The organism is Dolichospermum sp. UHCC 0406 (assembly GCF_009712025.1).
Lineage (GTDB): Bacteria > Cyanobacteriota > Cyanobacteriia > Cyanobacteriales > Nostocaceae > Dolichospermum > Dolichospermum lemmermannii.
The window spans coordinates 245256-302320 of record NZ_VILA01000002.1 but is presented as its reverse complement, the minus strand read 5'-3'; the positions used below and the strand labels follow the sequence as shown (position 1 = coordinate 302320).

The 57065-nt window shown below is 37.8% G+C and carries 50 protein-coding genes and 1 pseudogene (1 of these 51 only partly in view); 20 read left to right on the top strand and 31 right to left on the bottom strand.

Annotated features, from left to right (window positions below; all coding sequences use genetic code 11):
• Positions 1-320, bottom strand: a 320-nt coding sequence (locus FJR09_RS03755) for an iron-sulfur cluster assembly accessory protein (RefSeq protein ID WP_168654015.1), incomplete at its 3' end; no start/stop codon positions are given.
• 20 nt (positions 321-340) lie between these two features.
• Here FJR09_RS03755 and FJR09_RS03750 point away from each other — a divergent pair.
• Complete coding sequence (locus FJR09_RS03750; protein ID WP_168654014.1) at positions 341-505, top strand: hypothetical protein; 165 nt, start codon at positions 341-343, stop codon at positions 503-505.
• Here the strand turns inward: FJR09_RS03750 and FJR09_RS03745 are convergent.
• Together FJR09_RS03745 and FJR09_RS03740 are read right to left on the bottom strand one after the other, a co-directional pair.
• Complete coding sequence (locus FJR09_RS03745) at positions 465-881, bottom strand: cupin domain-containing protein (protein ID WP_015078106.1); 417 nt, start codon at positions 879-881, stop codon at positions 465-467. The two genes, FJR09_RS03750 and FJR09_RS03745, sit on opposite strands and share 41 nt — an antisense overlap.
• A 227-nt stretch (positions 882-1108) precedes the next feature.
• Positions 1109-2959 carry a phosphodiester glycosidase family protein gene (locus tag FJR09_RS03740; protein ID WP_168652787.1) on the bottom strand — a complete coding sequence of 617 codons (1851 nt, stop codon included), beginning with the start codon at positions 2957-2959 and terminating at the stop codon, positions 1109-1111.
• A gap of 1282 nt (positions 2960-4241) precedes the next feature.
• On the opposite strand from FJR09_RS03740, the gene gltB reads away from it, so the two are divergent.
• Positions 4242-8927, top strand: coding sequence for a glutamate synthase large subunit (gene gltB / locus FJR09_RS03735; RefSeq protein WP_168652786.1), 4686 nt, complete (start codon positions 4242-4244; stop codon positions 8925-8927).
• 423 nt (positions 8928-9350) lie between these two features.
• On the opposite strand, the gene FJR09_RS03730 is transcribed toward gltB, so the two are convergent.
• From FJR09_RS03730 to FJR09_RS03720, 3 genes are all read right to left on the bottom strand, one after another.
• Positions 9351-10280 carry a polysaccharide deacetylase family protein gene (locus FJR09_RS03730; protein WP_168652785.1) on the bottom strand — a complete coding sequence of 310 codons (930 nt, stop codon included), beginning with the start codon at positions 10278-10280 and terminating at the stop codon, positions 9351-9353.
• 316 nt (positions 10281-10596) lie between these two features.
• On the bottom strand, positions 10597-10965 hold the full coding sequence (locus FJR09_RS03725) for an EamA family transporter (RefSeq protein ID WP_015078111.1): 369 nt from the start codon (positions 10963-10965) through the stop codon (positions 10597-10599).
• An 83-nt stretch (positions 10966-11048) separates the two neighbouring features.
• Entirely contained in the window at positions 11049-11993 is a 945-nt protein-coding gene (locus FJR09_RS03720) for a glycosyltransferase family 2 protein (RefSeq protein WP_041457486.1), read from the bottom strand.
• Positions 11994-12034: 41 nt separating this feature from the next.
• On the opposite strand from FJR09_RS03720, the gene FJR09_RS03715 reads away from it, so the two are divergent.
• Positions 12035-13567: a glycosyltransferase family 39 protein gene (locus FJR09_RS03715; protein WP_041457487.1), complete on the top strand. Its 1533-nt coding sequence runs from the start codon at positions 12035-12037 to the stop codon at positions 13565-13567.
• Between the two features lie 104 nt (positions 13568-13671).
• Here FJR09_RS03715 and FJR09_RS03710 read toward each other — a convergent pair whose 3' ends face one another.
• Both FJR09_RS03710 and FJR09_RS03705 read right to left on the bottom strand, forming a co-directional pair.
• The gene (locus tag FJR09_RS03710; protein ID WP_015078114.1) at positions 13672-15087 is read right to left on the bottom strand and encodes a DUF2079 domain-containing protein; all 1416 of its coding nucleotides are present in this window, start codon (positions 15085-15087) and stop codon (positions 13672-13674) included.
• A gap of 11 nt (positions 15088-15098) precedes the next feature.
• Positions 15099-16298 carry a mannosyltransferase gene (locus FJR09_RS03705; RefSeq protein WP_015078115.1) on the bottom strand — a complete coding sequence of 400 codons (1200 nt, stop codon included), beginning with the start codon at positions 16296-16298 and terminating at the stop codon, positions 15099-15101.
• Positions 16299-16535: 237 nt separating this feature from the next.
• Between FJR09_RS03705 and FJR09_RS03700 the strand changes: the two are divergent.
• Positions 16536-16634 (top strand): annotated as a pseudogene (locus tag FJR09_RS03700) (Uma2 family endonuclease); the annotation flags it as partial.
• Positions 16635-16701: 67 nt separating this feature from the next.
• Here the strand turns inward: FJR09_RS03700 and FJR09_RS03695 are convergent.
• Positions 16702-18024: a hypothetical protein gene (locus FJR09_RS03695; protein WP_168652784.1), complete on the bottom strand. Its 1323-nt coding sequence runs from the start codon at positions 18022-18024 to the stop codon at positions 16702-16704.
• A gap of 319 nt (positions 18025-18343) precedes the next feature.
• Here FJR09_RS03695 and FJR09_RS03690 point away from each other — a divergent pair, with 319 nt between their 5' ends.
• The 3 genes from FJR09_RS03690 to FJR09_RS03680 all read left to right on the top strand — a co-directional run bounded on the left by FJR09_RS03690 (position 18344) and on the right by FJR09_RS03680 (position 19777).
• Complete coding sequence (locus tag FJR09_RS03690; RefSeq protein ID WP_233467033.1) at positions 18344-18517, top strand: hypothetical protein; 174 nt, start codon at positions 18344-18346, stop codon at positions 18515-18517.
• Positions 18518-18748, top strand: a complete 231-nt coding sequence (locus FJR09_RS03685) for a hypothetical protein (RefSeq protein ID WP_041457489.1) — start codon at positions 18518-18520, stop codon at positions 18746-18748.
• 186 nt (positions 18749-18934) lie between these two features.
• Positions 18935-19777 (top strand): HAD-IIB family hydrolase, encoded by an 843-nt coding sequence (locus FJR09_RS03680; RefSeq protein WP_015078117.1) that lies wholly within the window; start codon positions 18935-18937, stop codon positions 19775-19777.
• A gap of 134 nt (positions 19778-19911) precedes the next feature.
• Here the strand turns inward: FJR09_RS03680 and FJR09_RS03675 are convergent, their stop codons facing one another.
• The 13 genes from FJR09_RS03675 to FJR09_RS03615 form a co-directional block, all read right to left on the bottom strand.
• Positions 19912-20667, bottom strand: a complete 756-nt coding sequence (locus FJR09_RS03675; protein ID WP_015078118.1) for an SDR family NAD(P)-dependent oxidoreductase — start codon at positions 20665-20667, stop codon at positions 19912-19914.
• A 37-nt stretch (positions 20668-20704) separates the two neighbouring features.
• On the bottom strand, positions 20705-21541 hold the full coding sequence (locus FJR09_RS03670) for a sugar phosphate isomerase/epimerase (protein WP_015078119.1): 837 nt from the start codon (positions 21539-21541) through the stop codon (positions 20705-20707).
• 108 nt (positions 21542-21649) lie between these two features.
• Positions 21650-22771: a DegT/DnrJ/EryC1/StrS aminotransferase family protein gene (locus FJR09_RS03665; protein ID WP_015078120.1), complete on the bottom strand. Its 1122-nt coding sequence runs from the start codon at positions 22769-22771 to the stop codon at positions 21650-21652.
• 2 nt (positions 22772-22773) lie between these two features.
• Positions 22774-23196, bottom strand: coding sequence for a secondary thiamine-phosphate synthase enzyme YjbQ (locus FJR09_RS03660; RefSeq protein WP_015078121.1), 423 nt, complete (start codon positions 23194-23196; stop codon positions 22774-22776).
• Positions 23197-23198: 2 nt separating this feature from the next.
• Positions 23199-24206 (bottom strand): SDR family oxidoreductase, encoded by a 1008-nt coding sequence (locus tag FJR09_RS03655; RefSeq protein WP_015078122.1) that lies wholly within the window; start codon positions 24204-24206, stop codon positions 23199-23201.
• A gap of 69 nt (positions 24207-24275) precedes the next feature.
• Complete coding sequence (locus FJR09_RS03650) at positions 24276-25568, bottom strand: DUF563 domain-containing protein (RefSeq protein WP_015078123.1); 1293 nt, start codon at positions 25566-25568, stop codon at positions 24276-24278.
• Between the two features lie 110 nt (positions 25569-25678).
• Positions 25679-26215 carry a D-glycero-beta-D-manno-heptose 1,7-bisphosphate 7-phosphatase gene (gmhB, locus tag FJR09_RS03645; RefSeq protein ID WP_015078124.1) on the bottom strand — a complete coding sequence of 179 codons (537 nt, stop codon included), beginning with the start codon at positions 26213-26215 and terminating at the stop codon, positions 25679-25681.
• 94 nt (positions 26216-26309) lie between these two features.
• Positions 26310-28214 (bottom strand): transketolase C-terminal domain-containing protein, encoded by a 1905-nt coding sequence (locus FJR09_RS03640; protein WP_041457491.1) that lies wholly within the window; start codon positions 28212-28214, stop codon positions 26310-26312.
• Positions 28215-28498: 284 nt separating this feature from the next.
• Positions 28499-29242, bottom strand: a complete 744-nt coding sequence (locus FJR09_RS03635; protein WP_015078126.1) for an HAD-IIB family hydrolase — start codon at positions 29240-29242, stop codon at positions 28499-28501.
• A gap of 7 nt (positions 29243-29249) precedes the next feature.
• Positions 29250-30713, bottom strand: coding sequence for a glycoside hydrolase family 13 protein (locus tag FJR09_RS03630; RefSeq protein WP_168652783.1), 1464 nt, complete (start codon positions 30711-30713; stop codon positions 29250-29252).
• A 42-nt stretch (positions 30714-30755) separates the two neighbouring features.
• Complete coding sequence (locus FJR09_RS03625) at positions 30756-31475, bottom strand: glycosyltransferase domain-containing protein (RefSeq protein ID WP_027401732.1); 720 nt, start codon at positions 31473-31475, stop codon at positions 30756-30758.
• Positions 31476-31754: 279 nt separating this feature from the next.
• Positions 31755-32546 carry a hypothetical protein gene (locus FJR09_RS03620; protein WP_015078129.1) on the bottom strand — a complete coding sequence of 264 codons (792 nt, stop codon included), beginning with the start codon at positions 32544-32546 and terminating at the stop codon, positions 31755-31757.
• A gap of 5 nt (positions 32547-32551) precedes the next feature.
• Positions 32552-33307 carry a sucrose-phosphate phosphatase gene (locus tag FJR09_RS03615; protein ID WP_168652782.1) on the bottom strand — a complete coding sequence of 252 codons (756 nt, stop codon included), beginning with the start codon at positions 33305-33307 and terminating at the stop codon, positions 32552-32554.
• 573 nt (positions 33308-33880) lie between these two features.
• Here FJR09_RS03615 and FJR09_RS03610 point away from each other — a divergent pair.
• The 5 genes from FJR09_RS03610 to FJR09_RS03590 all read left to right on the top strand — a co-directional run bounded on the left by FJR09_RS03610 (position 33881) and on the right by FJR09_RS03590 (position 38108).
• Positions 33881-34528 carry an SIS domain-containing protein gene (locus tag FJR09_RS03610; protein ID WP_168651861.1) on the top strand — a complete coding sequence of 216 codons (648 nt, stop codon included), beginning with the start codon at positions 33881-33883 and terminating at the stop codon, positions 34526-34528.
• A gap of 225 nt (positions 34529-34753) precedes the next feature.
• On the top strand, positions 34754-36304 hold the full coding sequence (locus FJR09_RS03605) for a PfkB family carbohydrate kinase (protein ID WP_015078132.1): 1551 nt from the start codon (positions 34754-34756) through the stop codon (positions 36302-36304).
• 22 nt (positions 36305-36326) lie between these two features.
• Complete coding sequence (locus FJR09_RS03600; RefSeq protein ID WP_015078133.1) at positions 36327-37325, top strand: NAD(P)-dependent oxidoreductase; 999 nt, start codon at positions 36327-36329, stop codon at positions 37323-37325.
• Between the two features lie 121 nt (positions 37326-37446).
• The gene (locus FJR09_RS03595) at positions 37447-37683 is read left to right on the top strand and encodes a hypothetical protein (RefSeq protein WP_015078134.1); all 237 of its coding nucleotides are present in this window, start codon (positions 37447-37449) and stop codon (positions 37681-37683) included.
• Positions 37684-37838: 155 nt separating this feature from the next.
• Positions 37839-38108 (top strand): hypothetical protein, encoded by a 270-nt coding sequence (locus FJR09_RS03590; protein ID WP_041458174.1) that lies wholly within the window; start codon positions 37839-37841, stop codon positions 38106-38108.
• A gap of 213 nt (positions 38109-38321) precedes the next feature.
• Here FJR09_RS03590 and FJR09_RS03585 read toward each other — a convergent pair whose 3' ends face one another.
• The 4 genes from FJR09_RS03585 to FJR09_RS25730 all read right to left on the bottom strand — a co-directional run bounded on the left by FJR09_RS03585 (position 38322) and on the right by FJR09_RS25730 (position 41678).
• The gene (locus FJR09_RS03585) at positions 38322-39188 is read right to left on the bottom strand and encodes a protein kinase (protein WP_015078136.1); all 867 of its coding nucleotides are present in this window, start codon (positions 39186-39188) and stop codon (positions 38322-38324) included.
• A 5-nt stretch (positions 39189-39193) separates the two neighbouring features.
• A complete protein-coding gene (locus tag FJR09_RS03580) occupies positions 39194-39613 on the bottom strand; it encodes an NUDIX domain-containing protein (RefSeq protein WP_015078137.1) in 420 nt (139 codons plus the stop codon).
• Between the two features lie 360 nt (positions 39614-39973).
• Complete coding sequence (gene gntT, locus FJR09_RS03575; RefSeq protein ID WP_015078138.1) at positions 39974-41338, bottom strand: guanitoxin biosynthesis MATE family efflux transporter GntT; 1365 nt, start codon at positions 41336-41338, stop codon at positions 39974-39976.
• Positions 41339-41552: 214 nt separating this feature from the next.
• Positions 41553-41678, bottom strand: a complete 126-nt coding sequence (locus FJR09_RS25730) for a hypothetical protein (RefSeq protein ID WP_256369513.1) — start codon at positions 41676-41678, stop codon at positions 41553-41555.
• A 706-nt stretch (positions 41679-42384) separates the two neighbouring features.
• On the opposite strand from FJR09_RS25730, the gene FJR09_RS03570 reads away from it, so the two are divergent.
• The 4 genes from FJR09_RS03570 to FJR09_RS03555 all read left to right on the top strand — a co-directional run bounded on the left by FJR09_RS03570 (position 42385) and on the right by FJR09_RS03555 (position 47180).
• On the top strand, positions 42385-43581 hold the full coding sequence (locus tag FJR09_RS03570) for a 1-deoxy-D-xylulose-5-phosphate reductoisomerase (protein ID WP_015078139.1): 1197 nt from the start codon (positions 42385-42387) through the stop codon (positions 43579-43581).
• 176 nt (positions 43582-43757) lie between these two features.
• Positions 43758-44345, top strand: coding sequence for a biotin transporter BioY (locus FJR09_RS03565; protein ID WP_015078140.1), 588 nt, complete (start codon positions 43758-43760; stop codon positions 44343-44345).
• 97 nt (positions 44346-44442) lie between these two features.
• Positions 44443-44904 carry a signal peptidase II gene (gene lspA / locus FJR09_RS03560; protein WP_015078141.1) on the top strand — a complete coding sequence of 154 codons (462 nt, stop codon included), beginning with the start codon at positions 44443-44445 and terminating at the stop codon, positions 44902-44904.
• A gap of 8 nt (positions 44905-44912) precedes the next feature.
• The gene (locus FJR09_RS03555; protein ID WP_168653433.1) at positions 44913-47180 is read left to right on the top strand and encodes a transglycosylase domain-containing protein; all 2268 of its coding nucleotides are present in this window, start codon (positions 44913-44915) and stop codon (positions 47178-47180) included.
• 189 nt (positions 47181-47369) lie between these two features.
• Here FJR09_RS03555 and FJR09_RS03550 read toward each other — a convergent pair whose 3' ends face one another.
• From FJR09_RS03550 to FJR09_RS03540, 3 genes are all read right to left on the bottom strand, one after another.
• Positions 47370-48773: a DUF4335 domain-containing protein gene (locus FJR09_RS03550; RefSeq protein ID WP_015078143.1), complete on the bottom strand. Its 1404-nt coding sequence runs from the start codon at positions 48771-48773 to the stop codon at positions 47370-47372.
• Positions 48774-48899: 126 nt separating this feature from the next.
• Positions 48900-50174 carry an RNA-guided endonuclease IscB gene (gene iscB / locus FJR09_RS03545; RefSeq protein WP_168653434.1) on the bottom strand — a complete coding sequence of 425 codons (1275 nt, stop codon included), beginning with the start codon at positions 50172-50174 and terminating at the stop codon, positions 48900-48902.
• Between the two features lie 334 nt (positions 50175-50508).
• Entirely contained in the window at positions 50509-51135 is a 627-nt protein-coding gene (locus tag FJR09_RS03540) for a DUF3038 domain-containing protein (RefSeq protein WP_015078145.1), read from the bottom strand.
• A 252-nt stretch (positions 51136-51387) separates the two neighbouring features.
• On the opposite strand from FJR09_RS03540, the gene FJR09_RS03535 reads away from it, so the two are divergent.
• The 3 genes from FJR09_RS03535 (at position 51388) to FJR09_RS03525 (ending at position 53337) form a co-directional block, all read left to right on the top strand.
• Positions 51388-51906 (top strand): adenine phosphoribosyltransferase, encoded by a 519-nt coding sequence (locus FJR09_RS03535; RefSeq protein ID WP_168651856.1) that lies wholly within the window; start codon positions 51388-51390, stop codon positions 51904-51906.
• A gap of 37 nt (positions 51907-51943) precedes the next feature.
• The gene (locus FJR09_RS03530; protein ID WP_015078148.1) at positions 51944-52990 is read left to right on the top strand and encodes an ABC transporter permease; all 1047 of its coding nucleotides are present in this window, start codon (positions 51944-51946) and stop codon (positions 52988-52990) included.
• A gap of 74 nt (positions 52991-53064) precedes the next feature.
• The gene (locus tag FJR09_RS03525; protein WP_015078149.1) at positions 53065-53337 is read left to right on the top strand and encodes a hypothetical protein; all 273 of its coding nucleotides are present in this window, start codon (positions 53065-53067) and stop codon (positions 53335-53337) included.
• 251 nt (positions 53338-53588) lie between these two features.
• Here the strand turns inward: FJR09_RS03525 and FJR09_RS03520 are convergent, their stop codons facing one another.
• On the bottom strand, positions 53589-55181 hold the full coding sequence (locus FJR09_RS03520; protein WP_168651855.1) for a S8 family serine peptidase: 1593 nt from the start codon (positions 55179-55181) through the stop codon (positions 53589-53591).
• Positions 55182-55298: 117 nt separating this feature from the next.
• Between FJR09_RS03520 and rpe the strand changes: the two genes are divergently transcribed.
• Positions 55299-56006, top strand: coding sequence for a ribulose-phosphate 3-epimerase (gene rpe, locus FJR09_RS03515; RefSeq protein ID WP_015078151.1), 708 nt, complete (start codon positions 55299-55301; stop codon positions 56004-56006).
• 1007 nt (positions 56007-57013) lie between these two features.
• Here rpe and FJR09_RS25725 read toward each other — a convergent pair.
• Positions 57014-57065: the final stretch of a hypothetical protein gene (locus FJR09_RS25725; protein WP_015078153.1), read on the bottom strand. It continues 77 nt past the right edge of the window; the window shows 52 of its 129 coding nt (coding positions 78-129); its start codon lies beyond the right edge, outside the window; its stop codon occupies positions 57014-57016.

The window sequence follows — 57065 nt, the reverse complement described above, 5'->3', positions numbered from 1 at the left end:
CTAATAGAGAAAGAATTGCCACAGTTACAGGTGGATGTTGCTTGGGGATTATGAAAGCGAAAACCGCCACCTGTCAAATCTTCTGAATAATCTAGTGATAACCCAGTGATGTAATTTAGGCTTTCTGGGTCTATAACTACGCGAATATCATCCAACGCTAAAACCCGATCTTGAAATTGGACTGTGGTATCAAAAGCCAGATCGTAAAACAAATCAGCACAACCTCCAGATTTGACTCGCAAGCGAAATAAGGTATCTGATGGTTGTTTAGATTTTAAGCGCCCGATTTCATTAATGGCTGCTGGACTGAAATGAATCATGGAATTTTCTTATTAGTCAGTTGTTAGTAGGGGCGAAGCATTTGGAAAATAAATTATCGGTCATTGCCAAAAATAGTTCTCCAAATGCTTCGCCCGTACAGTGGTCAGTTGTCAAAGAATATTTCTCTCCCCCTGCTCCCTTGCCTATTTGTCCGAACGGGCATAATCATCTTGATAGCGAATAATATCATCTTCTCCGAGATATTCGCCATTTTGGACTTCAATCAAAATTAAGGGAATTACACCGGGATTTTCTAACCGATGAGTTGTACATTGGGGAACATAAGTAGATTGATTATTGCTTAGTAAAATTTCTTGATCACCACAAACTACCTTAGCTGTACCGGAAACAACAATCCAGTGTTCACTGCGGTGGTGGTGCATTTGTAAACTGAGGCGATGTCCGGGCTTGACTTCAATTCGCTTAATTTTATATCCACGCCCTTCTTCCAAGACTGTGAACGAACCCCACGGACGTAATTCACCAGCAGCAATACTTCTAGAATTAATTGTTGGTTGCAGAGTGAGAGTATTTGGGGCAGTTTCTGATAATTTAGCCATAGTTACCTCAATTGGAGACATAACAAACCTGTTTTTAGTGGGAACAGTTGATGGAAAAGGGGGCCAGATTTAGCCACTTTGATCAAGATAGCAAAACTCACCCTTGACTGGTAAAGTCCCTGGCGGAAACTAATCTGTCCACACAAAGTCTTCATCAAAAAATAATCTCTTTTGTTGGTGGTCAGTTGTCAGTTGTCAGTGGTTAGTGGTCAGTTGTTAAAAATTCTCTATTGCCTCTTTGGTGATATAAAAAGCCCAATCCCATTGTGAACACGGGCTGCTGTATTGGGGGAACGGTCAAGTAACTGACCGCCTAAATAAAGACTGGTAGAACTACCACCATCTAAATTTAAAGCATTGATACAACCCATCGTTTGCATTAATTTTGCTTGTTCCTCCAAGGTTGGACCACCACCACCGGCCCGATTATGTACAGCAGCAATCATCAGATTACCTCTGGAAGTAGTACAAATACTGCTACGAACTGCTTGACCTTTCATAAAAGCAGGGCTGAATGTTTCTGCTGGTCCGTCCAGGACTATTTGCCGATTTTGGACTAATAGGGGACCTGCGCCAATAATGTGGGGGTAGCGACTAAATTCAGGTGTGGTGGTGTTGCTGGTCAGGGAAACTTTTGTCCCCATGGGTAATTGTGGTGTCTGATTGCGGAAGATGAGGAGATAACCATTTTGGGGAATGGGAATAGCAGTTATACCACTTTTATCACCTGCTAACTGATTAATTACTTGATTGTTTTCCACAACTACGATAATTTCATTATCAGCTAAAGGTGTATAAGTATTTCCCCATACTGGAGTATAACGAGCAATACCGCGTTGGACATAGCCAGTATTAAGTAAGGAAATGGGTAACCGTTGATTATTGTTGGTAATTAAGGTTTCTGTGAGGGTCAGCCGACCAAAATAAAATTGTCCGTTATTATTCCAAGCGATCGCTCCCCGGTTGAGAATTGGACCGGATATCCATTGATTATCTCGCCGAATTGCCCCTAAAGGTAATTTATTATTGCGGTTAAAATAACCACCATTAATTGCGGCTACTGCTAAGTAATTTTGAGCAGTTAGCAACAAAGGGGCAGTCCCAGTTAATGTTTGCGGATTAGTTAATATAGGCTTAATGCTTAATCCTATAGCACGAGGGTTAATATCTAGCCAAACCACAGGAAAGCGATCTGTTCCTAAAGCTACCAACTGCTGTCGCCATTGTAATCCCTGCGCCCAAGCAATAGTTTTTTCTACCATGGCATCAGGTTGAATATCAATAACTAAGCGATTTGGTTGGGGAATAGTGCTAACTTGTAGAGACTGACCAAAGGGAACGCTCAAACGCACAATTGTTTGATTATTCACCATTTCCACTTTTTGAATTATTGATGCGGGAATAGGCGGTGTAGTGGGTTGAGAGTTATAGCGTTGTATTAAAGCCGGATCAGCAGTACCATCTAGGGTGAGAGTCCATTCTCGATTGGGTGGTGTGGTAGATTTAGGGATAATCTCATCAGGATCTACTACTTTTTTAACTGGTAATTCTTGTCGAATTTGCCAAGGGGTCGCTATATCTAAATCGAGGACAACTCTATCTCCTTGTGGTTGTTTACCAAGACGGATATTTTTCAGTTGAGAAGGGGGAGTAGAAATTACTAAAGTGCTACCATTAGCTTGGATTTGCCATTTAGCTATTTGGGCTAATTGAGTAATATCTAAATAGCGATATCCTTCGCTGAGATTAGTATTGAGAATGGGGGGATTTGTCAAGCCAGAAAACCACTGTACTGGTTGTTTGCCAGGATTACTACTATTGAGTAAATCTATCCCCATTAATTGCTTAACTGCGCCATCACTCAGATAAGTTTGTCCTTTAACGGTGGTTGCTGTTGGTTGTAACCATGCTCCTGGTAAGGTGCGTCCATTGAGAATAATTTGATTACCAGCACTAACGGCACTGGGAACGGGAGTTGGTAAACTAGGAGTATTTTCAGCAAATACCCTATAAGTAGCAGTCAAACACAGCGCTGTTGACAGTAGCGGTAACACAGAATTGAGTATTTTCAGAATCATAAAACCTCGCGGTAAGCGGGAAACTCAGTGGCTTGGCTCCCTGAGAGGGAAGGGACACGAGCGGTTTTAACCGCAGTGGTATTTTATGCTAAAATGAGATTGTGAGTAGGAATAACTATCTACGTGTTGAAACATCCTAGTATCGGAGAAATCCCGGCTTCCGTGAAACAACGGTTAGGTTTAAGTCCTAACGGCAGTAGGACGAGAAAGAGCGATTAATGGCAGGTTGTGGAGCGTACCGGATCTTGGCTGAGTGATGGCCTCTGAAAGCACCAAAATGATAAAAGTAGCTAGAAACCTAAGCTGGACTTAGAGTAACTAAGTAGGCGTTGTTTGACGAACGCAGCGAGAATTAGACTTTGGGTACTCCCTAATCTCAATCTGTCAGCAGAATCTCAGCAGCTAAAGCCTCTGAGAGTGTCAATGACTCGGTATTTGGGAACGTGATTATGCAAAACCCAGCGATTAGAAATCGCGGCTACGCAGGCAAAACCCACCTTCGTGGGTTAAAAACCTTGATTTTTCATTAGTCCACGTATCCCTTAGGAGACCGCAGGAATAGGTGGACTTCGTTTGTGTAGTAGCGAATTATATTCGCCATAAACTTTTCAAACATCCTCTAACGAAAATTTATCAGAAAATTTAAAAAATAATTATCTTTTTTAGAAATAACCGTGATAATATTTATTTTGGGTCTTTGTCTCTTGTTCAGAGTAGCAAACAATTATCGTGCTAAAAATACTAGCTAAAATTGTTTTAAATAATACAAATCACTTAGAGACTGCTATGATACTGTTAGGGGTTAAAGGTGAAATTCGCACACCCTATCCTCATATCTAAAATTTTGGATTTTGGGGTTTGAATCTAAAATCTAAAGTTCCTGTGGTTGCCAATGAATAAACAGCCAAAATACAGGAAAAAACAGATATATTTTAGGAATTGTCAAATGGGCATATAGTGAAAATAGACTAATTTTGGTGAACTATCAGTATCAGCCAAGAATAGGAATAAGCAAGTATGGTGTAAGCCATCAGCAAAAAAACTGCAAACTTCAAAACGATTGAATTTACAGGTTCTTCTGGATTAAGGTAGTTTTTTAACAGTGCATAAACAAATAAAAAATAAATAGGCATTGGTAGCACAGCTTCGACTAAATGTCAAGCTAAAATTGTTATCCCTAAACTTTGGTAATTATGTATTTTTTATCCAGTGCCAAAACTGAGAAAATTTCCCTCTAAGCAGTAATAACAACATCTGTACCTCAACATTTCAGGAATAGAGTATGAATCATCAACCATCAAATCAGGGTCAGCAAATTACAGTGTCAGATACTAATTTTCCAGATACATATCCAGGACCAAAGTGGCTAGTAGAAGAAAGGGATGCTTGTGGAGTCGGGTTTATTACCCATCGTCAAAATATTGCCAGTCATGAAATTCTGGCTAAAGCCTTAACTGCTTTAACTTGCTTAGAACATAGAGGTGGTTGTAGTGCTGACCAAGATTCTGGTGATGGTGCGGGGATATTAACAGCGATTCCTTGGGAATTATTAGCACAGGAAAATAGTAATGCAATTGATTTTTCTCATCTAAGTAATATGGCTGTGGGGATGATATTTTTTCCCCAAGACGCAACAGCCGCCAAAGCTGCTAAAACTGCATTTGAGCAAATCGCAGCAGAAGAAAAATTAAATATACTGGGCTGGCGAGTAGTTCCAGTGTGTCCAGAAGTATTAGGGGTGCAAGCTAAAGAAAATCAACCCCAAATAGAACAGGTGATAATTGATTGTGCTGATAAAAGCGGTGATGAACTAGAAAGAGAATTGTATATTGCCAGTAAACGCATTATGCAAGCGGGAAGAAGAATTTCTGAGGATTTCTACATCTGTTCCTTGTCTAGCCGGACAATTGTTTATAAAGGCATGGTGCGTTCCGCTGTCTTGGGGGATTTTTACGAAGATCTCAAAAATCCGGCTTTTAAAGTGGCATTTGCGGTATATCATCGCCGATTTAGTACCAATACCATGCCTAAATGGCCTTTAGCCCAACCCATGCGGCTATTAGGTCACAATGGAGAAATTAATACCCTATTGGGGAATATTAATTGGATGATGGCACGGGAAGCTACCCTTAGTCATCCGATTTGGGAAGACAGGTTTGACGAACTCAAGCCATTGGTAAACGTTAATAATAGCGATTCCGCTACTTTAGACAATGTACTAGAGTTATTGGTGCGTTCGGGACGCAGCCCCTTAGAAGGGTTAATGATGATGGTTCCTGAAGCTTATAAAAATCAACCTTCCTTGGCTGAATATCCCGAAATTGTGGATTTTTATGAATATTACAGCGGGTTGCAAGAATCATGGGATGGACCTGCACTGTTAGTATTTAGCGATGGTAAAAAAGTTGGGGCGACATTAGATCGTAATGGTTTAAGACCTGCACGTTATGTCATTACCAAAGATGATTATATCGTTGTTGCGTCCGAAGCTGGAGTTGTAGATTTCCCGGAAGAGAATATTCTCGAAAAAGGTAGACTTGGCCCTGGACAAATGATTGCGGTGGATTTAAATACCCAGGAAATTCTCAAGAACTGGGAAATTAAACAACGCATTGCTAAACAGCATCCCTATGGGGAATGGTTGCAACAGCATCGCCAAGAATTGAGTAAATTAGTGAAGGGTAAGTCTGTAGTTAATGGTAACGGTAATGGTAATGGGCATTTATCAACGAACAACGAACAACTGACCACTGACAAAATTGATCCCCAAGTTTTATTACAACAGCAAATTGCCTTTGGCTACACCATAGAAGATGTGGAAATGGTGATTCACCCCATGGCCAGCACTGGTGCAGAAGCAACTTTCTGTATGGGAGATGATATTCCTTTAGCGGTATTGTCAGAAAAATCCCATTTGCTGTATGACTATTTTAAACAGCGATTTGCTCAAGTTACCAATCCAGCAATTGACCCTTTACGGGAAAAGTTGGTGATGTCTCTGACGGTGGAATTGGGTGAAAAGGGGAACTTATTAGAACCCAAGCCAGAATACGCCCGCAGACTCAAGTTGGAGTCTCCTGTACTGACTCAAACAGAGTTGGAAACTATTAAGTTGTCAGGATTTGCAACGGCTGAATTGTCAACTTTATTCCCCATAGCCACAGGCCCAAATGGTTTAAAAACGGCTGTGGAATCTTTGCAAAAACAAGCTGCGGAATCGGTGCGGGCTGGTGCGAAGATGCTCATATTAAGTGACAGAACAGGTACAGGGATTGCAGCAGAATATACCTATATTCCTCCTTTATTAGCCATTGGTGCGGTTCATCATCACTTAATCCGTGAAGGGTTACGGATGAAAACATCCTTGATTGTGGATACAGCCCAATGTTGGAGTACCCATCATTTTGCTTGTTTGTTGGGTTATGGTGCGGGTGCAGTTTGTCCCTATATGGCTTTAGATACTGTAACTGCTTGGTGGCATGAACCTAAAACTCAGCAGTTTATGACTAGGGGCAAAATTGCCACTTTGACTTTAAACCAAGCCAGAGAAAATTATCGCAAAGCTATAGAATCGGGTTTGCTGAAAATCCTTTCTAAGATGGGAATTTCCCTACTTTCCAGTTATCAAGCAGCGCAAATATTTGAAGCGATTGGCATTGGTGGTGATTTGTTGGCTTTGGGTTTCCGAGGAACAACTTCCCGCATTGGTGGTTTAAGTGTGAGTGAGTTGGCACAAGAGGTGCTATCTTTCCACAGTAAGGCTTTCCCAGAATTGACGGCGAAGAAGTTGGAAAACTTAGGTTTTGTGCAATACCGTCCCGGTGGTGAATACCACATGAATAGCCCAGAATTAGCGAAGTCGCTGCATAAGGCTGTCAATGGTAAGCAGTATGACCATTATGAGGTTTATAAACAACATCTGCATAATCGTCCGGTGACGGCGTTGCGTGATTTGCTAGACTTCCACAGCGAGCGCTCATCAATTCCAATAGAAGAGGTAGAGTCAGTTAGTAATATTGTTAAACGTTTCTGTACCGGGGGAATGTCTTTAGGGGCGTTATCACGAGAGGCACATGAAACTTTAGCGATCGCTATGAATCGTATTGGTGGTAAATCTAATTCTGGTGAAGGTGGAGAAGATCCGGTTCGTTACAACGTTTTAAATGATGTGGATACGGCTGGTAAATCTGCGACGCTTCCTCATCTCAATGGGTTGAAAAATGGTGATACGGCTGCAAGTGCCATTAGACAAATTGCATCGGGACGGTTCGGCGTTACTCCCCAATACTTAGCTACAGCCCAACAATTAGAAATCAAAATTGCCCAAGGTGCAAAACCAGGAGAAGGTGGACAGTTACCCGGACCCAAGGTAAGCCCCTATATTGCGATGTTGCGCCGTTCTAAGCCCGGTGTAACTTTGATTTCTCCACCACCACACCATGATATTTATTCCATTGAAGACTTAGCCCAGTTGATTTTTGACTTGCACCAAATTAACCCGAAAGCCCAAGTTTCGGTGAAATTGGTCGCAGAAATTGGAATTGGCACAATTGCAGCAGGTGTGGCTAAAGCTAACGCTGATATTATCCAAATTTCCGGTCATGATGGTGGTACTGGTGCATCACCGCTTTCTTCGATTAAACACGCAGGTAGTCCCTGGGAACTGGGTTTAACAGAAGTACATCGGGTTTTGATGGAAAACAGTTTGCGCGATCGCGTCATCTTGCGTGTAGATGGTGGTCTGAAAAGCGGCTGGGATGTCCTGATTGGGGCGTTAATGGGGGCGGAGGAGTTTGGGTTTGGTTCGATAGCCATGATTGCGGAAGGCTGCATTATGGCGCGGATTTGCCACACTAATAATTGTCCTGTGGGGATAGCTTCTCAGAAGGAAGAAATGCGGAAACGGTTTACCGGCATTCCTGAACACGTTGTCAACTTCTTCTACTTCATTGCGGAAGAAGTGCGGAGTCTGTTGGCTAAATTGGGATATCGTTCTTTATCAGAAGTAATTGGCCGCGCTGATTTATTAACGGTGCGTTCTGAAGTCAAACTGAATAAAACCCAAGCTTTGAATTTGGATTGTTTAACTAAACTACCAGACACAAAAACTAATCGTAGTTGGTTAGTACATGAAGAAGTTCACAGTAATGGACCAGTGTTGGATGATCAGTTACTAGCAGATGCAGATATTCAAACGGCAATTAAGAGAAATGGCACAGTTAGTAAAACCGTTACCGTCGTCAATACCGATAGAACCGTCGGTACAAGGTTGACTGGAGCGATCGCATCTCGACATGGTGACAACGGCTTTACAGGGCAAATAAACCTGAATTTCCAAGGAAGTGTGGGGCAAAGCTTCGGCGCATTTAACCTCGATGGTGTGATTCTCAACCTGGTAGGGGAAGCTAACGACTATGTAGGGAAGGGAATGAACGGTGGGGAAATTATTATTCAGCCCCCAGCAAATGCCACTTATGACCCAGCAGAAAACGTGATTGTGGGGAATACCTGCCTTTATGGGGCGACAGGTGGGGCGTTATTTGCCAATGGTTTAGCTGGAGAACGGTTTGCGGTGCGGAACTCTAAAGGTACAGCCGTGATTGAAGGGGCTGGTGATCATTGCTGCGAGTATATGACTGGTGGTGTGATTGTTGTTCTGGGTAAGGTTGGCCGCAACGTGGGTGCAGGAATGACCGGCGGATTAGCTTATTTCTTGGATGAAACTGGTAATTTCCCTGATTTAGTTAATCATGCCATTGTCAAGGTGCAACGAGTTGTAAGTGATGTGGGCAGACAACAATTGTATGATCTCATTAAAACTCACGAGCGTCGCACTGGTTCACCTAAAGCCCAGGAAATTATCGCCAATTGGGCAGAATATTTACCTAAGTTCTGGCAATTAGTACCACCTTCTGAAGCTGATAGTCCCGAGGCAAAAACTGAGGAAAAACAGTTAAGTTCTGTGTAATTTGTCTGAATCAGGATTTACAGGATTTACAGGATTTAAGGATTTACAGGATTTAATGAAATACTTTGTTTGTATTCATTCTGTTTATTCTTTAATTCTTTTTTGTCTGAATCAGGATTTACAGGATTTAAGGATTTACAGGATTTAATTAAATACTTTGTTTGTATTCATTCTGTTTATCCTTTAATCTTTTTTGTCTGAATCAGGATTTACAGGATTTAAGGATTTACAGGATTTAATTAAATACTTTGTTTGTATTCATTCTGTTTATCCTTTAATCTTTTTTGTCTGAATCAGGATTTACAGGATTTAAGGATTTACAGGATTTAATTAAATACTTTGTTTGTATTCATTCTGTTTATTCTTTAATCGGTGGTTATCCTGATATAGCTTGCACCACGCTACGCTATCAGACATTTTTCTTTAAGGTTTCTGAGATTTCTGGGATTTTTGGGCAACTAAGTGTGGATATTGATCTTGCATTTCTAACAGTTCGGGAACAGTGACAAATTCATAACCCTGTTTACGGAACTTGCTAATGATTTCTGGTAAGGCTTTGACAGTGTGAGAGCGATCGCCACCACCATCGTGCATTAACACAATACCCCCTGGTTTGGCTTCCCTAAAGATGTTATTAATTAGTCTTGGCACACCCGGACGTGAATAGTCCATAGAATCAGACGACCACATAATAACAGCATATTTATTACTTTTAGCATAAGCCGCTACTCCATTCCTCATGTTTCCTCCTGGTGGACGAAACAGACTGGTTTTTATACCAGTAGTCTTATAAATTATGTCTGTTGTATTAGCAACTTCGTAAGCTGCTGTCTGTGCATTCATGTGATGATACCAATGATGCCAAGTATGGTTAGCAATAATATGACCATCTGTAACTACCCGCTTTGTTAAATCGGGATAATTCTTGACATTTTGGCCAACAACGAAAAATGTACCTTTGATATTATTTTTTTTGAGAATATCTAATACTTTTGCGGTACTACTAGGCCAAGGACCATCATCAAACGTTAAGGCAATAACTTTTTTTTCTGGAGGAAGTTTAGCTTCGCTAATTACAATCCCTTGAAATTTAGGTGGTACATCAGTAGAAAACCCTTTGGCTTGTGCTTCTTGTTGCCAACTGGTCAGCATTTCTGTTTTAAATTCCTCTAACCGCTGCTGAGTTTTCACATTAGCAGCAATATCTTTATTTTTAACAATGACGTTTTGGTTTTGAGCATCAGAGATTTTGGCTTTGAATAGAATCATCAAAGCAATGCTTAAAGTACCAGTTAGTCCAATTAATCCAATTAATATTCCCTGCGTTCCCAAAAATGACTTATTATTTTCCACAGTGTAACTCCTTCAAGGGGTGAGCAACCAATGATGGTAGTGATGGCTCTGACGGTAGGTTATAACACATTTTTCTAAAAATTGAGGATGTATTTAGGTATTCACGTATATTGTGTTGCTTGGACTCATGATTTACTATTAAAGAAAAAGTTATTTTTTCCTCAATGTCATGAGTAGTTAGATGATAATTAACTGAATATAGTTTCTCACTTGTGAATGATATTTGGTAGTTACGTTAGCTACTATTCTAGCCTTGAACAGATATATTCTATCACCGATTGATGACTTTTCAATGTTAGTTTATTTTGTCTTGAGTTTATTTTTTCCAAACTACTAATATCACCCCAGTGACAATCAAACCTAATCCAAAAACACGGGTTAGAGAAATAGGTTCTTTTAAAATAAAGTACCCCAGGAATACAGAAAATATATAACCAACTGATACGGCTGGTGCAGCAACACTCAGATTGACTCTGGTTAGTAGTAAGATATAGGCTACTGCACCAATACCATAACAGGTTAATCCTAATAAAAGTTCCGGGATGGTGATCATGTTGAGAATGAGACTAATAATATTCCCTCCATGCACTTTACCTAATTTGATTGCTCCCATTTTTAAAGAAAATTGTCCTGCTACACTGATGAGGACGGAGATTAACAGTAAAATAAATTCTGGTATTGACACTGAATATTACCTTAACTTTATTGATTGAATATTATGCTTTGGTGCCATACCTTTGCCTCAAAATCAAACCAGATTTTTATATTTCAGGTTTTTGTAAACCCTCCAGTTTCCTTTAATGTATAAAGAGGACGACCTTTTACTTCTTCGTATATTCGGCCAATGTATTCACCTAAAATCCCAATACAAATTAATTGAACTGAACCTAAGAAAAACATGGAAATTGTAATTAATGTGTAACCAATTAAGTGAGATACTGGGGCAAAGATTCGCCAATAAAGCACTAATATTATCATAATCATAGCGATCGCAGCGGAGATAATCCCTAAGTAGGTTGCTAGTCGTAAAGGAACTGTGGAAAAAGAGATAATACCATCAATTGCTAAAGATAAAGATTTACCAAAGGTATATTTTACATCTCCTGCAAAGCGAGGGTTTCTTTCAAAAAGTACAGAGGTTTGTCGAAAACCTACCCAAGCACGTAAACCGCGAATGTAGCGATTGCGTTCAGGCATAGAATTCAATATATCTACTACTTGTCTATCCATTAAGCAAAAATCTCCTGTATCCACAGGAATATCAACTTTAGCCAAGCGTCGAAGAATGCGATAAAAAAGATATGCTGTCAAGCGTTTTAGTCGGCTTTCTTGTTGACGAGATATTCTTTGAGCATATACTACTTGGTATTCTTGATGCCATTTTTCGATCATTGTTAAAATTAGTTCTGGTGGATCTTGGAGATCGGCATCCATAACAATGATACATTTGCCTTGGACAAAGTTCAAACCAGCGGTAACGGCGATTTGATGCCCAAAATTCCGGGCTAGACTGAGGTAATGGACTCGATTATCACGATGATGTAATTCGCGCATCATCTTTAAAGAGCGATCGCGGCTACCATCATCAATTAAAATTAGTTCTACATCACCGTCTAACTGCTCCATGACATGATGTAACCTACGATACATCTCAGTGATATTTTCTTCTTCGTTATAAATGGGGATAACTAGGGAGTAGATAGGCTGATTCATCATCATAATTAATAATTAAGTTTATTTAACATTTAATAATAATGCGTTCATTCTCACAAAAAGAATACTTTTTCGGCTTACTTTTGGCATCTTTAATTTTATGGTTGATAGGTTTGGGTAATTTACCTTTACGAGATTGGGATGAAGGCACTTATGCTATAGTCGCTAGAGAAATTTACCGCACGGGTAACTGGCTTTATCCTACTATACAAGGAGATCCTTTTTTATTAAAACCACCTTTAATGCAATGGTTAATTGCTATTTGCTATCACATAGGAGGAGTGCAGGAGTTTACGACCAGATTTCCGGGAGCATTTTTAACAGCTTTAGGAGTTCCTTTACTTTACTTAATTGGACGTTTAGCTTTTAGAGAAAATTTACCAGCTTTATTTTCAGCTTTGGTTTATTTAACATTATTGCCTGTGGTTCGTCATGGTAGATTGGCAATGTTAGATGGGATGACTATTTCCTTTTTCTTATTATTGTTATTTTGTGTTCTCAAAGCGCGTCATGATAAAAAATATGCTCTTGGTATCGGGTTTTGTTTGGGTTTAATTACTCTCACAAAGGGAATGTTAGTGGTAGTTTTGGCAGGAATAGCAGGTTTATTTATTCTTGCTAATAAACAATTAGCTATATTAAAAAATCCATTTCTATGGATAGGAATGCTGTTAGGGAATTTCCCTGCTATTGCTTGGTATTTTGCCCAATGGCAACATTATGGCAATATTTTCTTAGAAGTGCATTTTCAATCTCAAGCTTTTGATAGACTGGGAAAAGCTGTGGAAGGGAATACTGGTCCGGTTTGGTATTATTTACTTGAAGTCATAAAATATGGTTTTCCCTGGTTATTGTTTTTGCCAGGAGGTTTATATTTAAGTTGGAAAAACCGTGATACTGCTTGGGGTTGTTTAACTCTGATTGGCACAATTGTTTATTTTGCCATAGTTTCTTTAATGGGAACAAAATTACCCTGGTATATTATGCCCGTATATCCATTTTTAGCTTTAGCAATTGGGGCTAATTTAAGTTATATTTGGCAAGGTGGGAAGTTTAGAAGTAAGTTTTTGACGGGATTTTTCGGATTTTTAATTATTGTTGGTTTAGCGGGTTGTGTTTATTTCATTATGTTTGATAAACAGCCATTGTTAATTATTATGAGTATTATTTTAGCAATAACTATGGTAATAACATCATGGTTAATTAATCAGCATAATCGGCAATTTATTTCTGTTTTATTGACGGGAATGTATTTAGTTTTAGCACTATTGATGAGTTCTCAATCATGGATTTGGGAGTTAAATGAAAAATTTCCTGTTGTCCCAGTGGCAACATTAATTAAGGATAATGTGCCACCAGGAACACAGATTTATACTTCTTTTCCTGATAGTCGTCCTAGTTTAGACTTTTATAGTGATTGTAAAATTATTCCTGCATCTATTGCCGATTTACAGGATAAGTTTGTTCATAAATCTTATTTGTTGGTGGATAATGAGAATTTGCAGAAAATGAATTTAAAACAGAGTAAAATGATAGGAGAAGCTAAAGGATTTACATTAATTTCGTTTTTTTAAAATGATAATTTGTAGGGGTTTAGCATTGCTAAACCCCTACGCATCAATAATAGATAATCCTGATCATTTTGATGTTTCAATTAAAACTTTGCTGTCTTATATCGTTAATTTTTTGTAAATAAATAAACATCATCTTGTTGATATGTCAATTTAAATTCTGGGTTGCTTTTAAGTTGATTTCCTAATTCTGGATTAAAGTCAAGTTTATTATTATTATTTTTAGTTCGTAAATCAAGTAGTACATAATCAAATTTTTCACCACTTGTATTATCAGGTTTCCAATCTGGACTAATTAGCTTAATAATTTGGCGTTGACTTAAATGAGGAGCAATTCTAGATGTTGTTAAAACACTTCCTTGAGTTTTAACAAAACTAACTGCTGTATGCAGAGAGTTAAGATTGGAAAGACTAGATAGATATCGGTTGATGAAAAATTCATATTTGGCTAGTACCAAAAATGAAATAATAGCCCAAATAATTAAAAATTTTGGCTTTAGCCAAGGTCTTTTTTTATCTTTCTGGTACTGCCATATTGAACGTAATAACCAAACAATAATAAATGGGAAAATTGTTAAAGAATAATGGTGAACTAAGTCTCGTTGTGCTGAATAATCAGAAATGATATTGAGCAAAAACATTGGTAAAGCAGGAATTATTGTCATTGCTGCTCTCCAATGCAATCCAATGATGACTGGAAGTACAAGGAATAAATAATAAAATATTGTCTCAGGTAAAAAGAATTTTCCTAAAATCAAGCCAGGATTAGTAATGATATTCGATATAATTTCTTTAGGGGAATCACCCATAGAAGCATAAAATACAACCCCACCAGCTTGACCACCTCGCAGCATGGGAACAAGATAACCAACTGTTGCTAAATACCAAACTGCACCTGCTGCAATACAACCGATTCCATAATTACGCTGATTCTGGGTAAAGCATAACCACACCCCAAAAGCAACTACAGTTAAACTTAAACTATCTTTGCAAATTAAAACTAGCAGAATAGCTACTATCAACTGCCAAGTTTTACCACCAATTCCTGCCCATATTGCCCATAATATTGCTGGAATTGCGATCGCTTCAGGTCGGAAGTCAGTAAAAAAATTGCTATTAAATAAGCAAGGATAGAGTAAGTATGAAATGGCAATTGCTCGCGCATACTTAACTGATAAACCTATTTGTAAACCCAAGGCATATACAGGTAAACATCCCAATGCTAAGGCTATGGCTTGTACTGCAAATAGCCAGTGGACATCGGGATAAATTTTGTATAGTAAAGCGATTGGATACAAGATGAAAGCTGCATGATCTCCAATCAGATGAAATCCAAAAAATGATGAAATTGGCGGTAGTTCTTGACTTGCTAAATATACCCATTGGTCAAATACTGCTAAATCAAGGGCATTTGATTGAAATAAGAAGTGTCTTAAACTGCTACAAGCAAATAAAATGAAAGCACTTATCGCAATCATCCAACTGATAGTAGCAAGTCCGTTTTTAGCTAGTAATTTTTCCACACTAGAATTTGTTATTTATTGATATTTAAGGAAAAATCTGTTTTTGATTTGGTGTAAATCATATCACAATTTCGCACAACAAACCAAAGTGTAAAACCTAAAGGAATAGAAGATAATTGGATATATATAGGAGTTCCCAAATAACTAACAAATGATGCCAGTTGCACTGATATTGCTACCCAACGATATTGGGGAAAGTAAAAAGCAAAGATAGTAGATAAAATATCTGTAGGATAAAAATATCTTTCGTGCATTTTGGGTAATAAATACGGCATGAGAAATACTGATATTGTCGCTAAATATATCAATCTGTCCTGAGTAATTTCTAATTTACTTCTATAAACAAGATATGCTAACAAAAATATCGCAGTTACAGTTAACAGTAAACCTATTGGCACAACAATATTATAATAATCGTTAGGAATCCATTGATAAAAATTAGGGACATTTTTAGCTAGTTCTTTATATTTATGAGATTGTTCAAAATATACTAAAAGCAATTCTTTGATTGGTCTACCAGCAATCCAAGCTGGCAACATTGCCCCTATATATACTAAAGGAATTATTGGTAAATAAAACCAAAATATTCTTTTTTTAATCAATAAGATTAATAATAAAGGTGCTAAAAACATCGCTTGTAATTTAAACGAAAGTGCTACACCAAAACTAATTAATGCGGGAATTTGTTTGTGAATAGATAAAAAGTAAATACAGGCAATTAATCCTGTGGTATAGATAACGTCACATTGTCCCCAAAGCGAACTATTATAAATTACAGTGGGACTTAATATAACAGCTAAAAATGCCCAATTTGCCATTCTACCCACAGGATATTTCAGCTTGACAATTTTATAAGTTAAAAATGCACAAATAAAGTCAACAGTCATGGCAAAAAGTTTGATTGCTAGAATTTTCGGTAATCCAGAAAGCAGGGTAGAAGCAATCAAAAGCCAGTAAAGATAGGAAGGTGTATAATCAGCAAAACCATATTTTAATGCAATAAATCCGCCATGAGATGCAATAAAATCATACCAAGGATCTAAAAAATATTTATAATCTACTGATTTATTGGGAACACAAACTAATCTGATTGTCACTGCGAATATAATACCAATTAACAAATATCTGGGAATTGGTAATTGGCAAGAGTCTAATATATGATTAAACTTATCTTTTATTGAATTCAATAATGTTTTGTGTGAATTATTCATGATTATTAATTATGATACTTTTATCTTTGTAAATTGTATTTTAAGAGAAATAGTAAATGCCGTACCATTATTGATTATTTACAAGTTGGACTATTATTGACGTATTAAAACTTACCATACTTTGGTTGAATCTCTGATGCAACAGATGAAAAGTATTAGAAACTTAATAGATAAAAACTTAATCAATAATTATTACTGATATGTTAAACTAACAGACATCGCTTTCTGCTCAAAAACATGCAATTAATAGCAAAGCAATATTACACCCCAGAAGAATATCTGGAATTAGAAGCAACTGCTGACTACAAAAGCGAATACATTGACGGACAAATCATATTTCCTCATATAAAATCCGCAGTCGAAAATTCTACATCTTGATATTCTCCACTTTAAATATCTCCTCCTATCCTACCCAAATTTCTTGAGCAAAACCTATTGCCAATTTACCAAGTAAGGTGATAAACAAACCCATAACTAAATAAGCTTGACGCGGATAACGAGATAAGCAGATACCAATAGCTGCACTCAGAGGAACGATTCCATAAGCAAGACGACTTAAAGAAATTGTGCCACCAGAGGCTAAAAGTAAACCAATACCACAAAAACCATAAACTACCATAACTGGAGTTAGTTGCTGACGGAAATACCATAAAAGGTAGGTACTACCTAATATCATAGATACATTCAGTAAATTATTTATTAATCCCTGATCGGCAATTATTAATGATAATATGATTATCGCATAACCAGCATAGAATATCAATGGATTAAAATATTTTCGCCAATAGAATAAACAAGAAGAACTAATTACAATTAAACCAAAAAATAGCGGATACCAAAAGTCTTTAATCCCGCCTTCATCATTCTCAACCCAACCAAAATACCAATTGTTGCCAAAGGGAATTTGCATAAACATATTTAACCAGCCTTCCCAATCAAAACCTAAGGAAGGCCGCCATCCTTTTTGTGCAGCAATAAAGGCTAAAAAATCATTAAAATTCAATTTACAATAGACACTAAATATTAACAACCCTGTGGCAGATAATAAACCTGCAATATAGGCAGTTAATGGTTTATTTTGTTTCCAAGCAGTAATTAAAAATGCGGGAATTAATGCCATACCTGTGGGACGTGTTGCTGTGGCCATTGCCCCACAAATTGCTGTCCAAACATATTGTTTTTGATCAAAGGCACGTAAAGCCATTGTACTCAATAACAAATACAATCCTTCTGTATAAATTACCCCCGTAAATAGAGACATAGGACAGTAAGCCATGACAGAAATTGTCCAATGGGCTGCGCTGATACCACATTGTTTTTTCACCCAAGAATATAAAAAATAAAGTGTTCCTAGAAATGCTAAATTATTGATAATTAATCCAGCTAATTCAAAAGGAAACCCGAATTTCATGAAGATAAAAATGCTGACAGGAAATAGGGGGAAAAATGCCAAATTATGTTGCTTGCCATCATCAATAAATTCGTACCCTTCAGTGGAAATTGCTCGATAATGGACACTATCCCAAGCATCAAAAATTCCCCAGCCAAAATGAGGCGTAATCCCATCTTGTAATGCTGGTAAATTGGGGGCAATCAATAACATAGCAGTCCCAATAAATATGCGACTCACAAGCCACATAGACGCAGGAAATAAGAAATCATCTGTCCAGATAAATTTGGCGATGGCTGCGACGAGCGTAGATATCGCCATTTGCGCTTTAACCATAGGCTTATGCTTTTTTCTGACTTTGAGATAATGACAATGTTAGTTTTAACTGTTTTGCTTACATCCCCACCCTCAATGTACTGATATGGTGGGGATGTAAGCAAGTCAAAAACGAAACGTCTGGATAATTAATTTTCAACACGTTGAAAGAAATTATTTGGACAGTTGAGTTTTTGACAACTATATTTTATTTATGCCAAATTATCAATGTATTTCTCGACAAAGTCAGCAGATTCAGCAACCATTTGTCTGTATTGAGAATATCAGTGATGGAATTAGATAATAGCAGTATACTATAGATAAACCAAGGGGGTGATTGATGATGGCATTACGGAGAGCAACTTTCCGACTATATCCAAATAAACAAGTCAGTGAAATGTTGTCCTACCACCGCCAACTTCACAAAGATTTGGACAACGCTGCTGTATCCAACCGCATTACTTCATCTAAAAAGTTTGGTAAATCTGTTTCTTACTTTGAGCAACAGAACTAAATGGGTCAGAAACAGGTAAAACCATCTCAAACTTGTCCAAAATGTGGGCATCAAGAAAAGAAGAGTTTAGCCGCAAGAACCCATGTTTGCCCAGGACTATTTCATTCTTATTTAACCCGCCTCCGAATGAATTCTGATAGCTTGCGTGGCGAAGCCATGTCTAATAGCAAAAGTCGTCTCAAGACGACTAAAGGAAAGTTTATAGTGAATGTGGGCTATAATAGGATGTAAAATATAAAGTCTTTTCGCCCGAATCTCACAAAAAATAAAATAATATGTATAGGAATAATATTTGAGTCCTGAAATTATTTGCGTAGGTAGGTAAGATGCAAAAGGCATGAGGTAAAAGGATTCTAGGCGATTCAGGTGTACCGGGTGTTTTTCAAAAATCAAATATGAGTCCTATATAAGCATTATATGAAATATTGCAAACATAATATAAAACTGTTACCTTCTGTCCCAGAACCAAAATACGTTGTTTTTACAGATTTTGATGAAACTTATCTTGCTCATCAAAATAGAGAGGATTATAAAAATGATCTCAAAGAACTTGAGGAGTATTTATTAAATGAAACATATCAGAAACAAATCTTTTTTGGTTGGGTTACTGGTAGTAGTTTAACTTCAGTTTTTGATAAAATAAATAAATGTGGTTTGACATTATTACCTCATTTTATTGCTAGTAGTTTAGGGACTGAACTAATCTACTTCAATCAAAACCAATACGCTGAAAAAGATAAAATATGGGAAAACAATCTTATGAAAACTGGATTCTCTGAGAATTTAGTTAATAACTTAGTTAGTTTTCTAAAATTAGATAATATACATTTGACACCACAACCTCAAATAGCAGATTGTCCTTTTTTAAAAAATTACTATTACCATCAACAAAATGATCTAATTGATAATCAGGCAATTTTGAAGATAAAAGAGTTAGTGAAAAAAGCTGGTATTCAAGTAAATATTAGTCAAGCAAATCCTTTATCTGGAGATCCAAACAATTGCTATGATGTTGATTTTATCCCATCAGGGACAGGTAAAAAACATATAGTTAATTTTATTTTACAGCAGACAAATGTAAGCTATCAAAACTCCATAGCCTTTGGTGAAAGTGGTAATGATATTGAAATGCTGCAAACTGTTAGACATGGTTATTTAGTTGGAAATGCAACCAGCGAAGCTAGGAAATTACATTTTCAAATAGCAGAAAATGAATATGCTAAAGGAATATTATCTGTATTAAAAACACTTATTAAATAATCAAGAGTCATGAGTCAGAATGTTTGATATATTACATCCCACATTCCGCAATTATGAAACGCCATATTTTTGGTATTTTTTGTGTAATCCTGAAAAAGCTGAATTGTTTATAACTCAATCAGTCTTAACCATATTTACATAAGAGTAAAGCCACCGTTAATACATAAATATTGCCCTGTAACAAATCTGGACTCATGACTGGCGAAATAAAGCACTGCTTCAGTAATATCCTGTGGAGTACCCCATTGCTGCATGGGAATTCTGACTTGGTAAGCGTCTTTTTTTTCTTGAGGAACGTTTTCATGGCGTTCTACGGGTATCCAACCGGGAGCAACTGCATTAACTGTAATACCAAAAGGCGCTAATTCGGTGGCCATGCTGCGTGTAAATCCCAGTTGTCCATTTTTGGCAGTAACGTAAGCACTGAAGTTATTAACTGAGCGGAAACAAACGTCACTACTAATATTAATAATTCGTCCCCATTGTTTTTGTTTCATGGAGGGTAAACAAATACGAGTTAATAAGTAGGGACTTTTGATAAAAAAATCCAGCATGGTTTGGAAATCTTGCCAGGTGTATTCCTCAAAGGGGATCTGGGGTTGGTTTCCTGTGGCATTTAACACCAAAATATCTACTGCACCCAGTTGAGAGGCGATCGCTTCATAAATTGCTGCTACATCTTCTTCTTGGGTAACATCCCCACGAACCAAAATAGCTTGGCAACCTTGTTGTTCAAGTTCAGCTAAAGCCTGTTTAGCCCGTGATTCGTTATTGCTGTAATTGATTGCTACCTTAGCACCTGCTTGTCCCAATTTGAGAGCGATCGCTTTCCCTAAACCAGCGGAACTTCCTGTAACTAAGGCCACATGACCATCTAAAGAAAATGACATTTAATTGCTAACCCCTGATGAAAATAATGAAATAAACTTAGACAACGGCAAATTTTTGTAATACTTGAGACAAGTTATTTAAACTCTCTTTCGTTCCCTGCTCAACATCTGATGTTTCTTCATATTCAACCACCCAATATCCCTGATAACCTGCATTTAATAGTTCTTTAATAATCGGTTCCCAGACAATTTCTCCCTCTCCAAAAGCACAGAATTGAGGACTACCATTAACCCATTGCACATCTTTCCAATGACTATAATTTACCCAAGGAAGAATATAGCGGAGTGCCATCAAAGGATCAGTTCCCTGATTCAAAAAATTAGCGGGATCATAGTTAATACCAACAGCAGGACTTTTAATACCTTTCATCATTCTGGCCACTCTTTGTCCGGTTGCAGTTGGTCCACCATGATTTTCAATCGTTATTTGAATTCCTCGTTCTTCGGCGTAATCACCGATTTTATTAAAAGCATAATGCAACAGAGGAAAAACATCTGGGAGAATATAATCATTTCTGTGATCACCAGACAATAATCTGACAAATTTTGCCCCTAATTTTTCAGCACTATCAACAAAACGCTCTACTCTTTTAATTTCTGTTTCTAACTCATTTGCATCTGAGAGTGTAAAATTATTTCTTCCTGCTATACAAATAATATCTACTCCTGCTTCTTTAGCCCAATCAGCAATTTTAGATACTGCTTGATCATCACCATCATGTAAAAGATGTTTGGGTGCTTGGGGATGAGCATTCACTTCTACTGAACGAATGCCTTGGTTAGCTATCCAGTGGAAATATTCAGGTATTTCCACTTCTCTCCAGCCCCAAGCAGCACAGCCAATATTTAGTGAATTAATGTTAGACTTTAGCATATTTTTGATTTTGGATTTTAGAAATGATGTGTATAGCTTAGAGGGTAAGCTGTCGTGCATTCAAAATGCACAACAGCAAGTCAAAAGTGAAGAAAATTTGAGGCTTATTTATTGATAGAATAACTTAATGTTTTCACAAACTTGCTCAAGTTCCTGAACGGTTAGTCCTGGATAAATAGGTAAACTCAGGATGCGGCTTGCTTGCATTTCTGCGACAGGAAAACTCCCTGCTGGATAGCTTAATTCTTTACCTGCTGTAGATAGATGAATTGGCACTGGATAATGAATTGCTGTACCGATACCGCGATCGCTCAAAAATTGACGCAATTGATCACGCCGTTCAGCTTGAATCACAAAGGTGTGGTAAACGCATTTTTCCCACTCTCGTTCCCATGGCATTATGATTTGGGGAATACCCGCAAGTTGACTTTGGTAATAGTGAGCATTTTCTTGACGTTGCTGTGTCCATTCCTGGAGGTAACGCAATTTAACTAACAGAATAGCTGCCTGTAGAGTATCTAAGCGAGAATTATGAGACCACATCACACAGTCATCACGAGTTCGTAAACCAATATTCCGCATAATTTTTAACTGGTCATACAGTTCGGAATCATCCGTTACTATTACTCCTCCATCTCCACAAGCATTTAAGTTTTTCAGGGGGTGTAAACTGAAACAACCCACTATTCCCAAAGAACCTACTCGTTGACCTTGATACTCAGCCAGTACAGATTGGGCGGCATCCTCCACTACAGCTATTCCATTTTCCTGGGCAATATCTAAAATTGGTTTCATGTTACAAGGTCTTCCCGTCAGATGTACAGGGATAATTGCCTTTGTTTTGGGAGTAATAGCTGCGGCGATTTTAGTTGGATCAATATTGTAATCATCGCCCACATCAACGAATACAGGTTTAGCACCAAGTATGCGAATACAGGTAGCTGAAGCCACGAAAGAATTAGGGACAGTAATAACTTCATCACCAGAACGAATACCAAGTGCTTTGAGTGCAAAAATTAAGGCATCTGTCCCAGAATTAACACCAACTGCATAACGAACGCCACACAATTGAGCAAACTGACGCTCAAACTCTGCAACTTGCTCGCCTAAAATAAAGTTGCCATCATCAAGGACTTCACCCATTGCTGCTAGTAACTCAGACTTGATGGCAGCGTGTTGACTTTTAAGATTAACGAAGGGTATTTGATTAATGGTTAATAGTTGTGACATTTTTAATATCCCAATATATTGATAACGACTTCACGGATGTAACCAGATTGACGATGTTCCCAGATATAAATATCTTGTAAACGTCCTAGCTGCAAAAGACCTTGAGCAATCGGAACTTGTTCAGAGGTATGGGTAAGGGCAGAGCGAATATGTGCCGGCATATCATCTAAACCTTGTCCGGCTAAAAGATATTGACCATTTTCGGGAACTAACTTCGCAAAAAAGGTTTCCACGTCGGGTTTGGCATCTTCTTCTTGAATCAATAAACTGGCGGAAGTATGACGGATAAAAAGGTTACAAATTCCTGCTGTAATTCCTGATTCTGTAATGACTGCTTGGACTTGGGGCGTAATTTGACATAGAGATTTACCAGTAGTTTGTACCTTGATTGATTGTTGGTCAAGTCTTATAGATGAGTTGGTCATTTTTATTCCTTTCCTAAATGCTCAAACCACGATTTTGTCTCTTGCTGAATTGTTTCTGGTGTCCAAACTGGAGCATCTCGCCAAAGTTCAATATTGGCTAACATTTCACTTACACCTTGACTTAAAGGTACTTGAGGTTGCCATTTTAAAAGAGTCGTAGCTTTAGTAATATCAGCCCAAGTACAATCCGGTTCTCCTGGGCGTTTGGGAATGTGAGTAATTTCTCCTGCTAATAATTTCACCAGTGTTAAAACGCTTTCAGATTTACCAGAACCAATATTAATAATTTCCCCGGTAATATCCGATTCAGCAGCTTTGATAAAGGCTGCTACTACATCACTAACGAAGGTAAAATCTCTCGTTTGCATTCCATCTCCAACAACAGTAAAAGGGGTTTTCGCTAGTTTTTGAGCTAAAAATACGCCAAATACTGCACCATAAGCTCCTGTGGTTCTGGATCTTGGTCCATACACATTAAACAATCGTAAAGAAAGGGCTGGAAGTTGATAAACTTGCGCCCAGTGCATGACTAATTGTTCACCTAAATATTTTGTTAAGCCGTATGGATGTTTAGGATGACAAGGATAGGTTTCTGATGTGGGATATTGATTAGGAATACCATAGCAAGTGGAAGAAGCTGTGTAGATAAATTTTTGGATTTTAGCAGTACGACAAGCTTCTAAAAGGACGAATGTACTATGTAAATTGGCATGATAATATGCTCCTGGATTTTGGATTGAGGGAACTAAATCAGCTAATCCTGCTAAATGAAATACCCAGTCAATATCTGTTAATATGGATGGGGAAATATCAGCAACATCTTGCTCAATAAATGTAAATGTGGAATAGGTTTGAGCCACTTTTAAATTAGCCGTTCTTCCTGTCACCAGATTATCTAAACCAACGACACTATGACCTGATTTGAGGAGGAGATCACACAAGTGGCTACCAATAAAACCAGCAGCACCAGTGACTAAGCAATGTTTAGGAGAATTTAATTTACTGTTCATACAAAATTAATAATCTGTTAGTCAAAATTTAAATTTTCATCAAGCTTTATGATCATCTAATTTACATTATCAAATTCTATTTTTTGTCATTTTATCAACCATTCTACTTAATTCTTCACAATTGACAATGATATCTTCATTCTTTACCTCACAAAACATACAAGCATAATCGAATCCTAATCCTTTAGCAACTGTATAATAGAAATGGCTAATTTTCTGACCAAAAAGTTCAATTAAAGTTAAATTTTGGGAGAAAATAATATTTGTTACTCCACCACCATGAGGAGCAATAATAAATTTAGCTTGAGCAAACAATTTTACTTGGTCAGCAAAATCTAAATCTTCTATAACATAAGGTACAAAATCCATTTTATCGAGAGTATTGCTTACTTCTTCTTCATTCAAAATGCGGCGAGCATTTGCTTTTTTACGAGAAATAAAAATATTGGGACTCAAAACCAGATTTGGATTTGCATAAGTATCTACGTTACTAAGAATACGTTCTCTTACCCAATGACAAGCTTTGATAGAAATACGTCCTCCTTCACGTCTTTTAGAGCAAATAACTAATTCATTAACTTTAGCTCTATATCCATTCCATTGGATATAATTTTCTAGACCATAACCCATCAATTCTAAAGAGCGAATTTTCCAACTAGGAATATCTTTATCAATTATTAAGACTGGTTTTTTACCTGTTTTTTGAGAATAATATTCAAGGACTTCTAATCTAGTTAAAGCCTCATAAATCCAATGAGCGTATAAATGACTCCAATAATTAACAAATGAACAAGCTAAATCAAAATGTTCTATATTAGCTATAGGGGTAATATATTGAGAATTGAAACCAGCCTTCATTGTAGAAATAGTAGTGTGTTCTAAGACATCTACTCTATCTAAAACTGTTTCTAAAATAATATTCTTATCCTCAGTAAAACCAATCCCATAAATTCCCAATAACTCAACGTTTTTAACAACCACAGCAAAAGGATTAGTAAATTCAAAGCTACCTTCTTTTTCTCTAAATGCTGCGGGAATTTCTTGATAACTTATAGCTGGTTCAATTTGAATAATTTCATCATATTTTAACTGATAAAGATTATTCTCTGCTTGACATTGCTGGAGTAAATCTACTCTAGTAATTAAATTGCTGTGTAGATAGTTAAATAAAATTGAATAAATCAATTTGAGAATAGGTAATTGTTCATATTCCGCTTCTAACTTAGGAATATTATTCTCCATTTTATCTTTCTCCATCTCCTCAGTCATCGTGATGAGATTTTCGTCAATGTATCTCAATAAAATAGGATATATGAGTTTAAATATTAGCAATTCTTGAACATAACGCCAAACTTTATTCATCTGCTTGTAAATCTCTTTGTTTTGTATGGGACAGCAAAATAATTTGCTGGTTTTTTAGTAAAAGTTTAGTAAAATTTAATGAATATTTAATAAACATATTCTCAAATTCATTAAATAAAAAACTTTAGTGCTTCCAGGTTATCCAACCGAGCAGAAACTTGTAATTCTTTAGGAATAAAAATTTCTGGACTGAGTAAATAAAATTTACCGATTCCTGCGGCTTTAGCAGCTTGCATATCCGATATTCTATCACCAATTAGGATTGAGCTTTGCAAGTCTATAGGATATTTCTGACAAGCTTGTTCAATCATTCCTGGTAACGGTTTACGACATCGGCAGTTTTGACGGTAATTAGATATAGTTGATTGGGGATGATGTGGGCAGTAAAACACATCCAGTATTGTTATATCTTGGTTATTAAATTGCTCATACATCCAGACAGTAAGACTTAAAAAATCTTGTTCAGAATAGTAACCACGAGCAATACCTGATTGATTTGTGATCACAATTAGCTTATAACCTAAATCTTGTAGTAGACGACAAGTAGCAAAAATGCCATCATTAAATTCAAACTGCTCACATCTAAAAACATAGTGATGATCAATATTAATTACTCCATCTCGATCAAGAAAAGCCACTTTAATCACTGGTAATTATTCTCCTTTAGATTCAGATCCCCGACTTCTGATATCATCTGATAATTTATGGTGATGATCACAGAAGAATTCGGGGATTTTTTTCTTATTTTAACATTTCCTCAACTTTGTTCATGATGCCAATAGTATCAATACCTTGATGGGGGAGTTGTTCCCAAATTCCGCTACAACCTTCTTGATGAGTTCCCATATAGGCATATTTGGGAGAAAACCCTCTTTCTAGTAACCATGAACCAAAACGGATACCTAAACCTGTACGCCGATTTAAGGATTCAACTACTAAAACAAAGGGTGTTGAACCAATTTTTGCCATGATTTCTTCATCTACTAGATTCAATGTGGATTTATTGATTAAACCGACATTAATTCCCTGTTTTTTCAGGATTTCTACTACTTCTAAGGCGCGGTAAAGTACCTCTCCAAAGCTAACGATATAGCCGGCTGTTCCTTCTCGTATTACGTCATCTTTTCCAGGAATAAATGTATAACCATCTGCAAATAAAGGTTTACTATTTGTATCCAGAATATCGGGTACTGGGGAACGGCTAGAAAAGAGAAATCTTAACCCTGGTTGATCAAATACAGTTTCCACACAAGCTTTCATTTGATGTCCGTCGGCGGGATAATAGAGACGGGTTTGATAAGCGTCTTCTAAACCGTTATCGGCAAACATATTATTTAACCCAAAATGGCAGGTGTTATCTCCTAATTCATCTATCCCACTATGGGAAAATTGACAAAGAACGTTGGATTTATTAAGCCGTGCCATTGTAATTTCAGAAATACACATTTCCAAAAAGGCACTATAAGTGCTGAAAATGCCTTGTTTTCCTGCTTCCATGCCAAATCCTGCCGCCGCAGAGAAGTTTCCTCTTTCCATGATGCCGCCATGATAGAAAATCTCTGGATAGGCTTGACTAATTTTATTGATACCACAGGATTCTCCTAAATCACTGTCAATACACATTACCTTTTCTCGCCGTTCTGTGGGTGTCATTTGACTGAGAAGAGAGACAACGGTAGCATCAAAAATATGGCGTGTTTTGCTGCTAGAACCCGTAAAAGAGTAGGTATGTGTGAGGGGAATAACTTTTTTGAGGTAATTGACGGCTGATGTATGTCCGCGAGTTTCTAAATAGGCGATCGCTAACTCTGGTGATAGGGCATCATGTCCTAAAGGTGTGCCTTCTACTCCAACAATACCGGGAGTCATAGGACGTTTATTAATTACTGCTACTGGTCCATTAATAGTGACAGCTTGACAGAGACGAGTATATAAATCATCTAAATCTTCCCCTGCTCCAGTTAATACAGTTAATCCATGTCCAGCTAAAGTTTGACCGACGTTATAACCCTTGAGATAATCTGTTGGATATCCGCTACAGGTGGAATTGTTATCATCAATAATTAATTTGATATTGAGATTTTTAGCCACAGCTAAACGGGCGGCTTCGGCATTATTTCCTTCTTGCTGTGAACCATCTGAACCCAAACAGAATACTACTTGATGAGGATGTGCGATCGCTACTCCATTCACATAAGCCCAGAGGTGTCCTAATCTTCCCGAACTAAATTTTACGCCAGGAGTGCGTCCTCGTTCTGGATGTGCAAGTAGTAATGAATAGGCTTCTCGATAATGCAGCAGATTTTCTGCATCAAGATCACCCTGTAAAGTTGCCATTAAATATTGTGTAGCAACGCGGTGTCCTGCTTCATCAAAGAAAATTGGCACAAATTTATCTGCTACTCCCCGAAAGAAAGCATCTAAAATCATCACTTCGGGAACTGTATCATAAGCTCCTCCTGTATGACCGCCCACACCTTTGGCTGCTGCTACAGCGGTAAAAAAAACAATAGTATCTCGACAAAGTTGAATATTAGCTTTCAGAATTTCTCTTTGTTCATTAGTCAAAGTTGAATTAGTCGGGTCTAACTTCAAAGACTTGTAAACATCCAAATCAATAGGAAAGCGAAGAGTTGTTAAAGTCATTTTTTTGTTCCTTTTGATTGTTGAAATTATATCTAGGGTAGGCATTGTACAAACAATACCTTGTCCACATTGAAAAAAGCCTTGATTCGTAGATGGGTTGCGCTGTCGTTTAAGCCAACAAAGCATAAAATGGCTAAGGTATTGATATAGGAATCCGGTTTGATTCTTGAATTTTCCTGCGTAGGAGGGCAAGAGGATTCCAGAATATTAAGGTGTACCGAGTTTTGTATGGCTACGCCACGCAAGCCATCAAAAATCAAATAGGAGTCCTATATATTTGACATTTAATCCTTGCCGTAAAATTTCAAACCATCCCAAATACCCATCACACCAGGATAAGGACTATGGTAAACATTATCCATTGTCTGAATTTTATCAACTAAGTTGGGATGAGAATTTCCCACAGCAATTCCCTTTAATCCTGTTTCAAATAGGGATAAATCATTGAGAGTATCTCCACAAGCTATGGTTTCATCTGCATTAAACTTTATTTCCTCCAAAAATTTCAAGAGAGTTGGTCCTTTAGAAACTCCTTTGGGCATGACATCAAAATAAAAATAGATATTATTATAAGATGAGATAATGCAATCAAATCCGGCATTGATTACTTTTTGGATGGTGTTAGGTTGCAATTTTTCAGAATCATAATAGTAAGATACACGATACTTAGGATTGACTGCCTGTAGTTTTAATCCTGGTTCATTTGCTAATAGGGTTTTAATTTTTTCGTTAGCATTATTCCATTGTTTAATTATCCAATATTGTACAGGATAAATTGGCTCAAATGTTTCACCATGTACAATAGTTGTTCCCACATCACCAATGATATAGTCAGGTTTAGGAATATGAGGATTTTCTATTAATAAGTTGCTGATCCAGTCCAGTTCTCTGCCGGTGACATATACTAAAAGTAGGCGATCGCGTTGTTTTTCAATATATTGATAAAATTCAGATTGTTGTTGTTGAGAACCACCTAAAAAAGTGCCGTCTAAATCAGTTGCTAAAAGTAGTGATTGTTGATATTTCATGACTTAATTAACCAATAATTAATCCGCTACGGGGTGGAAGTTTAAAGTTAATAAATTCGGCTTCTTTAGTCCAGTTTTCTTGACTGGAATGATATGTAAATAATGTTTGTTTGAGTTGATTTTGCCATGATGGTTGAATACTCGCCATTGCTATTTCATTACCAGCATTTACCGCAATTAATAAAATTTCTGTTTCTAACCTTCTAGCGAAAATATAAACTTGTCCTTGAGCGGACAAGGTATGATATTCACCTATTCTTAATGCTGGATGAGAAAGACGGAGTTTAATTAATTGACGATGATATTCAAGAATATCTTGATCCCACTGTTTTTTATCAGGAAATCCTTTACGACATTCTGGATCATAACCACCGTTTAAACCGACTTCATCGCCGTAATATATGCAAGGTGCGCCAGGAAAAGTAAATAATAGTAACGTTGCTAAATATAAACTGGGGCGATCGCCTCCAGCTACATCAATTAACCTAGCTGTATCATGATTATTAATACCATTAAGTTGAGTTAATTGAATTTCCCAAGGATAAAGTTGCAGTAATTGATTAATTTCCTCCCCATATTTAGCCGCATCCGCAGGTGGTGGTGGTGCATATTCAGCAAAATGACCTTTTACCTGGCGATCGCCGACAATAAAGGCAGTGGTAGCATTAAGAAAGGGTAAACTTGACACGCCATCAAATTGTGTGCCATCTAACCACTCAGTTGCATTCATAGGAATTTCTCCCACAATATAGGCTTCAGGATTAATTGCTTTGATTCTTTCCCGAAATTCTTGCCAAAATCCAGGAGTTTTGATGTAATCTGCCGAATCTAAACGCCAACCATCTGCACCACGTTTAATCCAATATTCACCTATACGCATAATATATTCGCGCACTCCTGAATTATTAGTGTTAAATTCGGGTAAAGCACGAAGATCACACCATGAAGCATAATTAGCAGGACGAGAATTATCATAAGGTGAGATAGGCCAACCTGTAATTTTAAACCAATCTAACCAAGGAGAATTTTGTCCATTTTCGAGAATATCATTGAAAAAATAAAAGCCTCTACTAGCATGATTAAAAGTTCCATCTAAGATAAGTTTAATCTTACGATGATGAGCTTCTTTAAGGAGATTGGTAAATGCTTCTTCACCGCCTAATAAGGGATCAATTTGATAATAATCAAGAGTATGATAACGATGATTACTGGCAGATGTAAAAATAGGATTAAGGTAAATTGCATTAATACCTAAATCTTGTAAATAATCTAGTTTTTCAATTATTCCCCAAAGATTTCCGCCTTTATAACCATGAAATGTAGGAGTAGTATTCCAGTCTTCTAAAGGTATATTAAGTAACCACTTTTGTTCAGTGGGAATACTTCGAGAAAAGCGATCAGGAAATATTTGATAAAAAACGGCGTTTTTAACCCAATCAGGTGTATTAATCTTCGTATAGAAACTTGTCATGATCTCTGAAACATTAACCTCATCATTGTTGTTGATTATTCTTTACCGCGATACAACATCACCCAGATCTTCTGCCAACCTGAGCAGAACATTATAATACTTTTTAGAGTATGGTATGTGAATTATTGCAGGATATGTGCCAGTTAATTTGTTTAAGACAAATCCATTGTGTATCTCATACAGTTCTGGTAAAATTTCCCATTCCCCTGCTGTACACCAAAAAATATCACAGCAATAATCTAAGGTTACTGTTTCAGGATTTTCAAAACAGTATTTTCCATACAATCTTTGATCACTACCGTTTTCATGAAAATTCGGATAAGAAAGAATATTATCAATCATCTCACAGACATATTTTTTGTATCCCATGAAAGTCCCTGCGTTCAGATATTTATAATCATAGGGAACTTTAATGCTATCGTAAAAATCTTTGTATTCTTCGTACTGATGAGAGTACCATTTCTCTGCTGCAAATAATATCTTATAACCACCTTGAATAAATTTTTCATATATACTGTTAGCATTCTGTACATACAGAACATCAAAAGCATCAGTAACAAGAACTATTGTGTCATCTTTCACATCCTTTAGTTCCTTCAAAATCAAAGGAAGTCTTAGAGAATTGGCTGACCATTCGAGACCTTCACCTAGCACCTTAACGTCTATATTTTGTTTTTTAGCAGATCTCAAAAAGAGTTGTACCTTAGAAAAAGACACAGAGTTACAACAAGTATAAAATGCGATATTTGGGCTTTTCTTCATTTTGTGACAACCTTACCTCTTACAAAAAAATATTGTGGTTTGCTGATTATAGCTTAGAGGGTGTTTGAAAAGTCTTAATTCATACTAATCCTGGCGACTAGAAGTCGCGGTTCATCTTGCACACAGACAAAACCCACGGAGGTGGGTTTGAAACCCTCGATTTTTCATTAGTCCACGCAGGTGGACTTTGCTTGTGTAGTAGTGAATTATATTCGCCCAAAACTTTTCAAACATCCTCTTACATTCCTCGTGTTTTACCAATGAGGAATGAGAATTTAATTATGGAGAAGAATATCGGTTAATCATTTCTCCTTTATTTTGTAACAATTTATCAATCAATTGTTCAAATAGTTTATCTGTCACCATGATGCCTTTATGAGATTGATTTCTAAAAGATAAACACAAGTTAGCCGCATAAATAGGAGATTTCAAGGCTTTTGTATATAACTCGATAATCTCAGTTTTATCTTCTACAATTGCGTGCATTAGAATAGGACTAAAAAGCCCCATATTTGGAAAAAGAGGTAATTCCATAATCTCATAAAGTCTGCTTAAAAATTTCGTACTAACTGCTAATCTGGATAACCTTCCGGTCTGATTTTTCAAGATTGATTTAGTCGCATATATATAAAAGTCCAAAAAACTATTCTTTTGAGTAAAATAAACTAAGGAATTAGTGACTTTTTCAGTACAAAATAAAGTTCCCTCACCCAAATTTTGATCATCTTCTGTATCCAACCAAACTTCACGACAAACTAAATATTCTTCTGTCGTTTCAATGTTTAAATTATCGGGATCAAAAACTACTACATCAGCATCCATCCAAATAGTTTGCTCATATCCCTGTTCTAAAAATTTTTTCGCTATTTCTAATCTAGCTAAATCAGCAATAACGTTAATTTTACCTTGAGATTTATCTATATACCAATCGGGAACATAGTCAAAAAAGTTGTCTACTCTTCGGTAGTCAAAGCCTTTTAATTCTGCCCAATCTTTGACTGTTTGCATACAAGTTTCCAGCCAATTTGGTGTTTCATTTCCCCGATAGGATTGATAAACAATGGTTTTCATATCAATTATTCTCTGTAAAATTCAAAATATTTTAATCCTTCTAAAATGCCATTTGCAAAGTGACTTTTTGCCAGATAGCGATTCCCTGGTGGGGAATTTTCATGCCAATCTAATATTTTTGGTTCGGCATTACCAACGATAATAGCGGGACAAAGCATATTTTCAAACATAGATAGATCATTACCTGAATCTCCGCAAATAAGAGTTTGTTCATTAGTAAAACCTAACCGTTGTTGCAGAAAAAGAGCAGATGCAGCTTTATTTGCTAATGCTGGTAAGATATCTAAAAATGCACCCCCAAAGTTATCTATCATTTGTACTGCTAAACCATGATTTTGCCAAATAGCTTTTAATCGCGGAAGTGTTACTGATAATCCTTTAGTATTAGTATAATAACTAACCTTAAAGTCCGTTTGTTCTAAGGGAGATTGGGGGACTAGGCAAGGAAATCGGCTGGTTATTTCTATTACTTGTTCTCTATCCCAACCCAGGGAGATTTTGTTTTTCCACTCAGAATCGGGGGTTTCACTGCCTGGGTAGTAAATTTCTGTACCCGTTGCCAGGACGAGTATATCAGGTTCTAAGAGTTCTTTTTGAGCGATCAGTTGTTGATAGAGCGGGAGAGATCGCCCTGTGGTGTAACAGATAACTGTACCGTCAATACGGCGCTGTTTACTTAACCACTGATTTAATTTCTCTAAAGCTAGATCATCACCAACTAAAGTCTGATCTAAATCAGTCACAAATAAAAATTTTGCCACCTTTATTATTGTTATTAATATTTTAAACTGTACATTTAAGTAGGTGAAGACAATAAAACCAAACTGTGTAAAGAAACGTAAAATCGCCCAAAACCTCTTTACTCTTGCGTTTTGCCTTGCTATAACGACAATTTTCAACGCCAACCTACTTATTTAAAATTTACTCGTTGATCATACAAAAATATTACTACTTTATTGCTTTCTTAATATTCTTTAAAGATTTTCTGAAAATAATGTTAATTGGCATTAATTGAGTAAGTCATAAAAATTTATTCTTTAGATATTCTTTATATTTTCTTTAGATTTCAAAAATAGAAAAAATAGTATACATGAACAATACCTTTTCCAAATTAGAAAAAGTCTTGATTCGTAGGTTGGGTTGTGGAACGTTAGCGTTGCGAAGCAATAGAATGAAACCCAACAAATCGGTTGCGCTGTCGCTTAACCCAACCTTGTATCTTAGAGGTATGTGAGAAGAAGTGGTAGACCGTCCCAACCTGGGTCAGAAAAGACCGCTTTTTAGCAAGGCTCAGGTATACATAAAACAATGACATTAATTACTTGATAGTGTTTATGAATAAAGTACAGCAGCGACTTCATCCATTTTCTAATGATTACTTCCAGCAACTATCTACCCTGGGTGAGAAATTTCAAGTCACAGATCATCAAGGTAAATCTTTTGCTAATTCAGAAGGAATTGATATGGCTGCGGCTTTAGTAGAAAAGCAAAATCAGCAGTGTCGAAAAGTGATATTTATCGGTAATGGAGGAAGTGCAGCCGTAGCTAGTCATCAGGCTATTGACTACTGGCGTAATGGTAATATTCCCGCGATTTGCTTTAACGATGGTGCTTTGGTGACCTGTATTAGTAATGACTTTGGCTACGAACAAGTTTTTAGCAAACCCATTTCTACATTTGCTCAGTCTGGAGATGTTTTGTTTGCAATTAGTAGTTCTGGACAATCACAAAATATTCTTGCTGGTGTTTACCAAGCACTAAAAATGAATTGTCATGTGATTACACTTTCAGCCTTTCAACCTAACAACCCCTTACGTCAACTTGGACATCTAAATTTTTATGTTCCCACGATGTCCTATGGTTTTGCAGAAATCATGCACTTATGTATTTGTCACTGCATTATTGATGGCTTGGTAGAAGGTGCTTTACCTAGTGCAAATGTGAATAACTATCTCAGTTTAAATGAACTAAAAGTATCCTAAAATATTCATCCCATTTATACATAGAAGAAATTCTATCTGTGGTAAACAACAAGATTTAATGATTGCATATTAAATATATGTGACAAGAACTAGAATTGTAGACCTCTTTCTTCAAAAATTGTCAGATATCTAAACCTAGAATCATCAAGTAAATAATGATGTTCTAGTTCTGAATTGTTCGATTTTTCTGTGAACTTTTGTACCAAGATTAGCAATGAAATAAAGATGCAATTAGAAATATATAGAGAAAAAATTATTGACTTTGAAACTTGTGCAGAAGTATTCACTGTCTACCATCAAAAAGGACGGAAAATCGTTCTCTGTAATGGGGTATTTGACTTACTACATCCCGGACACATTGCTCATTTACAAGCGGCTAAAGCAATGGGAGACTTATTAGTAATTTCCCTAACTGCTACTCCTTATATTAACCGAGGACCAGGAAGACCAATATTTTCTGATGAGTTGCGTGTTAATTCTATAGCTGCTTTAGCTTGTGTTGATTATGTAATTTTAACTCCCGCCGTCACAGCTTTGGAAGTAATTGAGAAAGTGCGTCCTCATATTTACTGCAAGGGAGATGAATATGCGGAAACAGAGAAAGATGTAACCCACAATATTGATAAAGAAATCGCTCAAGTAAGAGCTTACGGAGGTGACATTCGCTATACTCAAGAAATTACTTTTAGCTCTACACGACTGATTAATAATTATCTTGATGTTATCCCTCCAGAATTAAAACGTTATGCCAATGATTTTAGTCAACAATATGCTTTTGAGGATATTAGAAATGCGATAGAAGCAATGCAGGATCTCAATGTTTTGGTGTTGGGGGATATTATTATTGATGAGTTTGTTCACTGTACAGTTCAGGGATTAACCTCAAAAGGAAGAGCGCCATCAACCCGCTTTGTGAAAAAAGAACAACATTTGGGGGGAGTTTTTGCGATCGCTAACCATCTCAGTAGTTTTGCCAAATCTGTCACCCTAGCTAGTACCATTGGTGATGAACCAGATGTACATCATTTGATTGCTAATCATGTTGATGGTACGCTGCATCTTAATTTACATTGTGTAGAAAAATATTCTACAGTAACAAAGTGTCGTTATATTGAACAACAAGGGAAAACCAAGGGTTATACCCAATTATTTGCGATTAATTCCATAGACGAAGAAGGACTAGCACCCCAAGAACGAGAAAAACTTTTAGATGCTTGGGAAAAACTGTTAAAAAACTGCGATTTAGTGGTTTTGGCGGATTATGGTCATGGATTAATTGATGCTGAAGCAATTGAATTAATTCAATCACAAGCACCATTTTTAGCCTTAAACTGTCAAACTAATAGTGCTAATTACGGTTATAACCTAATTAGTAAATATAAGCGAGCCGATACATTTTGTGTAGATGAACAGGAAATTCGTCTGGCATTTTCTAATCGTTATGGTAATCGAGAAGAGTTACTAAAACGGTTGCAATATCATTTAGGGGCGCAACAAGGTTGGTTAACTTTAGGATCTGCTGGTTCTTTGGGAATTAATACTCATGGAGAGATGGAAATTACTCCGGCCATGACACAACAAGTCAAAGATACCACCGGGGCTGGAGATGCCTTTTTTGCCCTAGCCAGTTTGAGTGCTAAGTTAGATTTGCCTGTGCAGTTAGGATCATTTTTAGGAAATTTGGCCGGAGCGATCGCTGCCAATGTTTTAGGAAATGAAAAGCCTGTAGACAAGGGACGCTTATTAAAGTTTGCTAAAACAATTTCCACATTTTAAAAGATAATTAAGGAGTAAATCAATGAATCCAATTCAACAAGTTTTAGTGACCGGTGGTGCTGGTTATGTAGGAGCTATTTTAGTTCCTAAACTTCTGCAAGCTGGATATGGAGTTAAGGTAATAGACTTGTATCTTTATGGCAAAGATGTATTAAATGCCGTTAAAGATCATCCTCATTTAGAAGAGATTGAAGGCGATATCCGCGATCGCCAACTTCTAGAAAAAATCATGCCAGGATGTGATGCTGTCATTCATTTAGCTTGTATTTCCAACGATCCCAGCTTTGAATTAGATCCAGACTTAGGCCGTTCGATTAATTATGATGCCTTTTTTGACTTAGTAGACGTTGCCAAAGATGCCGGAGTGAAGCGGTTTATTTATGCTTCTTCCTCCAGTGTTTACGGCATCAAAGAAATAGAAAATGTCACAGAAGACTTACCCTTAATGCCTTTAACAGACTATTCTCGTTATAAGGCTTTATGCGAAGAAGTCTTATTGAGTAAACGAGAACCAGGTTTTGTTACCTTAGTTTTGCGTCCTGCTACAGTCTGCGGTTATTCCCCCCGTCAGCGACTAGATTTAGTGGTGAATATTCTCACTAACCACGCAATTAATAATGGTAAAATTACAGTTTTTGGTGGTCAGCAAAAACGTCCCAATATCCATATTGAAGATATGACCGATCTGTATCTAAAATCTCTACAATGGTCAGATGAAGCGATTGACGGTAAAATATTTAACGCTGGCTATGAAAATCATACCTTGATGGAAATTGCCGAGATGACCCGTCAAGTAGTGGGAGAATCTGTAGAAATTATGACTACACCCACCGACGATCTGCGTTCATACCATATTTCTTCAGAAAAAATTAAGCAAGAACTGGGATTTGTCCCTGCACATACTATAAAGGAAGCGATCGAAGATTTAGCTTCAGCATTTAAAGCTAATCAGATTCCCAATTCTCTCACAGATACTCGTTACTATAACGTGAAAGTAATGAAAGAAATTAATTTCCGGTAAAACTTACCCCAAACAATCATCTGTAGGGAGGGAACAGGCCGTTTAACCCTACAGATAATGTGTAACGTTAAGGTTGGGAAAAGACCTGTTTTTAAGTATAAATCCTTCTACAAGAGATCGTATGTTAGCGATCAATGTAGAACCCGGTGTTGTCGCTTTTTATGAAGGAGAAAATACCTTTGATGAAGTACATAGAGGATTAATTGAAGAAGGATTTTGGCTATTAAGTCTCAACTTACAGAACCATTCTCGAATTAAGCAAAGCACCCGAAAAGCACTCTCTGATAAATTTGATCAGCAGCAGATTCCACCCATTCAATTTGATCAATTACCAGGGAGTCCTATAGTAGTGTGTTAATTCTGAATCCCTTATCCCATAAGACTTCATGCACAAAATGTGTCGCATATTTTTATGAGAAAGTGCCTGGAACAGATGCTTTCGGTGTAAACTACGGTAACACCAATAATTTCCCAGGAAATCGCTCCAAAACACACAAAATTAACATACTAGCTATGAACCCTATTTTGCAACAAATTCAACACCATGCTGCCGCTCTACCGATATCATCGCAAGCGGAGTTACTGAATTATGCTGTTTACTTAGAACAAAAAGCACGAGAAAAAACGCCTATCACTTCAAACCAAGCAAGGCGCGAAGGTTTGGCGCAAGCATTGACGCAGGCGGTGGCGTTAAATCCTTTTGCAGAAATTGCTGATCCAGTTGTTTGGCAGCGTGAACAACGTCAAGATCGCAATTTATTCGGGAGAGACAATGCTGATTGATAGCAATTTAATTATTTACGCCACTCAGCCGCCATATACGCAGTTGCGTAGCTGGTTGGTGAATTATGCCACGCATTATTCTGCGATTAGGGAACACCAAAAAATAAATTACCCAATTTTGTGGGATGGTCATCCTGCCCGTCCTTGATGATTAGCGGGCAATTCGTCCCGCACCACAAGAAATTTTTGGGTATTTTTTTAATTGGAAGTCCCTTAATCAGCTTCAGTAAACATCGCAATCAAGCGATTCGCTGGTTTAGCCATTGCCACATACAAACTTTTTGGTAAAGACCATTGATTACCGGGCTTATTGGGGTCAAGATAAAACTTGCATAAACCTTCAATAAATTGTTTCATTTTGGAGATTTCATAACCCCATGCTTTTAATGATGGTAAAACTTCCGTTTCTACTATTGTTAATAATTCATCTCGTTTGCTAGTTACTCTCATGGCATTAAAAATAGTCCATGCCATTTCTAATGCTTCCAGAGTACCATCATTACCTCCTTGATAAAACCATTCAATATCAAAATCAATCATTCGCACATTTCCCTGGGTATCAATCATTTCATTCCCAGTCCAGCGATCAGCATAAATAATTCCCTGTCTGTGAGCTAAATTCATTTCTTGTAGAACCTTCGGCAAAAATTTGACTTCTCCAGTTTCTAGAAATTCCAACAAAGTTTTCCCTGTTACATATTCAATCAGCATCCAATCTTGATCTGCATGGATTAATTTAGGAACTGGTAAGCCGACAGCTAATGCCCGTTTGATAAAATCAACTTCATCTCCAATATTTCTGAGTTTAAAAGAACCGCCATTTTGGATAAAGCCAGTGGCTTCATACATATACTGCATATAAGCATCACCAGCTTCAGTGGAAATATCCCGTCTGGCACGAAAAACGCAGCGATCTGTGGCTGTTGTAATCAATAAGATATGATTAAATAATCCTTCTGATTGGGGTTTTTCTATTGTTGCTGTTTTACCTCCAGGTAAATAAGCTAAAGCACTTTCCAATCCCTGAGCGATATTTGTTGGTAGTGTATTCTTTAAATTTTCTGCAATTGAATTTTTCATTAGCTTTAACCAATACTTAATTTTAAACTAATTGCTAAGAAATCAAAAAACTCAGCCAGAATTTGATCATAGTGAGAGGCAAATTCAAGCTGATTAATTTCCTCTCGACTAAAATAGGCTAATTTTTGTCCTTCGTGTAGGGTTATTTGAGAAATATCTAAATCCAGCCGAGTCCAAAAAATGTGTTCATCACATTCTTGCCAAAAATAAGACTTAAAGAATTTAATTTCGCCTAATTCCAGTTCCATTTCTTCAACTAATTCTCGGCGAATAGCTGCTTCTGCAGATTCATTTTTCTCTATATATCCTCCCAGGAATGCCCAAGTGTTAGGAAAAGGAATAGAGCTTTTATTATCTCGAAGTACAAGTAAAACTTGCTGCTGACTGTTGAGAATAATTATGTCAGCCCCTGGCGCTTCTCTCATTTTAACTCTAATTTAATAAACTTTAATTATTATATGATCAAGAACTAAAATTAGAAAAATAATCTTTATTCTTTAATGTTTTCATCAAAGGTCAAAAAGAAGGACAGCAAGTGGTAATTAACTCACTAATACCAAATTAAGATGAAACTGCATAGAATAAGATTTCAAGAATAATTGACCGCAGATAAACGCAGATGTAACCGCGTTAGCGGCTTCCCGTAGCTTGCGTGGCGTTCGCGGTAGCGTGCCGGAGGCATCAGCCATAGGGTATGCAGATAAATACGGATGAATTAATGGATTTCATGATTCTGTGCAGCCTTACATAAAATTGGTATAACTCACTTCCCTCTTTAAGCCGATTTAATTTTCAACAGTTGTCAGAGAAACTGCATTAACTTCAGTATCACTACTCAAAGATTTTGGTAAATACACTAGCATTGTCACCATTTTGGCAAACATAAATAATATAATGGATAGCCACAAAAGATAGTTGTTGTGAAAATACCAAGCTGCTATAGCTGATGGGATAAATCCCAAAGTAGCAGAGATCAAACTGACATTACGAACAATTTTCCCTTCTGCTAATCCTAAGAAATATCCTTCCAGCATTGAGGCAACAGAATTGAATATAAGTATGAAGCATAAACACCAAATATAGGTATCAATATGTTCAGTAATTTCCGTATGGTTGGTTAATATGCCAAAGACAGCCTGGGGAAAGAAAACACAAATTGTAGCTACAGTGAGTCCTATCAATAAGCTGCTGGCAACTGAAACTTTCAGCAAGGGTAACAATTTCTCTTTTGAATCTTTACCTTTCAAGTTTCCGCTTAAGGTTTCGGTAGCAAATCCCATTCCGTTAGTTAAGTAAACATTTAGATGTGTTATCTGTCCTAATAAAGAATTTTGGGTAAAGAGTATCGTTCCCATCATGGCACTCAGATTACTAAAAATAGTAAAGACAGACATCTCACTTATAGTTCTAATCAAGATATCTCTATTGAGAGCCAACATAGTTTTCAACTCTGAAAAATCCATGATTTGTGGGCTAACTGCGCGGATTTCTTGCCACTGAACTTTCCGACTAGCTAAGAGGATGCCGATAAACAACATTAAGTATTGGCTAGATGCTTGAGATACTCCAGCCCCTACACTATTCCAACCCCATTGAATAATAAATAAGTAGTTTAAAATTATATTGGCTGCATTGCCAATAACTGAAAGTACCACAACCTTACTATTCTCCTCTCGTCCCAGTAACCAACCAATGAGAACGAAGTTCAGTAAAACAGCAGGCGCTCCCCAAATGCGAGCATTGAAATAGTCAATGCCGGCAGCTTTAACATCAATATCAGCACTCAAGAGCGAAAAACCTACCTCTCGCAAAGGATACTGCAAAATTAACAGTACGATACCTAATCCCAAGGCGATTAAGCCATTGCGTAGTCCCACTAGCAGTGCAGCCTCTTGATCATCTGCTCCCACAGCTTGAGCGGTTAACCCAGTGGTTCCCATACGTAAGAACTCAAGAATCAAATAGACGAGGTTAAACAAGATATTAGCTATGCAAACCCCTGCTAAGGCATCAATTTCTTGCAGATGACCCAAAAAAGCTACACTGATTAAACCCGCTAGAGGAATCATCAGGTTTGAAAGAATATTAGCGATCGCAAGACGGTAGAAACGAGGGAGAAAGTCATACTGTTCTGTTCGTGTTAAGTTCATGAGTTAATTCAGTATTTAGCTTACTGGTTGGATTTTAGACCGAGTTGAGTCGAGATATAGACGAATTTGTTACCCGCTTGAGTTCCTCGATTCTTAAGTCCTCATCAGCAGTAGAATTGTCAACAAAGGTATTTTCTTGCCCATAATTAACACTTAGGAGTGCAGGTTCTGGTATTTCAGTATCCGGTATTAAATTATCAACAGAGCCACTTATCTACCCATTATTACTACCTTGAAGCAGTGGTTCTCCTGAAACTGGATCTAGCTGTGTGCCATTCCCAACAAACGCGCTCTGTAACGCGTTGTTAACAACTTCCTCTGCTGGTTCTGGTGTTACCATAGCTGGTGTGCCATCCTCAACAGAATCTATTTGCCCCCCGTTATTGCCATTTGGGGTTGATGTTTCTGGTAAAACAGGGGATTGTTAATCGCCAAAAGCCTGAAACGACGGATTTTCGTTCATGCACATCATGGTTAATTTGTACAGTGCGTAAGTCCTAGTAACAATCTTTTTCCCCATAAATCTGGTTTTCCATAAATCTGGTTAGTTGGGTTTCTGGTTTCATATCTAGCATACTGGAAATTGGTGTAGGAAAATCTATTTGGTATAAAGCTAGTTCCCATTCAAACTAACTTTTTGAGCATTCAAACTAAATAGACTGTTGAGGAACTGTAATATCCACCAATTTGATAGCCTCTACAATTTCCCTGACAGGAGGACAAGATAGCTAGAAGGTAGATAAGGCAAGCTCCATAGCTCTTTGCCCTTTGATGTAATCCTTCAAACGATAGCGGCTAAATCGCATTAGTTCTTCTATACTTTTTTGGAACATTTGATGTACCCCACGTCAAAAATCTCAACTTACTGATGGGGATGTAGAAACCCCATCTTCAACGAAGTAAGATGGGGTAGTTTATGTAATGTTACGCATTTATGGCCAAAATAGCAAAAGTTTTGATTGGAGTTAATTGATTGTCGGAATTGCTCTTATCAACGAGTCCCAAGCCATTTATAGTTGAAATTATCTGTTAATGCTTAAAAAATTGTGAAAGCTATTACTTTACTGGGTTCTACTGGCTCAATTGGGACGCAAACCTTAGATATCGTCTCTGAACACCCCGATAAATTCCGCATCGTTGGATTGTCCGCTGGACGGAATGTGGAGCTATTCGCGGCGCAAATTCGCCAGTTTCGTCCCCAAATTGCCGCCATTTCTGCTGCTGAAAAGTTACCGGAACTCAAAGAAGCCATTAAAGACTTAAATCCTCAGCCCATTTTACTGGCTGGGGAAGCGGGAGTCATAGAAGTTGCTCGTTATGGCGATTCTCAAACAGTAGTTACTGGTATTGTTGGTTGTGCTGGCTTATTACCGACCATTGCAGCTATTGAAGCGGGGAAAGATATTGCTTTAGCCAATAAAGAAACTATCATTGCTGGCGCTCCTGTGGTGTTACCTTTGGTGAAAAAACACGGGGTGAAACTATTACCAGCAGATTCCGAACATTCTGCTATTTTTCAATGTTTGCAAGGTGTTCCTAAAGATGGTTTACGGAAAATATTACTTACTGCTTCCGGTGGTGCTTTTCGAGATTGGCCTGTGGAAAAGTTACCAGAGGTAAAGGTTGCTGATGCTATTAAACATCCTAACTGGTCAATGGGGCGAAAAATCACGGTAGATTCGGCAACTTTGATGAATAAGGGTTTAGAAGTAATTGAAGCTCATTATTTATTTGGAGTAGATTACGATAACATCGAAATTGTCATTCATCCTCAAAGTATTATTCACTCGTTAATAGAATTACAAGATACGTCTGTTTTAGCTCAACTTGGTTGGCCAGATATGCGTTTACCTTTGCTTTATGCTTTATCTTGGCCGGAGCGAATTTACACTAATTGGGAAAGATTGAATTTAGTTAAATCTGGTGATTTAACTTTCCGTGAACCAGATCATCACAAATATCCTTGTATGGGTTTGGCTTATGCTGCGGGTAAGGCTGGTGGTTCTATGCCGGCGGTGTTGAATGCGGCTAATGAACAAGCTGTGGCGTTATTTTTAGAAGAGAAAATTCACTATTTGGATATTGCTCGCTGTATTGAATTTGTCTGCGATCGCCATCAAAATGATAACACACAAAATCCCTCTTTAGATGACATTTTAAATGCTGATAAATGGGCTAGACAAGAAGTTTTCACAGCTATGAAAAAGGTAGCAACTCAACCACAGATAATTTCTGTTGGTTAAAAGTTAGCATAATCCTACACTGTACCGAATAGGATTAGTGTAGGATTATATTTTATCTATTTTCTTGGGTTACTCTAGAGATACACCTTATTGTTTATCAAAAAAATGCCAATATAGTTTTGTAGTTGTAATTTTTAGCTTTTCGTCTACCGTTAATTAACCCTTGCACCTAATAAATGTTTGCTGCGTCAAATCAACTGCTATGGTCTATGATAGGCTTGCTCCTCACAATGGGTGGTACTTTTCTAGAAGCCTATGGTATTACCGCACCTTGGAACTGGAGTCAGCACGGAATTGGGACCTTTTCATTAGGTGTCAGCTATCAAATTGGTGCAGTGCTGTTAGTAGGCTGTTTAGGAGGTCAAAATGCTGGTGCGCTCTCGCAAATTGCCTATTTAGTCATGGGATTAACCTTACTGCCAGTATTTGCCGAAGGCGGCGGTATCGGTTATGTTAAGCTATCTCAGTTTGGCTATTTGTTGGGTTTTATTCCCGGAGCTTGGATTTGTGGTTATTTAGCCTTTAAAGCTAGACCTCGGCTAGAAACTCTGGCTTTTAGTTGTTTTTGTGGCTTATTCACTGTTCACATCTGCGGTATTGCTTATTTAATTATTAGTTATATTCTGCCTTGGAAAGGAACAGAAAATTTATCCCTAATTCAAGCTATCCTCAAATACTCCTGCTTTGCACTACCAGGGCAACTAGTAGTTGTTTGTGCTGTCACCATAGTAGCTTATCTGCTACGACATATAATGTTTTATTAGTCATTGGCCATTGGTCATTGGTCATTGGTTATTGGTCATTGGTCAGTAGCAAAGAAGAACAACTGACAACTAACAAAGAACAACTGACAAATTTATTATGCGGATAAAAAATCGCTTCTTCTGGATTGCTGCTTTGATAGCATTTTTATTAGACCAATTGACAAAATACTGGGTAGTGCAAACCTTTAACCCAGGACAAACACTGCCCTTACTCCGGGGGATATTTCATTTCACTTATGTTACTAATACAGGTGCAGCTTTTAGTTTATTAAGTGGCAAGGTAGAGTGGTTACGGTGGCTATCTTTAGGTGTAAGTTTAGTATTAATGACCATTGCATTATCGGGACCATTGTTAAGTTTTTGGGAGCAATTGGGTTATGGTTTGATTTTAGGAGGAGCAATGGGCAATGGTATTGATAGATTTGCCTTAGGGTACGTCGTTGATTTTCTCGATTTTCGATTAATTAATTTTGCCGTATTTAATTTGGCTGATTCTTTTATTAGTATTGGCATTGTCTGTCTGTTAATTGCTTCATGGCAACAAACACCAAGTAATTAAAATTTTTTATGAGTTCCCCCCAACCTCCTCAAAAACCAACAACTCTACTTGGTCAAGTGACTCAAGCAGTAAGTACTATTCAAGCTAGAGTAAGTTCTTCCATAAAGCTCAAACCCAACGCTAAAGTACCAAAACTGTTAGTACATGATGCCGGGGCAAATACAAGGGAAGAACATAATCTGTTAGGCGATCGCCATATTCTCGGACGTAGTTCTAAATCTTGTGATTTCGTCGTCCGTAACCAAGTTGTCAGCGCAATTCACCTCTCACTCTCGCGGGATTCCACCCAAAACACTCCCGCTTTCACGATCAAGGATGAAAACTCCACCAACGGTATTTATCTGGGCAAAAGGCGGATAAATGCTCTAGAACTGCGTCATGGTGATGTTATTACCTTGGGACCCCCTCAACTAGCTGCTTCTGTGACTGTGCAATACATAGACCCACCAGATTGGTATGTGAAAGCTGCTACTTGGACAGCCTATGGGATCGGTGGTGTTACAGTTTTGATTGCCTTGTCCATAGGTGTAGAATGGATGAAATTTTCTGTCAGACCCTTACCTACAGCGACTAAAGCCCCTGTGGTTGTTTATGCCCGTGATGGCTCAACCCCACTGCGTGAGCCGCGAAATATCGCTCACACAGACCTGAAAAAAATATCTGACTTTGGACCATATTTGGCCTCTGCTGTTGTAGCTTCCGAGGACAGTCGTTATTATTGGCACTTTGGGGTAGATCCCTTGGGTGTGTTGCGAGCCTTACTGATTAACAGTCGTAGCGGCGATGTCCAACAGGGAGCAAGTACAGTTACCCAGCAAGTAGCTCGGAGTTTATTCCGTGAATATGTAGGTAGTCAAGACTCTTTAGGACGGAAAGTAAAAGAAGCTGTCGTCTCCCTCAAGTTAGAAACTTTTTACAGTAAAGATGATATTTTACTAACTTACTTAAATCGAGTCTTTTTAGGCGCAGATACTTCCGGTTTTGAAGATGCAGCTAAATATTATTTCAACAAATCAGCCAAAGAATTAACTCTGGCCGAAGCAGCAACCTTAGTAGGGATTTTACCTGCTCCCAATGCCTTTGATTTTTGTGGCAGTGGTCCGCGGAAACTCGGAGCAGCCGATTATCGGAATCGAGTCATTAAGCGACTGCTGGAAATGGGTAAAATCACCCAAGAAGAAGCCAACCGCGCCCGTCGTTCTACCGTCCAAATTAGCCCTAAAGTTTGTGAAAGACAAGCCAAAACCATTGCGCCCTATTTTTATGATTACGTCTTTCAAGAACTGACATTAAGACTAGGTCCGGCAGCAGCAAGAGAAGGTAACTATATCATTGAAACCCAACTTGATCCAGCTATCCAAGCCAAAGCGGAAACAGAGTTAAAAAATTCCATCACCAAAGACGGCTCGAATTTTGGTTTTTCCCAAGGGGGAATGGTGACTCTCAACGCGAAAACTGGGGGTATTGTCGCGATGGTAGGAGGGACTGATTACAGAAAAAGCCAGTTCAATCGCTCTGTGCAAGCCCAACGTCAGCCAGGTTCTACGTTTAAAATTTTTGCTTACACTGCGGCCATGGAAAAAGGGATTTCCCCATATAGAAGTTATTCTTGTAGTCCTTTAACTTGGCAAGGTTTTACTTATAGACCCTGCCGGTCTGGCGCTGGTGGTAGTTTAGATATAGCAACTGGCTTGGCACTTTCAGAAAACCCCATTGCTTTGCGGGTAGCAAAAGAAATTGGCTTGAATAAAGTAGTAGATATGGCGCAGCGGTTGGGTGTGAAATCTGATCTGGAGGCAGTTCCAGGCTTGATATTAGGTCAAAGTGTCGTTAATGTTTTAGAAATGACCGGGGCATTTGGAGCAATTAGCAATCGTGGAGTGTGGAATCCTCCTCATGCTATTAGTAAAATTCGAGACAGTAGTGATTGTAAGGATCTTAAAGATCTACAAACCTGTCGGGTAATTTACTCTTTCGATACCGATCCAAATGGTAACAAACGAGTTATCAAAAAAGAAGTTGCCAATCAAATGACTACTTTGATGCGGGGAGTAATTACTAATGGTACAGGTCGTAGCGCCGCTATTGGTTTAGGGGAAGCAGGTAAAACCGGGACAACGAATAATAATGTTGATCTCTGGTTCATTGGTTTTATTCCCAGTCGTCAACTTGTCACCGGCATTTGGCTAGGAAATGATAATAATTCCCCTACATCTGGCAGCAGCGCCCAAGCGGCACAACTTTGGGGTAATTATATGGGGAAAATTACTAAATAATTAAAAATTAATAATTAAAAATTAAAAAATTGGATTCTTCTTTTTTAATTTTTAATTTTGCATTTTTAATTACTTATATCCTTTCCAAGGTTTGACTATATGGGGAAAATTACTAAATAATTAAAAATTAATAATTAAAAATTAAAAAATTGGATTCTTCTTTTTTAATTTTTAATTTTGCATTTTTAATTACTTATATCCTTTCCAAGGTTTGACTTCTAATTCACCTTTAGGGGTAAAGACTACTCGAAAATGAGCTAGTGCTTCTTTATTATCGGGTGCAGCTACATTTGAGCCATAAACTGATTGGAACATCTGGGGTAAAGGTGTCTCCCGGAAGTAGTCAAAAGCAACTTGGTTGAGTGGTTCATAGTCAGCAATCACACCTTCTTTATTCACCGCTACTCGATATTTCAAGTTGCTGGCAAAGGTGGGAGTCACACTCCAATTTTGACGAATTGTACTATACAGCTTTTGATTTAGATCTGTGATTTTACTGGTGTCAGTAATTTTTTTGCCAGTTACTTCTGGTGTTTTGGCGTATCCTAGCCAGGGACTAATTTCTAAAAACCTTTTTTGGGTAAATACGACTTTGAATTGAGCAATAGGTTCATTCGGGACGCGATTAGCAGGATTATGGAGCAGTTTAGGTAGTGGTGTTTTATCTATTGCGTCACTAGCTTTCTGATTGACTGCTTTATAACCAACGATACTACCATCGGCGGCGACACCTAAACGATAGACTAAATCCTCTGGCAATTCTGAGCGATTTACCCAAGCTGGATGAATTTGGTTATAAACTTGGCGATTTAATGCCCGTAATTGAGATGGATCTTTTATTTCTGGAACTGTCTTTAAAAGTGTTTCTAAATCTTGAACTGCGGTAGGGGTTGCTGATGTTGTGGGTGTAGTTGTGGGTGTAGTTGTAGGGGTTACTGCTACTGTGGGCGTGGGAATAGAAGTGCTGGACTCAACCTCTGGGTTGACTTGAGGTGGACTGACTTGAGGTGCAGGAATTAAGCTAAAAGCCAATGCAGCTACGGCTAGACTGGATACGCCCATGGTAGCCGGGATTGCCTGTTTGAGTAAGGTTTGATTTGAACCACTATAACTGCGATTAACTGGGTGTAGTTCTAGGGATAATTCTGGTAAAGTCTGGCTGTCAGCAAAAAACTGATCTACGGCTTCAACTAAATCAAATAATTGGACTGTGTTCAGGACAATTTGAATGGGTTGTCCTTCGCTGGTGTTTCCCCCCATGTCTCCTGTGATTTCAGTGTGAACAGTTAATCTGTGGCTGTTGCTGTTAATTTTTTGTAATTCAACTAACTCTGAATTATGATTCTGAACTTGAGGGTTGGGGATATTGCTTAAAACTTCTTGGGCGTAGGCGCTGACTGCTCTAACTAAGCTTTCAAAAAATTCCCTGCCACCAACAATGGGTTGAGTATAACTAGATATATAGCATTCTGCATTCACTAATATAGATAGTTGGGGACGCAGTTCTTGAAAGTTAGCAGTCTGTGTCATGTCACTTAACCCCTCTAGGAGCAGGGTACAATTAGGCAAACTATATTTACGTTGGATATTCATAAAACCTCGTGGGAAGTGGGAAACTCAGTCCCTTTAGGGACCAGAGGGATAGTATGGCTAACGCCACGCTACGCTATCGACATGGCTCACCAGCCGCGACTCAAGGGATTTTAATCCCCGTCAATCTTAAAATGCGTAATCATAGCCATCTTTGCGGTGAATGATTTTGCAGTATTTATAACTAATACCCTGAACTAATTTTGATGCAGAAATATTGAAAGAACCTGTTGCTCTAACTGCAACACGACCAATATATTTACCGATTTTCTTCCCAGTAGTAACAATTGCTTTCACAATATCACCGGTCTGAAAACCTTTGACAAATTTAATTCTCGGCACATATCGAGATGGAAAACCAAACTTGTCAGTCCGACACATTTGACGAGTTCCATGCCCTGTTGCTTTGATTAGCAAAGGCTTGTTCGTTAAAATTTCCAATTCTCCAATTTGTCCAACACAAGCAGCATCTAGCCAATGAGTTTTAGGAAAGTTTAATCTAGTTCGGTTGAACTTAGTTTGACCACCAGAACCAGTGAAAACGGGTAAACCAGTTTCTTGAAGTCGGCTAAACAATGCCCAACGGGTAGAGTTCACAGCCGCCGCATCTTTTAAAGGTCGTTTTGCTTGTGCCAGAATACATTTGAGAAGATCCGGTTTCTTAGCCAGGAAGTCTTTAATATCCTGAGTGCCTTTTTTGATATTGCACTTCTCGCAAGCAAGACAAAGATTAGAAATCCGATTAGTGCCACCTCTGGCTTGAGGATGAATATGCTCAACTTGCAAGGGAACATTCTCAATCCCACAGTAAGCACATTTTCTCTGCCATTTCTCAAGTAGATACTCACGGACTTCGTACCCGGACAAAGTGCCTTGCTGATATTCAATACCTGATATTTCTGGATTGTCTATTTGTTGCAAGTCAAACCTGACAAGCTCTTGAGATATCCTTGTGATGGGAATAAACTTAATGAGTTTGTTAACCCAAGTTAAGGTAGTCTCAACTCGATGCTGCAAACTTGGAGCTAACCAATTTTTTGTCCTGGTTCTATTCAAAAATCTGGCTTGACGATAGCGAGTATGGCGGTTTCGTCTCCCCCTGCGGAGTGAGCGACGGGATTCTAGGGACGCTTTAATTGCACTTCCTCGATGAGAAAGTTCTGCACCAAAAATGATTTTCTCTCCCTGAACCAATGCTATGCCCGTAGTTTTGGAACCAGGATCTATTTTGAGTTCTATTGCTTGGTTAACAATATCTGAGCATGACTTGTTTAAGATGATAGTAAAGGGGTACATCCTAAATAAAGCAGCTTTTCCAGAATCCAATAATTTCCTTGCTACCGAGGGATGACAAGGGCTTAAAGGTTGTTTGTTTGTGTCGAGAACTAATGCGTAATTTGACATTTCTGCCTCTCTGATTGCTCAGGTGATGTTCGCTTTGACCTTGTTATCTGAGCTTTTTAGGCTTGCAACACTGTTTCAGTGACTTTAAAACTGTTTAATTACAAACGACAGAGCGGAAAACTAGTGAAGCAGCGCGGTCTTGGGGGTTTCCCCCATGAGCGACTGCTGAACCCCGAAGGGGCGTCGCATTCTCCGGTGTCTTGACTCAAATAACGGCTACCCTACCCTACGGGACGCTTCGCGAACGACTACGCTCAGGGTGGTCTGGTCAGTACAGCTTGCTTGATTACTCTTACAAGCTCAGTGGCTTTAGCCCTGAGTTACTGACTTCTATTTATTCTACCTCACCGTCAAAAAGAGAAATCCAGTACCGTTGCATTCCCGCTGTACCTGTACAAAATAGTAATTTTCCTAATAAGTCTATAGCTAGTTCATCTAATTTTTCATTAGAAGTTAATGCTAGGACACCGGAACGACGGGAATTCATCCGACTTTTAAAATGCGCTCTAAACCTTTCTAGGTAATTAGCTAATCTTAAATTTTGTTCTGGGGGAATCTGCTTCTCAGCCAATTGTTGATATATGGTTAGTAGTTGGCGGATCACAACTGTTAAGCGTCGAGAAATGTAGCAGGCAATAACTACTAACGCTTTGGCTTCTAAAATATCTAAAGGCCGGCGACTATGCGCTCTCCGCATGGGGTTAGATGCTCGCATCCGCCATAAGTTTACCCGATTTTTGATGATCCCTTGGAGGTCTAATTCTTCAGCAAAGGACAAAATGGCTTCAGAACCGCCTATTTCTAAGGCTTCAATGGCTAGTAACATCAAATCTATTTGCAATCTAGTTCTGGCTGGACATACCTGACCAGCGATCGCTGGATCTGGTAAAGTATCCAAAATCATGGGCATTCCCTGAGCTTTTGGGATGTTTAAAGATGTGACACTAGCAGAGACGTTCATTCTATCAAATACCTTATACGTTTCCAATAAACTGATTTACTTATCCGTCCACCGCTAATTGCTGGCGCGATATGGCAGTTCAATTATATACATTACTTAGTTTTTCTACCCAAATATTTGCATATACATTAAATTTTCAAATTCTTGGTGATCGTCAATGACATTATAGGGTAGGATTTGGCAGAGATTAGGAAAATTTTCGCTTCTTGCCCTTTGTTTCTTCATTGACCACTAACTACTTAGGTAAATAATATGGATTTAAGATCTCTGATTCGTGAGATACCGGATTTTCCTAAGCCGGGAATTTTATTTCGAGATGTCACTACTCTATTAAGCGACCCGGACGGATTGCGTTATACTATTGATTTTTTAGCACAAAAATGTTCTGAAATTGAACTTCAAGTAGATTATATTATTGGTATGGAGTCAAGAGGGTTCATTTTTGGTGCGCCTGTTGCTTATAAATTAGGTGCTGGTTTTATTCCTGTTCGGAAAAAAGGGAAATTACCGGCAGCGGTTCACTCAATTGAATATCAACTAGAGTATGGTACAGATACATTAGAAGTACATCAGGATGCTTTAGTGCCAGGTAGCAAAGTTTTAATTGTGGATGATTTGATTGCTACTGGTGGCACTGCCAGTGCAACAGCTAAGTTGGTACAAAAGATTGACTGTGAACTGATAGGGTTTGGGTTTATCATCGAACTAATGGATTTGCAAGGACGGAAACATTTACCTGATGTCCCTATTATCTCACTGGTTCAATATTAGAAAACATAATTGACAACTGACTAATGACTAATGACTAATGACAAATACAAAAATTTCCTTGGATATAAGTCGAGACTGGCTAATTAGGCGAGTTACGGATGAAACTTTTATTTATGTGATAAAACGGCTTTTACAGGCGCTATTGACGATTTTTTTAGCGTCTGCTTTGTCATTTTTTATTATGAAGTTGTCTCCGGGAGATTATGTAGATACCCTGCGGCAAAATCCGAAAATTTCACCAGAACGGATTGAGGAAATTAGGCGACAATTTGGTTTAGATAAATCTTGGCCACAACAGTTTGGATTTTGGTTAAAGCAAATTTTGACAAGGGGTGATTTTGGTACAAGTTTTGTTTATCAACGTTCTGTATCATCGCTGCTATGGGAACGAGTTCCAGCCACGTTGTTATTAGCGATCGCTTCTTTAATTATCACATGGGCGATCGCCATTCCTTTAGGTATTCTCGCTGCTGTGAAACAAAATCGCCGAACTGACCAAGTTTTACAGATAGTCAGTTATGCTGGTCAAGGTATTCCCAGTTTTATTACTGTCTTATTTCTACTATTCTTTGCTCAACTGACTACTCCACTTTTTCCGGTGGGTAATATGACCAGTATTAATCATGCAGACCTGACATGGTTAGGTAAAATTCTCGATATCGCTTGGCATTCAGTTTTACCACTAATTGCTTTAAGTATTACCAGTTTTGCGGGTTTGCAACGAATTATGCGTGGTCAATTATTGGATGTTTTACGCCAAGATTATATTCAAACTGCTCGCGCTAAAGGACTTCCAGAAAATCGGGTGATTTATGTTCATGCTTTGCGAAATGCTATTAATCCGTTAATTACTTTATTGGGTTTTGAATTAGCAGGTTTGTTAGGTGGTGCATTTATTACGGAGAATTTCTTTAACTGGCCGGGTTTAGGAAAGTTAACTTTACAAGCTGTTTTAGCTAAAGACCAATATTTGGTAATGGCGAGTTTAGTAATGAGTGCAGTATTATTGATTATTGGTAATTTAATTGCTGACTTAATTTTAAAAGCAGCAGATCCTCGAATTAAGTTAGAAGATTTGAATTAGTTAGTTGTCAGTGGTCAGTTGTTAGTGGTCAGTGGTCAGTGGTCAGTTGTTAGTTGTCAGTTGTTAGTTGTCAAATGGTTTATTATATTATTCGTTCAAGAACAGATGGTAAATATCTCACAGCCCGTGTTGATGATGCTACATCAGGATATTTATTATTATTTAAAGAAGATTTCGAGGCTTTGAGTTATCTCAATACTCATGCTGCTGATTTAGCCAGCCGGTTGACTGTAGAATCTCTTGCTAGTTCCCAAATAGGTAGTTTGATCAAACGTTGGAGTTTTGCTGGTGTAGGCATTGTTAATGATCCTTTATTACCAGAAGTTGAGTTTTTACAGCATATTTAAAGCATAAAAGATTTGGATTTAATGTAGGGGTAGCGCCCCCGTGCCTACCCCGGTATTTGGGGCAACCACAGGGGGTTGGCCCCCTACAAAATTAATTGGTTTAGGGATTTTTAAAATGTTCAATTAATTTTGCCCGACTACTTACAGCGGTTTCCGCTCTTATGAGGTACAAAGTTGAATCATGAAACTCTTGTAGTGCGGGCATCTTGCCCGCTAGATATGTACCTCATAACACCGGGAAGTGCTGTATATCACTTTTCACTTACAGTCCACCAGGCCAAAGCATAAGGTTGAGTAGATTCATTTACCTGCTTCTTAAATTGCACCCGAATTTTATAATTCCCACTAGTAGGAACTGGACAAAAAATATGTTCCACACTATCAACCTCACTCACAGAATCACAAACCACAACTTCATTATTTTTCCCATTTTCCTTAACTAAATAAACATCAAGATTATTTAATCCTTTATCTATAAATGTTTCCCCTATATCATATTCCTGATTATTATTTTTATCATTTAACTCCACCAAACGATCCCAAATTAAAGTAATAGCCACAAAACTATTTTGTTTCAAACCTTTTTGCAAAGCATATTCCCTAGAAGAATTAGCATTAACAATACCATAATCCCAACCAATAGGCGGAACAGTTGCATTAGGTTTCCATTCACCACCATTCAATTGTTGATAAGCTCGAAAAGCATTTAAATGACCTGCTCCCATTTGAGCATCTAGGGGAATTTTAGGATTTTTATAAGCGTCCGTTGCTAACCAATCTTGATTTTGTTTATCAATTAAAGTCCTCGTCATTCCCAACCGTAAACCATCACCACTGTCCTTTATTTTGTCCGCAGAATTGAGTAATATTGCTTTCATGACTTGATGACGACGAGCATCAATAGTCCAATTCCGTTGTTTAGTTCGTAATTGTCTATCCACAAATTCCTGTAATAATGCCACCGTAGCCGTAACTTGTGGGGCGGCAAAACTCGTACCTGTAGATTTATTTAACTTACCATCAGGATTAAGTAAAGGAATATTAGTCCCAGGAGCAACTATATTAATTGCACTTCTCCCCCCAATATTAAATTCTTTCCCAGCTAAACGATTTTCTATACCTTGATTAATACTAGCCAAATTAGAAACGTGAACTTTATTAAAAATTCCCTCGCGTTCTGAGGAAAAAGCCACATTAATTGCGTTAAAATTATCTGTAGGAATGGGAATCCCGCCTTTGCCTTGATTGCCAGCAATTGAATATACAACATCATGAACCCGGCTAGACCAGTCAATACATAATGTTAGTAAAGCATTACCATCTAACATAGCTTCTGGTCGGGGATCACGCTCTAGAGGTTCACCAAAACTAAAATTAATCGCCCGCACATCACCACCGTTTTGTAATGCAATGTGTTGTGCTGATAAACACTCCTCCGGTTGACCGATTTTTTTTGTAGATCCGACAGCAGAAGAATATAGTCGAGCGTTTGGTGCGACACCAGGAAAAGCCTTATCTTGACTTACCATCACACCAGAAACATTATAGGCATGAGGATCAACACCAACATTTGATTTAGCCGGGACATTGCGTGAAAACACTGCAAATGGAGATACAGCCCGATTTTTAGATACTGCTTTATCCCAGCCAAACATCCCCGGACGACCAATTTCCACTTGACCAATAGCAATTTTCCGCCCAGTCAAATTATAAGGAGCTTGATGTAGTTTCAGCGCATTAATACCGTTAGCACCTAAAAAATTGCCAACCTTGACACCTGCAAAGACTGGTAAAGTCAAGCCAGAAAAACCTAAACTCCAAAAAAGTATCCAATTTTTGTGCATATTTTGGGGGAAGAGGGGGAAGTTTTCTGAAAAATTTGAATTTTGAATTAATTTTTAATAATTTCTCCATATTTTGTTACGATACTTACAGACGAAGACGCTTAAAACCCACTAGCCATGACCCAAAATTCATCTCAAAAGCCTATAGTTATCGCTCCTTCTATCCTATCAGCAGATTTTAGCCGTCTGGGTGACGATATTCGCGCCGTAGACAAAGCGGGAGCAGATTGGATTCACGTTGATGTAATGGACGGACGTTTTGTTCCTAATATTACAATAGGTCCTCTGATTGTGGAGGCGATTCGTCCAGTTACCACCAAACCGCTGGATGTCCACTTGATGATTGTGGAACCAGAAAAGTATGTAGAAGGTTTTGCTAAAGCTGGCGCTGACATTATTTCCGTACACGCAGAACATAACGCTTCCCCTCACTTACACCGTACTCTGGGACAAATCAGAGAACTCGGTAAAAAAGCTGGAGTTGTCCTTAATCCGGGTACACCTTTGGAGTTAATTGAATATGTCCTAGAATTGTGCGATTTGGTGCTAATTATGAGCGTTAACCCCGGTTTTGGTGGTCAAAGCTTTATTCCTAGCGTAGTTCCTAAAATCCGCAAGTTGCGTCAAATGTGCGATGAACGCGGTTTAGATCCTTGGATTGAAGTTGACGGGGGACTAAAGGCTAATAATACTTGGCAAGTTTTGGAAGCTGGAGCTAATGCTATTGTAGCGGGTTCGGCTGTATTCAATGCTCCTGATTATGCTGAGGCAATTACCAATATCCGTAACAGTAAGCGTCCGAGTCCAGAATTAGCTGCTGTTTAATTTAATACTTGTGATTAAGTAAGACTCAGATCCCCGACTTCTTTGAGAAGTCGGGGATCTATTTTATTACAGCAAGCCCTAAATAAACCTAATTCATCTCCTTTACCACATTTTACTCCCTGATAAAACTTCGACATCCCTGGCTTAAATCCCACATTCCGCACCCACAACTGTCACACCTCAAGGAAACGGATGTATTTAGTACATAAGAACTAACTGCTGAGAGAATTTGTTGAAGCTAAATAGGAATGATTACTATTAAGTTAGAGATACAGTTAAATATTTACGACTAAGTATGAAATTATTGGTTCTGAGGTTATTTTGATAGAAAACTTAGTTAAAAATCATTGAAAGGTTTATCCTCAATTACGATGAAAAAACTCAAAAAATGTGTTGACTCAACAGAAAAATGAGAAAATACAAAACAGATACTTTTGTGGAGTTTCTGTTGTCATGTTTAATGTAAGTAGGTTGGCATTAAAAATTGTCGTTATGACAAGGGAACAGGGAACAGGGAACAGAGAAGAGGTTTTGGGAGATTTTACTTTTCGTTACATATTACTCTTCGAGAAGCCGCTTCGCGTCTACGGTTTTTTTCCGTTCACCTACTTAGACTAACAATAAAATTATATTATATTTTTTGCCAGAAACCACCCTTATTCTTTATTGCTTCTTATTGAGAATATATTTGAACCAACTTTCCTATCTAAAATTTATTTTTTTATAGATAAATGTATTTTTTTACTCCTTTTTCATCAATTTACCTCCGTAATCACCGTTTGTGACAGTCAAGGGTGCGGAATGTGGGTTAAATCCTTGGTTTTTAAGAATTTGTATTAATAACAACAATATTTCTAGTGTCAAATACTGCTGTTCACTCAAATCCTTTCGGAAAATTGTTTGATATGATTGTGGTAACATTTTTTGCTTTGGGGGCTTCCTTATCCCTATTTTTTTACCCCCTTATTTTCTCAAATTATTGCCATATCTCATCTTCAACCGCTTTGTCACCCGTTAAGATTAATTAATTCAGTATGATAACTAATACTTTTAGGCATT

Excerpts from the sequence above, each read along its gene's own strand:
- FJR09_RS03745 (WP_015078106.1), bottom strand. The coding sequence starts at position 881 with ATGGCTAAATTATCAGAAACTGCCCCAAATACTCTCACTCTGCAACCA.
- FJR09_RS03740 (WP_168652787.1), bottom strand. The coding sequence starts at position 2,959 with ATGATTCTGAAAATACTCAATTCTGTGTTACCGCTACTGTCAACAGCG.
- gltB (WP_168652786.1), top strand. The coding sequence starts at position 4,242 with ATGAATCATCAACCATCAAATCAGGGTCAGCAAATTACAGTGTCAGAT.
- FJR09_RS03720 (WP_041457486.1), bottom strand. The coding sequence starts at position 11,993 with ATGAATCAGCCTATCTACTCCCTAGTTATCCCCATTTATAACGAAGAA.
- FJR09_RS03715 (WP_041457487.1), top strand. The coding sequence starts at position 12,035 with ATGCGTTCATTCTCACAAAAAGAATACTTTTTCGGCTTACTTTTGGCA.
- FJR09_RS03705 (WP_015078115.1), bottom strand. The coding sequence starts at position 16,298 with ATGAATAATTCACACAAAACATTATTGAATTCAATAAAAGATAAGTTT.
- FJR09_RS03695 (WP_168652784.1), bottom strand. The coding sequence starts at position 18,024 with ATGGTTAAAGCGCAAATGGCGATATCTACGCTCGTCGCAGCCATCGCC.
- FJR09_RS03690 (WP_233467033.1), top strand. The coding sequence starts at position 18,344 with ATGATGGCATTACGGAGAGCAACTTTCCGACTATATCCAAATAAACAA.
- FJR09_RS03685 (WP_041457489.1), top strand. The coding sequence starts at position 18,518 with ATGGGTCAGAAACAGGTAAAACCATCTCAAACTTGTCCAAAATGTGGG.
- FJR09_RS03680 (WP_015078117.1), top strand. The coding sequence starts at position 18,935 with ATGAAATATTGCAAACATAATATAAAACTGTTACCTTCTGTCCCAGAA.
- FJR09_RS03675 (WP_015078118.1), bottom strand. The coding sequence starts at position 20,667 with ATGTCATTTTCTTTAGATGGTCATGTGGCCTTAGTTACAGGAAGTTCC.
- FJR09_RS03670 (WP_015078119.1), bottom strand. The coding sequence starts at position 21,541 with ATGCTAAAGTCTAACATTAATTCACTAAATATTGGCTGTGCTGCTTGG.
- FJR09_RS03665 (WP_015078120.1), bottom strand. The coding sequence starts at position 22,771 with ATGTCACAACTATTAACCATTAATCAAATACCCTTCGTTAATCTTAAA.
- FJR09_RS03660 (WP_015078121.1), bottom strand. The coding sequence starts at position 23,196 with ATGACCAACTCATCTATAAGACTTGACCAACAATCAATCAAGGTACAA.
- FJR09_RS03655 (WP_015078122.1), bottom strand. The coding sequence starts at position 24,206 with ATGAACAGTAAATTAAATTCTCCTAAACATTGCTTAGTCACTGGTGCT.
- FJR09_RS03650 (WP_015078123.1), bottom strand. The coding sequence starts at position 25,568 with ATGAATAAAGTTTGGCGTTATGTTCAAGAATTGCTAATATTTAAACTC.
- FJR09_RS03640 (WP_041457491.1), bottom strand. The coding sequence starts at position 28,214 with ATGACTTTAACAACTCTTCGCTTTCCTATTGATTTGGATGTTTACAAG.
- FJR09_RS03635 (WP_015078126.1), bottom strand. The coding sequence starts at position 29,242 with ATGAAATATCAACAATCACTACTTTTAGCAACTGATTTAGACGGCACT.
- FJR09_RS03630 (WP_168652783.1), bottom strand. The coding sequence starts at position 30,713 with ATGACAAGTTTCTATACGAAGATTAATACACCTGATTGGGTTAAAAAC.
- FJR09_RS03625 (WP_027401732.1), bottom strand. The coding sequence starts at position 31,475 with ATGAAGAAAAGCCCAAATATCGCATTTTATACTTGTTGTAACTCTGTG.
- FJR09_RS03620 (WP_015078129.1), bottom strand. The coding sequence starts at position 32,546 with ATGAAAACCATTGTTTATCAATCCTATCGGGGAAATGAAACACCAAAT.
- FJR09_RS03610 (WP_168651861.1), top strand. The coding sequence starts at position 33,881 with ATGAATAAAGTACAGCAGCGACTTCATCCATTTTCTAATGATTACTTC.
- FJR09_RS03605 (WP_015078132.1), top strand. The coding sequence starts at position 34,754 with ATGCAATTAGAAATATATAGAGAAAAAATTATTGACTTTGAAACTTGT.
- FJR09_RS03600 (WP_015078133.1), top strand. The coding sequence starts at position 36,327 with ATGAATCCAATTCAACAAGTTTTAGTGACCGGTGGTGCTGGTTATGTA.
- FJR09_RS03595 (WP_015078134.1), top strand. The coding sequence starts at position 37,447 with ATGTTAGCGATCAATGTAGAACCCGGTGTTGTCGCTTTTTATGAAGGA.
- FJR09_RS03590 (WP_041458174.1), top strand. The coding sequence starts at position 37,839 with ATGAACCCTATTTTGCAACAAATTCAACACCATGCTGCCGCTCTACCG.
- FJR09_RS03585 (WP_015078136.1), bottom strand. The coding sequence starts at position 39,188 with ATGAAAAATTCAATTGCAGAAAATTTAAAGAATACACTACCAACAAAT.
- FJR09_RS03580 (WP_015078137.1), bottom strand. The coding sequence starts at position 39,613 with ATGAGAGAAGCGCCAGGGGCTGACATAATTATTCTCAACAGTCAGCAG.
- gntT (WP_015078138.1), bottom strand. The coding sequence starts at position 41,338 with ATGAACTTAACACGAACAGAACAGTATGACTTTCTCCCTCGTTTCTAC.
- FJR09_RS25730 (WP_256369513.1), bottom strand. The coding sequence starts at position 41,678 with ATGGTAACACCAGAACCAGCAGAGGAAGTTGTTAACAACGCGTTACAG.
- FJR09_RS03565 (WP_015078140.1), top strand. The coding sequence starts at position 43,758 with ATGTTTGCTGCGTCAAATCAACTGCTATGGTCTATGATAGGCTTGCTC.
- lspA (WP_015078141.1), top strand. The coding sequence starts at position 44,443 with ATGCGGATAAAAAATCGCTTCTTCTGGATTGCTGCTTTGATAGCATTT.
- FJR09_RS03555 (WP_168653433.1), top strand. The coding sequence starts at position 44,913 with ATGAGTTCCCCCCAACCTCCTCAAAAACCAACAACTCTACTTGGTCAA.
- FJR09_RS03550 (WP_015078143.1), bottom strand. The coding sequence starts at position 48,773 with ATGAATATCCAACGTAAATATAGTTTGCCTAATTGTACCCTGCTCCTA.
- iscB (WP_168653434.1), bottom strand. The coding sequence starts at position 50,174 with ATGTCAAATTACGCATTAGTTCTCGACACAAACAAACAACCTTTAAGC.
- FJR09_RS03540 (WP_015078145.1), bottom strand. The coding sequence starts at position 51,135 with ATGAACGTCTCTGCTAGTGTCACATCTTTAAACATCCCAAAAGCTCAG.
- FJR09_RS03535 (WP_168651856.1), top strand. The coding sequence starts at position 51,388 with ATGGATTTAAGATCTCTGATTCGTGAGATACCGGATTTTCCTAAGCCG.
- FJR09_RS03530 (WP_015078148.1), top strand. The coding sequence starts at position 51,944 with ATGACAAATACAAAAATTTCCTTGGATATAAGTCGAGACTGGCTAATT.
- FJR09_RS03525 (WP_015078149.1), top strand. The coding sequence starts at position 53,065 with ATGGTTTATTATATTATTCGTTCAAGAACAGATGGTAAATATCTCACA.
- FJR09_RS03520 (WP_168651855.1), bottom strand. The coding sequence starts at position 55,181 with ATGCACAAAAATTGGATACTTTTTTGGAGTTTAGGTTTTTCTGGCTTG.
- rpe (WP_015078151.1), top strand. The coding sequence starts at position 55,299 with ATGACCCAAAATTCATCTCAAAAGCCTATAGTTATCGCTCCTTCTATC.